Here is a 51,057-nt window from a genome sequence, read left to right as displayed (position 1 = left end):
GCCCCCTGCCCCTCTCCCCTTCCAAGATAGGGCAACTTCACAAGCGGCGTAGCCAATGTTACCGCAGGCGGGCGCGTCTAATTCTGCTGCTTGAAAAATGGCAGAAATTAAAGCTGTGGTAGTAGTTTTACCGTTAGTACCTGTAATTCCTACCCAAGGTAGAGATTGCAAATTTCGCCAAGCGAGTTCCATTTCCCCAATGGTTTCAATACCTAATTGGCGTGCCTTGATTAATACGGGAATATCCCAAGGCACGCCAGGACTAACGACTATTAATTGGGGTAAATTAGCACCATTCAATTCTAGGGATTGGCCTAGTTTCACGGTTATTTGATCGGCAGCGAGTTCTTGTTGTTGTTGTAGGAGGGTTTCGGAGGTGTTGCTATCACTTAGCTCCACCTCCCAACCTTCCCGTTTCAACAATCTCGCCGCAGCAACACCGGACTTTCCCAATCCAATTACAGTAGCTCTGGACATAGATTGCAGCAGAGTGTCCCTGGTTAAGCACTCCCTATAGTAGCGTTTATTGGCAAAAATTACACAACTTTTTGTTGACCTACGCTACAGATTTTTGACGATCACACCAAAGTCAGCTAAAACACGGGCATGATTGCGAACTAATCCAAGTAAGTGTAATCGATTACGTTTGATTTCTGGATCGGAGTCCATAACTAAAACGCTATCTGGGCCATCAAAGAAGTTACTAACTGTAGGGGCAATTTTGGCTAGTGCTGCTACTAACAGTTGATAATTCCGTGTCTGCTGTGCTGCTTGAGTTTGCGGCACTGATTCGATTAAGGCATTATACAAAGCTTCTTCAGAGGGCTTTTGGAATAATTCTTGACGGACGACAGTTGTCGGTTCTAGCTGTTTTGTATCCAAATCACCTTGGGCGGCTAATCGTGTGGAACGGTTAACGGTTTCGTAGATGTTATCTAAGGTACTGTCGTTGCGGATTTGTTGTAAGTATAAGGCGCGATCGCGGACATCTAACAAATCCTTTAACGTCCGTTCTGTGTATTCTGGGTCATTTTCTCCCAAAACTGCATTTACCAAGTCGTAATCAATCTGTTTTTCTTCTTGTAGTAAAGTGCGGATGCGTTGTAAGAAAAACTCTTGTAACGCTGCGGTTAATGATGCCTGGTCTTTGTGGTACTTTGCTGCAAAATCTGTGGCTATTTGTGCCAATAAATCATTTAAATTTATCGGCAAATTATAAAACCAAGTAATTTTGACTACAGCATTAGCCGCCCGACGCAAGGCGAAAGGATCAGAGGAACCAGAGGGAATTAAACCTAAACCAAAGATACTCACCAAGGTATCTAATCTATCTGCTAAACCGACAATTTGACCTGTAAGGGTTTCTGGGAAATTATCACTGGCTCCTGTAGGCAAATAATGTTGGTAAATTGCCTTTGCTACTTCGGCATCTTCACCACTAGCTAAGGCGTATTTTTCTCCCATAATGCCTTGCAATTCGGGGAATTCATACACCATTTGGCTGACCAAATCTGCTTTACATAATAAAGCGGCACGTTGGATTTTTTGGCTTTGATTTTCCGCTAATTCCAATTGGGTGCTTATTAGCTCGGCAATCTTAACTACTCTATCTACCTTGGTACGCACCGAACCCAATTCTTCTTGGAAAGTGACTTTTTCTAATTGTGGTAAAAAGCTATCTATTGGTTTAGTTAAATCAGCTTCGTAGAAAAATCTGCCATCAGCTAATCTGGCACGAATTACCCTTTCATTACCGACGGCAACAATATCTGATTTTTTGGGATCAGCGTTAGAAATAGTGATGAAATTAGGTAATAATTCTTGCTCCGAACTATCTGGTTTAAAGATAGGGAAATAACGCTGATGAGTAACCATGACTTCAGTAATTACCTCAGTTGGTAATTCTAAAAATTCTGGTTCAAATTTACCAACAACTGTAGAAGGATATTCTACAAGATTGGTTACTTCCTCTAACAAATCAGGGTAAATTACTGTATACCCGCCTAAATTTTCTGCTACTGCCTTTACTCGCTCTTTGATAATATTTGCCCGTTCTTCTGGGTCAACGGTGACAGAGGCATCCTTGAGAGCGGTAACATAATCAGTAGCTTGAGCAATTGTCACAGGTTCAAGATGCAAGACCCGATGACCTTGAGAAATGCGATCGCTCTGAATCGTTTTAGAACCATTCACTAATTCCAGAGGTAGCACTGTTGCATCTAACAAAGCTACCAGCCAGCGAATTGGTCGGGAAAACCTTGCATCCCCATCACCCCAACGCATCAACCGCTTACCTTCTAAACCCCAAATCCACTGGGGAACAAGTTCTGTCAAAATTTCCGCTATAGGACGGCCGGGAATTCTTTTTTGCACAAAGACAAATTCCCCTTTGTCAGTGGGGCGAAGGAACAGCGCATCCAATTCCACACCTTGCTTTTTGGCAAAGCCGATAGCAGCAGCAGTCGGCTGACCATCTTTAAAGGCAGCTTGGGCAGGGGGCCCTTTAATTTCTTCTTCTCGGTCTGCTTGCTGGGATGGTAGACCTTTAATCACTACCGCCAAACGCCGAGGAGTACCATACACCTGAACACTTTCGCCATTGATGCTGTTTGCTTCCAAACTTTGAGGAATGCGCTCTCGCCACTGTATTAAAGCATCACTGAGAAAGCTTGCAGGTAATTCTTCTGTACCAACTTCTAATAGAAACGCAGGCATAGGTCACTGTTTTCAACTTTGCGTAGCTCAACTTTATCAGTTATTATCAGGCGATCGCTCGTGATTTTTAGCTAATAAACCTTGCTACATACATCAAAATGGATAAAGTTGAGCTTAGATTTGTTAGATAGACTTGGCATTTTCTCTAAAAATGTAAAAAACAAGTTTTTCTCTTAATTGATTTATTACATTTGCCACTATACTTTTATGCAGTATCTACTTATACAGATTGATATCGTAAGCTTCCTACTGTCTGATGTATTTATATTTGCATCATGGCAATAAATTTTGGAGTTATGACAATGAAAAATATTTTCGCCAAAATCGCTGCTACCACAGCAACCAGTCTTGCGTAGGCGTAGCCTTTGCTACGTTGGGTGTAGGTTCAACTTTGAAGACAAAGCAAGCCGATTGCTATAAATTAGGGCTTTCTAGTCAGAGCTTGCCAAATTTACTAAATGTCTATTCTAGCCCTACTAGTTCAGTTAACTGGTGGGGCTACCATTCAACCTCATTGGTTCGCCATCAACACTATACTATGTGCCAGTTTAAAGGGCGGAATGCGGGTTATATGCACGAGCTTAAATATAATGCTACAATCCCCCAAGTGTAAATTTAGGCATTTGTTCAGAAACAACCAGGGCAAATATTGTCATGATTGCCAGAAACTAAAACCTATGTCTATAAGAGGATGTTTTAAAAGGGTCTTTTACTCTCATGGTGAGCACAGCAAAACATTTTAGTACATAACTGAAACCTTATGTTTTCGTTGTAGTTAATCCAAGTCAGAACCAGAAAATTATGTCTTCTGAAACTTTTAAAACAACCACTAGAAACCCAAGCTATTTACACAATGTGATATTTTGATTGTTAGGTGATTTAATATAATAGAAAAACTCTCTTTTAAAAATCACTCAAATATTCATAAACAATGTTTAACGCAATGTTAATGAAACAAATTTACAAATTAAAACAAGTAATAAAAGTAGCAGCCCCTACTGACTATTAAGGAATAAATCCGATTATCTCAGGCTGTCTTCAAAAAATTCACAAATAGCTCATGCACATTCTGATTTATTCCTACAACTATCATCCAGAGCCGATTGGAATTGCTCCGTTAATGACTGAATTGGCAGAAGGACTAGTAAAGCGAGGTCATGAAGTGCGGGTGATTACGGGAATGCCCAACTATCCTCAGCGCGAAATTTATGATGAGTATCGGGGTAAGTGGTACCTTACTGAACAAAGAAATGGTGTAACTATTCAACGGAGTTACCTCCGAATTAAGTCTAAACCTAACCTCCTAGATCGGCTGTTACTGGAGTTGAGCTTTGTTTTCACGAGCTTACCCCAAGCCTTTAAAGGTGGACGACCCGATGTGATTATCTTAACAGTCCCGCCTCTTTTAGGTATATTACCAGCAACAATATTTGGTTGGTTATACAACTGCCCAATAGTTCTGAATGTGCAAGATATTTTACCAGAAGCTGCCGTGCGTATCGGGCTTTTGAAGAACAAATGGATGATCCGAACTCTTGCAGCCCTAGAGAAATTTGCATATCGGACTGCACATACTATTAGTGTAATCGCCGATGGGTTTCGTGAGAATTTAGTGAATAAGGGAGTACCTGTTAATAAAATCGTTTGTATTCCCAATTGGGTGAATGTAAATTTCATCCGCCCTTTACCGAAACAGAACAACTCCTGGATATCTAGCCATCAACTGGATGGGAAATTTGTAGTACTTTATTCGGGCAATATTGCTCTAACGCAAGGTTTAGAAACAGTAATAGAAGCAGCAGTTTACTTGCGCCATATTAGGGAGATTGTCTTTGTTATCGTTGGCGAATCAATAGCATTGCAAAGGTTGCAAGAATATTGTCTTTTAAATGGAGCAGATAATGTTTTGCTGCTACCGTTGCAGCCACGAGAAAAACTACCCGAAATGCTAGCAGCATCTGATGTAGGGTTGATTGTGCAAAAGCGCAATGTGATTTCGTTCAATATGCCTTCAAAAATACCACTGCTGTTGGCGAGTGGTCGCCCGATTGTGGGTTCAGTTCCCGCCACTGGTACTGCTGCTAAAGCAATCAAACTCAGTGGTGGTGGGATAATTGTTGAGCCAGAATCACCCTCAGCAATGGCTACTGCGGTGCATGATTTATATGCTAATCCTACTCTAGGGGCGAGGTTAGGTAACGCAGGAAGACAGTTTGCCGAAGAAAACTATTCCTTAGAGCAAGCACTTAATCGCTATGAAGGGCTGCTTTCTCATATTGTTGCTAACCGAAAATCAACTGTAGGTACTTTGTCGAAATTAAATTCCAAAAAATCAGTTGTGGATGGTTGAAAAGGGCTGGAGACTGGGGATTTTTTGATAATTAGCGAACATTAAGCGACTAGGAAGACAAAGCCATAATTAGGAAAAATTAAATCACCCAAATGGGTGAGTTACAAATCAACCGATCGGGTGACCTAAGTGTAGGAAGTTGAGACTGCTCAAAAATAGGATTCTAGAGAACACTGATTGATTGCACATCGTTCTTAGTGAGGATAACTCTATGAAACTTGCAACCTTGCTTAATAAAGCTGAATTAACAGCGTAGGTAGCCCGCCATTGGCATCGCTCCATAACCTTCTCTTCCCTAAGATCAGTATTCACTACGATTTAAGAGCGATAAACTCATCTGTAACTTGTACTTATCTCGTCTTTTATGTGGTTATAATGCAAGCAAGCGCTTGCAAACGCTTATAGAAAACTTAGCATCAAGGACGGCACAAACTCGTGCACGCTTGATAAAGGCAGTAACTGAGGTGTTTGCGACAGCAAGATAAACCGTGTTTTCTCTCTGAGCTAAAGTCATGGGTTTCTACTGACTAAAAAAGTTTTATAAATTACACTTTAAAAAACCGATAACAGTTAAATAATTTACAAAACAACCATAATGTGCTGAAGACTATTTGTTTGTTTTAGGTGCTAGACAACGTGAGCGATCGCCCAAATACCCAAATACATATTTGTCACCAACATCAAGAAAAAAGGGCTAAAAAATGATCCAAACAATGCTTTTTTAGCGAAGAGTAGATTGCCCAAGTCTAAATCCACAAGACAAGAAACCGAAGATGTCTCATTCTGAGTTCCCTGATTCTCATCTGCCCGTTGAAATAGAACAGCCTACTGTTAATGATTCTAGTCAAGAGTCGCAACCATTGTTAGAGCGATCGCCTAAGCCACCTCAAAAGCGGCGTTGGCCTCTGCTGTTGGGAATCGTCCTATTAATTACAGGTGTTGGTTTTGGTTGGCGCTGGTGGCAAACTAGTAGCGCTAGCGATGCACCTGCTGGGGCCGCAGCTGGTCAACCGATGGCAATTCCCGTCAAGCTAGCAACTGTGGAAACTGAAACTGTGCAGGAAAGTTCGGAGTTTATTGGCTCCTTAGAGGCTCCACGTTCGGTAATCATTAGACCACAGGTTGAAGGACGAGTAACGCAGATTTTCATCCAAGAGGGCAACCGTGTTCAACAAGGGCAAGTTATCCTTAGCCTGGAAAGTGATAGTGTCCAAGCTCAATTATCACAAGCAAAAGCTGGACTAGAACAAGCTCAAGCAAGGCTTGCTGAACTCAAAGCGGGCACGCGACAAGAAGAAATTGCCCAAGCTAGAGCGCAGTTAACCCAAGCCCAAGCTCGTTATAGAGATGCCCAATCGGGATCGCAACCAGAAGAAATTGCTCAGGCTGAGGCTCAAATTCAGTCAGCTAAATCTGATGTGGAACTAGCACAGTCACGAGCCAAGCGATACGCACAATTGAGAAAAGAGGGTGCAGTTTCCCAAGATACTTTAGAAGGATATGTCAAAGAACAGGAAAGTGCTGAAGCTGCCCTTGTCGTAGCCCAGAAACGCCTAGACCAAGTTCGCAAAAGCAGAAATTCTAGTATCAATGAGCTAGCTGGTGCTCTGGAACAACAGAAACAAAACTTAAGGCAACTAGAAAATGGTTCCCGCCCAGAAGAAATTGCCCAGGCGCGATCGCAAGTAAGTCAAGCAGCTGCCCAAGTCCAAGCTGCTCAAGTCCAACTGCAATACACAAAAGTCCTAGCTCCTTTCACTGGCATTGTTGGTGATATTCCAACAAAGGTGGGAGATTATGTAGAAAAAGCAGACCAGCTCACTACATTAACTAGAAACGACTCTTTAGAACTGAATATTTCCGTTCCCCTAGAAGAAGCCAAAAATCTGCGCTTGGGATTACCAGTGCAAATGCTGAACGCCCAAGGCCAACCCACAGCAAGGGGTAAGCTGAGTTTCATCTCTCCAAATGCCAGTTCCGATTCGCAGACAGTTTTAGTTAAAGCCAACTTTGGTAATTCTAGAAGTCAACTGATCAATCGCCAGACAGTGCAAACCAAAGTGATCTGGAACGAACGTCCAGGAATCTTAATTCCAGTTACAGCAATATCTCGTTTGGGTGGGGAAACTTTTGTGTTTGTGGCTCAAGCGCCAGCAGAAAAGCCTAAACCTGGAGCGCCATCTTTAGTGGCTCAACAAAAACCTGTGAAATTGGGAGTTATTGAGGGGAATAATTATCAAGTTATCGACGGACTAAAGGCTGGAGACAAAATAGTTGTTTCCGGTATTCTCAACCTAACTAATGGCGCTCCTATCTCTCCTGCACCACAAGAAGTGGGTAGTCTAAAGCCTTAGTTGAAGACGGGAGCAGAGGAGACAAGGGGACAAGGGGACTTGAGTGAGAACTTGCAACAAGTCTTTCCCATTGTCCCCAAGTCCTCTTTCCAATGCCAAATACCCAATCCCCAATTTTTTAAACTATGTTTGTTGACTTCTTTATTAAGCGGCCAATCTTTGCGTCGGTCTGTGCGATCGTCATTCTTTTAATAGGATTAATCAGTATTCCCTCACTACCGATCGCAAGATTCCCAGAAATTAGTCCCACCCAAATCAGTGTGACTTCCAACTACAGCGGAGCTAGTGCAGAAGTCGTAGAAAGCGGAGTGACAAATATCTTAGAAAGGCAAATCAACGGGATTGAAGGACTAAGATATCTTACTTCCAGTAGCAGTAACGATGGTACTAGTACCATTACAGCCACCTTTGATTCATCACGGGATAAAGATATTGCGGCTGTGGATGTGCAAAACCGTGTTTCTGTTGCCCAACCACAACTACCAGACTCTGTGCAGCGCACAGGAGTGCGGGTATCAAAAGAGTCTAACAACATTCTCTTAGCAATTGGTTTATTTGCCGAGAATAAAGAGTACGACAATATATTCTTAAGCAACTATGCCGACCTTTACCTAGCAGATGCTTTAAAAAGAGTCAAAGGGGTGAGCAACGCTCAAATTTTTGGTGAACGCCGCTACGCAATGCGCCTGTGGTTAGATCCAAGTCGCCTTGCCAGTCGAGGACTAACGACTCAGGATGTAGCAAATGCTTTATCTGCACAAAACTTGCAAGTTGGTGCAGGGAGAATTGGACAAGAACCGGCTCCTGAAGGACAAAGATACCAACTTGATGTGCGTGCTGATAGCCGATTAGAAGAACCATCAGAGTTTGAAGAAATTGTCTTGAAAACTGAAGATGATGGTACTTTAGTCAAGCTTAAAGATGTAGGTAAAGCAGAACTGGGTGCAGAAAATTACAACACATTTCTGCGGTTCCGGGGCAACGATGCTGTAGGTTTAGGGATTTATCAGGTTCCTGGCAGTAATGCCTTGGATGTAGCGAAAGGAGTCAAAGCTGAAATGGAGCGATTGGCTCCGAGTTTTCCCCCAGGAATGAAATATCAGGTAGCTTTTGACACAACATCGTTTGTAGAAGAGTCGATGGCAGAAGTCATCAAGACTCTGATTGAAGCGGTGGTGCTGGTTGTAATTGTAATTTTTGTGTTCTTGCAGGATTGGCGAACCACTTTAATTCCAGCACTGACTATTCCTCTAGCACTAATTGGGACATTTGCCTTCATCAAAATTTTTAACTTTTCCATTAATAGTTTGACTTTGTTTGGTCTGACCTTAGCATCGGGGATGGTAGTAGACGATGCGATCGTTGTGGTGGAGCAAATTAGCCGTTTTATTCAGGATAAAGGAATTAATCCTCGCCGAGCCGCTAGTGAATCAATGGCGGAACTATTTGGCGCGGTTATTGCCACTTCACTAGTATTGATGGCGGTGTTTGTGCCAGTGGCGTTTTTTCCGGGAACCACGGGCGCACTTTATCGACAATTTGCGCTGACGATCGCTTTTTCCATTGCGATTTCGACTTTTTTGGCTTTGACCCTAACACCTTCTTTATGTGGCGTGCTGTTACGTCAAGAACAAAGACCTCCCAGGTGGATTGGCTGGCTGTTTGACCTAATTAATCGATTCCTAGAATGGGTAAGGTCAAGTTATGAGCGATCGCTTACCTGGATGGTACGATTCAAAAGCATCGTCATTGGACTGTTTATCGTTTCTTTGGGTATGACTGCTTGGCTGTACACCACAGTACCGACAGCCTTTCTACCCGATGAAGACGAAGGCTACTTCATCACCATCATCCAAGGGCCCCAAGGCGTATCGCTGCAATATACCAGCGATGTTATGGCACAAGTAGAAAAAGAAATCTTGCCACTTCCAGAAGTGCTAGGGACTTTTGCGATCGGTGGATTTGGTTTTAGTGGTAGCACCGCCAATAGCGGCATTATATTTACAACTTTAAAACCTTGGGCAGAACGCTCAAGACCCGATCAATCAGTACAGGCGATTATTGGCAAATTGCAAGGGAAGTTGTTGGCAATCCCAGAAGCCAGGGTCTTTCCTGTGAATCCACCACCAATTCAGGGTTTAGGCAACTTTGGCGGCTTCGTCTTTCAAATGCAAGACCGCAGAGGTAACAGTGGTTTAGCAAATTTAGTAGAGTCGATGGGTAAGTTGCTAGGTCGCGCTAATCAAACACCAGGATTACAAGCTGTATTTAGCACCTTTGCCGCAGATACACCACAATTGCTTGTGGAAGTAAACCGTAATAAAGCCAACGCGTTGCAAGTTTCTATAGATGATATCTTCAGTACTTTACAAACTGCTTTGGGATCACAATATGTGAATGATTTCAATCTCCAGCAGCGCAATTACCGGGTGTATATCCAGGCAGATCAACAGTTTCGTTCCAATCCAAAAGATATTGGCAAACTATACGTTCGTTCTCAAAAGAATCAAATGATTCCTTTGAGTAACTTAGTCACAGTTACTCCAACTGTGGGAGCGCAAACGATAAATCACTACAATTTGTTCCGTTCAATTGAAATTAATGGTGCCGCCGCTCCTGGCTCCAGTTCTGGAGACGCAATTAAAGCAATGGAACAAGTTGCTAAAGAAGTTTTACCAGCAGGTTATGGTTATGAATGGTCAGGAACTGCATTAGAAGAAATAGACTCTGGTGGTTTAGCACCCCTGATCTTTGGATTAGGAATAATCTTTGTGTTTTTGGTACTAGCTGCTCAATACGAGAACTACGTTGATCCCTTTATCATTCTGTTATCAGTTCCCTTAGCTATCTTTGGAGCGCTGATAGCTCAATCAATGCGAGGTTTTGCTAATGATGTTTACTGTCAAATTGGGCTGGTAATGTTGATTGGTTTAGCTAGTAAGAACGCTATTTTGATTGTGGAATTTGCTAACCAATTGCGAGATCAAGGACTTTCGATTACCAAAGCAGTAATTGAGGCTTCACAAGAGCGTCTACGTCCAATTTTGATGACTGCCTTTTCTACACTATTGGGGATTTTCCCGTTAGCTATTGCTACAGGTGCTGGCGCGGGAAGTCGGCAATCTTTGGGAACAACAGTATTTGGGGGAATGTTAATTGCGACTTTCTTGAGTTTGTTTGTAGTACCGATTTTGTATATCGTGATTAAGACGACAACAGAGCGCTTGATCAAACCAAATCGGCATCAAGAATTGCAAACAGATACAGTTTCATTGGATGGTAAAACTGCTGCATATTCAACAAAAGCTGAGGATTAATTCGTAATTCGTAATTAATTGTCCCCTATCTTTTATGCCCCTCTTCCCTGTCCCCTATAAACATCGTAGTATGAGGAGATGGGGAAAACTAATTTCAAATTTTAATAAACCGCAGAGGCGCAGAGAAGCCAGTGCGCCCTTGCGGTTCCCCGACTTGTAGCAACTGGCGCGACACAGAGATAAAGAGAGAAAAGTGGTTTATTTCAGTAATCTTAGACCACTAAGGGTAACTAATACTGTAGAACCTTCATGCCCAATCACGCCGATAGGTAGGTTAATATTTCCTAGAAAGTTGCCCACCAAAAGCAACATAATGAAACCCAACGCTACGAATATATTCTGTTTGACTATGGATTGCGATCGCCTACCCAAATGTATCGCCACGGCAATTTTCTCTAACTTGTCTGCCATCAGTACTATATCTGCGGTTTCTAATGCCACATCACTACCAGATACTCCCATCGCTATACCTACAGATGCTTGGGCTAGGGCTGGTGCATCATTAATTCCATCGCCCACCATTGCCACAGTTTGATATTGTTGCTGTAGACTGCGGATAACATCAAGCTTATCTTCTGGTAGAAGTTGAGCATATACTCGATCAATTCCTACTGCTTTAGCAACACTGTGAGCAGTTTCCTCATTATCCCCGGTTAACATGACAATTTGTTCAACTCCCAGTTTCTTTAACCGGGTAATGGTTGCGGCTGCTTGCAATCTTACTTCATCTGCGATCGCAATTACACCCATCACCTCTGCTATATCTCCCTGTGCTACCCAAACTACAGTTTTACCTTCTTGCTCTAAAGATTGAGCCATTTTTCGTAATTCTTCAGGTAAATTTGTCACATACTGTTGCACAAAAACGGCATTCCCCACAATTACCTGTTGTTCTTGAGCGATTCCTACAATTCCCTGTCCAGGTATGGCTTGTACTTCAACTGCGCCAACCCAATCCAAATCACCAGCCGCCTGCACAATTGCCTTACCGATGGGATGTTCTGAAGAGGATTCCACACTAGCGGCGGCTTTTAATACATCTGCATGGGTGTATTCACTAACTGAGATTACCTTGTATACCTGCACCTGTCCTGTTGTTAGAGTACCAGTTTTATCAAATGCGATCGCTCGGACTTTGCCAATCTTCTCCAACTGCGCCCCATTCTTAAATAAAATTCCCTGTCTTGCACCATTGGCGATTCCCGAAAGCAGGGTGGGCATAATTGCAGCCATCAGCGCACAAGGAGAAGCAACCACCAGGAAGGTAAGCGCTCGATAAATCGTTGTTTCCCAATCCCAACCCCAAAGAAATGGCGGTAAAGTTGCCAGCAATACTCCGGCTACTACAATGACTTTGGCATATCCCTTCTCAAAGCGATCGATAAACTCTTGCGAAGGTGGTGCTTCTGTCTGCGCTTGTTCTACCAAGCGAATCACCCGCTGAATCAAGCTGCTTTGGGCTGGTTTGTGTACCTTAATCTGCAATGCACCATAGCCGTTGAGTGTGCCGGCAAATACTTCTGCGCCCACTGTTTTCTCTACAGGTAGAGACTCGCCTGTGATTGCAGCTTGATTGAGGGTGCTGTAACCAGATGAAATTATCCCATCAGTAGGAATTAGTTCTCCGGGTTTGACGACAATTTCATCACCCACTTTTAGCTGAGTGATAGGAATTTCCTCTTCCCTTCCCTGAAGTAAAACCCTTGCTGTATCTGGTGTCAGACTCATCAAACTCCTGATACTCCGCTCAGTTCGCGCCATTGCATAGCCTTCTAGTGCGCCACTGATAGCAAAGATCAGAATCAAAATTGCCCCATCAATAATTAGATGATATTCTCTTCGCCATAAGCCGAGACTAGCAGCACCAATCGCCGCCACGATCATCAGCAAATCTACATCAAGTTCTTTTTCTTTGAAGAGAGTTGTCAATCCCTCTCGCGCACTTTCGTAACCACCAATTACATAAGCAGCAGGTAGCAGTAGCAACGCCAATCCCAACCAACCGAGATGCAAGGCGAACCATCCGAGAAATAGCAGTAAGCCACACAAAAGGGCTGCTAATGTATCTGTGTGTTCTCTGGTGAATTGGCTGAAACGTTGGGGGTAGAGCATGAGAGGCGAATTAATAAGGACTATCTCACGCTAAACCTTGACATTGATGTTAATGTCAAGCTTAATGAATTTGAAACGTAGAGTGGGTAGGTTTGCAGAGTATATAGGCGATAATATGATACACGAGAACAAAGGTACTAATTTGCGATCGGTCATCTCTTGAAAGATATTCCAGCAGATAACCTGAATCAACTGGTTGAGTTCACCGCTATAAGTTCTGAGGGGTGGAATGTTCTTGAGCGTGTGATTGCCAATGCAAAGCATTACTATTCCGATGAGCAATTTCGTAATGCGGTTGATGCAGCGATCGCAGAGCAGGCTGCAACTTTTTAAAGCATGGTGGTCAACCTTAGCATTCAAGCTGATATCATCGACATCAAAACTGATAATCCCCAGCAGGGTGATATTTTCCTTGTAGATACCAACGTCTGGTTTTGGCAAACTTATACAAATGCTGGGGCGTTGCTGAATCACAATATGAATTATGCGATCGCCTTTTCTAAACGCCCCCTCGACAATAATTAACCTTTATTTAAGACGTAATTCGTGGAAATCAAAAGTAGCGAACTGACAATTAAGCAGTTAACGCACTTGGTAGGCGGCGGTTTAACTCCGCGGATGGTGCGCCATTATCATCAATTAGGACTGTTACCGCAACCAGTGCGATCGCGCAGCAATTACCGTCTCTACACCCAAAAAGATGTTCTCAGGTTGCAACGGATTGTAGCACTCAAGCAGCAAGGGTTTCAGCTAAACCACATCCGCAATATTTTGGAAGTGGAACCAGAAGCTGACACAACTGTTAACCTCATGGGACAACTTCAGCAGCAATATCGGGCGGTGATGCAACAAATTTCTCAACTGCGACAAACTGCATCAGCATTAGAAGGATTATTGGGGCGCGATCGCCATTGTCAAATTATGCAGGCGGAAGTTTTGGCACAACTCAAGTTACTTGATGTTGAAACTCAAGCCGGATTGGGGGGATTGGAAAATCTGTGGAGTGGTTTGGATGCCGAAATTCATACGCACTCGGAAGCTTTTTCAGAATCGCTACAACGCTTACTACCTGATTTATCTCACCGTTCGGAAATTGAACAACACTTAATTTCTCAGTTGGTTTTGGCTTGTGGCGATGTGAGTTTGGTGTCCTTTATCAAGTTGAGTCGAGGTGCGATCGCAGCTAGTCGAGTAGCTCTATCTTCAAGCTGTCAAATTGTTGTCGATACCCAAACGGTTGCTGCTGCTTTGGATCAAACTCGATTACTTCACTTGGGATGTCGGATTGAAACCTTGATTGATAATCCCCATATTACCACTGCCACGGAGGCAGAAGTTGCCTTTTGGCAACATCAAGAATGGCGAGAAAAATTGCAGCAAGTAAGTAAGGGTTGTGTGCTGGTAGTTGGTTATGCTCCCTCAGTGCTTGTAGAAGTTTGTGAGGCAATCGCTAACCAAAAAATTCAGCCTGCACTAGTAATTGGAATGCCCATTGGCTTTAGCCATGCTCCCGCAGCCAAACGACAACTGATGCAGCAAGAGATACCTTTTATTACAGTTGCAGGGACTTTGGGAGGTGGCGCTTTAGCTGCAACTGCCCTAAATGCTTTAGTAGAGTCACTGATTGATAAGCCAGATTGTCATTGTTATCTCAAAAATGTAGTAGATTCTGATGAGTGTTGAATAATAAGTACTCAGTACTCAGTACTACTGAAAATAATATTGTTAAATAATATTGAATTTGCTACACTTTACCAGTTTTAGTAATTCAATAATTCATAATTGTGGCCATAAGCTACCAACTTGGTATAAGTTGCAATCTAAATTAGAACATTTTATAGTAAACAGACTCTGGCAATTAGAGTATAAATTATCATGCTATCCAATCTACATCGAAGTATAAATCAATATAAGTGCGCTGAAGGAACTTAGAAGTAAAGATAACTCAGATGTATAATTAGCGCGTCTCCTCCATAATCCCTAACAAGATTGTGATTTAGGACTGGTAGGCTTTCTATTTTTTACTTTAATAAAGGGCATATGTGGCAACAAGAAAAAAAAGATACTTCAATAATCAGGCTGGTATTATGGGTTGCCTTAGCTACAACTCCTATGGCAGCAAGTTTGGTGGTATCAGCACCGATGCTGGCACAATCTAAACCTGATTCTCCCTCTTTTACACTGCCGCAAACAGTGCAAAATGGGACGATAGTGCGGATTGATGGTTCAAGTAGCTTGGGTGCAATCAACCAAAGCCTGAAAGAAAATTTTGAAAAACAGTTTTCCGGCACAAAGGTTGAAGTTGCTGCTAACGGCACAGATACGGCACTGAAAGATTTGCTAGATGGCAAAATCGACATAGTAGCGATGGGGCGTGGATTGACGCCAGCAGAAAAAGCCCAAGGACTGGAGCAAGTTCGCTTGCGCCGTGAGAAGATTGCGATCATTGTTAGTGCAGATAATCCATTCAAGCAAAGCTTAACCAGTAGGCAATTCGCCCGCATTTTCCGGGGACAAATTACCAATTGGTCACAACTGGGAGGGCCTTCAGAGAAGATTCGGGTAATCGATCGCCCTAACACGAGTGAAACTCGTGATACTTTTCGTACTTATCCAGCCTTCAAAACTGCTGAATTTACTACAGGGCCCAATGCTACCCAAGTAACTGAGGATAATACCGCAGAAATCATCAAACAACTGGGCAAAGACGGCATCAGCTATGTGTTAGCTAATCAGGTGTCGAAATTGAAAGATGTACGAGTTCTGCAATTACATCAAGCTTTGCCAGATGATGATAAATATCCCTTCTCGCAACCTTTAGTTTACGTTTACAAAAAAAATCCGAGTTTAAGCACAGTAGATTTTCTCGGCTTTACCCTTGCAGCCCCAGGACAGCAGGCTATAGAACAAGCTAGAACTGCTGAAGCAGAGGCGATCGCAGCTAGCTTATTACAACCTGCACTCACCCCTTCCCCTGATGCCCAGACAACACCTGCTGCTACAACTTCCCCTAGTGCAACTACTTCTGCATTTGGCGAACAGCCTTTTGTAGCTCCTGCTACTGCACAAACCAGTCCAATTGTAAATAGGGAAACACCATTTTGGTTGCTCCTACCTTTGTTTTTTACTACTGTAGGTGGAGCGTTTTTATGGTGGATTTTGGGAAAACGTCCATTACCCACTGAGAAAACAGACAACTTACCAGAATCAAATCCTCATCCACCCAACACAGATGATGGAGAAACGGCGGTGCTCAATGCCAGCACAGATGCCTCTCTTAACGGAGCGATGCTTGAAGAGCAACCAGTGCCGCACTTTCAAGAGCAAGAAACCCCTGATCGCATTCCTTTCAACATTTATACTCAAACACAATCTGATCTGACGGAGAATGCTACTCAGGAGACATCAAATTTAGTTCAAGAGGCAACTAATGGCACCTCTAGCTACTATGAAGGTACAACATCCGGCGTAGCTAATGGTTCAGAAAATAATAACTTGGGAGCCGCAGCTTTAACCAATGGTGCGGCTCTAGCAACAGGCATTGGGGCGGCCACCTGGTCTGCCTTTACCAATAAAGAAACAGAAACAAACACCATTGATGAGACAGTTCAGCTAAATAACTATACGGAGACAAGCACTCCTGAGTCTGATTCTGATGAAATTGCATGGGACATAGAAGCCCCAGCCGCTGTAGTAAATACTCCATATCCTCACCTGGCTAATATTCCAGAAGAGGCATCTAATGTGGAACTACCTTCATCTGAGGTGACAGCCCCACTCCCAGAATTAGCGGATGTGCCAGAAGTAACATCTGATTTTGGATATTGGGACACAGAAGTTGATGAAGATCAGATAGATGAGGAACTTCAGGCAGAATTGAACTGGCTAGAGAGTATTACCTCAACTGAAGATATAGCCTCAGTAGATGAATTACCCTTATTAGAGGATGACGAAGTGGCAGCCGACGTTGAACTGTCAGCGTTACAAACATCCTCACTGCTCGATTTGCCAGAATTGCCAGAAGATGTATTTAATGTGGTAGCGGATGCAGCTGAACCCACTGCCGATTTGCCAGAGGAAGAATCTCAAGCAGAGCCTACTGTTGAGGAAGATATTGCTGAAGCTGACTCCACAGATTTTGCTGCCGCTGCGGCTCTAGCAGCAGGCGTAGGGATTGCAGGCTGGACTACCATTTCTGGGTCAGATGCCGAAAGCCAAATTGATATTGCGGTTACCAATGTACCGATTGTGACCGAAACACCTATTGATTTGGTAGATGCAGAAGAAGAGAGCAGTATTTTGCTCACACCGCATACTTCTACATTGGCTCATGTCTCTTGGGAGATATCCGAACTCAAAAAGGCAGCGCTGCGCCAAGAAGGCGGCTCTCAATTGGTAGTGCGGCTCTACGATGTGACTGGAATAGACTTGAGTTATCAAAGTCCGCAGTTTGTACAGCAGTATGAATCTGAAGAAACAGCACACGAGCGCTTTGTGGAGATTCCCATCAGCGATCGCGATTACATAGCTGAAATTGGCTATGTCGCTGATGGCGATGCCTACGGCGGTAAACTACGCTGGTTATTCATTGCCCGTTCAGCAATTGTTCGTGTCTTTAGTCCTGTTAATCCAGATCCCATAGTTGATGATGTGGCGATTGCTGATGAAACAGATATTAACTTGGTAGATGCCCAAGAAGAGATCAGTGAAGAAGAGAGCAGTATCGTCCTCACACCCCGCACTCCTCAATGGGCTGATGTCTCTTGGGAGATTTCCGAAACCAAGAAAGCCGCGCTGCGCCAACAGGGCGGCTCTCAATTGGTAGTCCGGCTCTATGATGTAACTGGGATAGACCTTAGTTATCAAAGTCCCCAGCTTGTACAGCAGTATGAATGTGACGAGACAGCACACGATCGCTTTGTGGAAATTCCCATCAGCAATCGCGATTACATAGCTGAAATTGGCTATCTCGCTGATGGCGAACGCTGGTTGTCCATCGCCCATTCAGCGATCGTTCGTGTCTTCAGTCCTGTTCATTCAGATCCCATAGTTGATGATGTGGCGTTAACAAGCGAAACAGCTATTGTCCCTACAGATTTCACCGTTGAAGATGTAACTTTAACAAGCGAAACAGCTATTGACTTGGTAGATGTAGAAGAAGAGATCAGTGAAGAAGAGAGCAGTATTTTGCTCACACCTCGCACTCCCAAGTGGGCTTATGTCTCTTGGTACATTTCCAAGGCTCAGAACGCACTGCAACAACAAGGCGGCTCTCAACTGGTAGTGCGGCTCTATGATGTAACTGGGATTGATTTGAGTTATCAAAGTCCCCAACTTGTACAGCAGTATGAATGTGAAGAGGTAGCACGCGATCGCTTTGTGGCTATTCCCGTCAGCGATCGCGACTACATGGTTGAAATTGGCTATCTCGCTGATGGCGATCATTGGTTACTCATAGCCCGTTCACCTAATGTTCGGGTTTTCAATCGTTCCCACGAAGATTTTTGGTTTGTGGCAGATGCTGAGTTGATTATTCACGGAGCAACCCAACCAAATACAAGTGTAAACATTGGTGGCCATTCCATCAAAATAAAACCGGATGGTACTTTCCACCTCCGTCTTCCCTTTTCAGATGGTTTAATGGACTATCTCATAACGGTGGCTGCTGATGGGGAATCCACTAGAACTATCCATAAGAAGTTCTCCCAGGAAACTTCAGAAAGCTAGCAATTACTCTGACTTATTCCCTCTAACCCTATTCTCCCCTAAAAGGGGGAAATGGGGAGAGGGTTAATTTGCTGCTGTATGTAAATCAATACGCTTGAGTTAAGGATAATTCTAGGTTGGGTTGAACTTTATAAAGCATCATATTGAAGTTGAAGAACAATTTAGAAGTCAGAAATAAATATCAGATTTTTATAGTTGATGATACGTTTGAGCAAATTCTAGATTTATTTGGGCGGTATTCTTGGAAGCTCACGTCAAGTTAAATGCGGAACAGCTTATAGCGGTTTTCGTTTACGTGAGGTACACCCGTAGGGGCACGGCATGCCCATTGGTGTCAACTTAACGTAAAAACCAGTCTATAACCAGCTTTTAGATATTGTCTCGTTCCCAGTCTCCGACTGGGAATGCCGTCCTAGAGGCTCCGCCTCCCTTGCTGGCGGCAGAGCCGCCAGTACCAGCATTTCCAGCCCAGAGGCTGGAAACGAGATTTGAAAAGGCTTTTAGCTTAAGTTGACACGTATGGGCATGCCGTGCCCCTACTTGCGATATAATGTTGTATCGCATCTAAATGGGAATCGCTATAATGCAACCATTAAAGATGTAGCATTGTGAGCTTACCGTACCTTCGCCCCAATGTTTGGAAACTCAGAAAAGTTAATTGAGTTAAGGCTTTGCTGTATTAAAACATTAATTGCCCCTACAGCGTGTGTTTTGCGTAAGTCTTATATATATTAAGTGGGCGATACTGGATTTGAACCAGTGACCCCATCCGTGTGAAGGATGTGCGCTACCCCTGTGCTAATCGCCCAAGACTTCTTATATTATCATGACTTATTTAGATTTCCGGTTGCAAAAATACATTTAAACAAGGTGTAAGCTCGATGCTACCTATTACTGACTTAATCTTGGTGATGTCTAAGACGACTTACTACGTATCTAGGCTCTGAGTGCAGGGGCCAATGAAGATTCATTTCTTTAGTTTATCTAAAGTCACATCTAAGTTATCAAATTACCTTTCTAAGATAGAAGCAGCAACCATAAGTTGCCATACACGACTAAAACCCAATTAACAGCTAGTGGCTGCGGAGAATATAAAAATGGCTAAAGCGCCAGATTCTTTAGATTCGTCTATCAATGAAGTTACAGACAGAGCTTTAGATCGTGATTGTACAACCTTATCCCGTCACGTCCTCCAGCAACTTCAGAGTTTTTCGCCAGATGCACAGGATTTAAGTGCGCTGATGAATCGCATCGCCCTGGCCGGCAAACTGGTTGCTCGCCGCATGAGTCGCGCTGGTTTAATGGAAGGCGTTCTCGGATTTACTGGGGAAGTTAATGTGCAAGGAGAATCCGTCAAAAAGATGGATGTCTATGCCAATGATGTGTTTATCTCAGTGTTTAAGCAAAGCGGCTTAGTCTGTCGCCTAGCTTCTGAGGAAATGGAAAAACCCTACTATATCCCGGAAAATTGCCCCATTGGTCGCTATACCCTGCTGTATGACCCAATTGATGGCTCATCTAACACTGATAATAATCTCAGCTTGGGTTCTATTTTCGCCATTCGCCAACAAGAAGGAACTGATAGCGATGGTAAGGCAACTGACCTTCTCACCAACGGCCGTAAGCAACTCGCTGCCGGATACATCCTGTATGGGCCCTGCACGATGCTGGTTTATACTATAGGTAAGGGCGTTCATTCGTTTGTCCTTGATCCCAGCTTAGGAGAATTTATTCTCACAGAAGAAAATATTCGGATTCCTAACCACGGCTCTGTTTACAGCGTGAATGAAGGGAACTTCTGGCAGTGGGAAGAATCAATTCGAGAATACATCCGCTACGTTCATCGCACAGAAGGCTACAGCGCTCGTTATAGCGGCGCAATGGTGAGCGACATTCATAGAATTTTGGTTCAAGGCGGCGTGTTTCTCTACCCAGGCACAATTCAAAACCCAGATGGTAAATTGCGCTTGCTTTATGAAACCGCTCCTCTAGCCTTTTTGATTGAGCAAGCAGGCGGTCGTGCTACTACAGGACTGATGGACATCTTAGATGTGGTGCCAAAAAAACTGCATCAACGCACGCCTTTAATTATTGGTAGCAAAGAGGATGTAGCAAAGGTAGAGTCTTTTATTCAAAACGGACACTAGTGTAGAAAAGCACGATTCAGGAGAAAATAAAGTTTCTAAATAAAGCCTTTTAACTTTTTTCAACTGGATAGTTATTTTTGCCATGCTGCATTAGAAGACGGTGACAAAAGCATCAAGGATGCGTCTAGCCTATGGCATTAATTAAAAGTTAATCATGGTGATTTACGATTGGGAATGCAGAATAGCACTTCTTAAAGATGTATTAAAGATTATCTCAGCTGGCCGATGCGATAAGTGATTGGCAACGCCACAATTCAAAAGTAACCATCAGCATTTGATGGGTTTTGCCAACTTTACTTAGAAACATCACTATACAGGAGTGAAACAAATTAGAGCTATGTCTACCAATCATCTACTAGAAATTAACCAATACGGTCAAAGTATCTGGATGGATAATTTGAGCCGTGACATTATTCAATCAGGCGAACTTAAAGACTTGGTTGAAAATCAAGGTATCTCTGGGATTACCTCTAACCCAGCTATCTTTGAGAAAGCGATCGCAGGTAATGTCATTTATGATGCCGATATAGAAGCCGGAGTTCGCGCTAACTTACCGACATACAAAATTTACGAATCGCTAGTTTTTGCAGATATCCGTAATGCTTGTGATATTTTACGCCCTGTTTATGAAGCCTCGAATAGACTAGATGGTTATGTGAGTATCGAAGTCCCACCAACTATCGCCCATGATACTGAAGCAACAATAACCGAAGCCCGGCGATATTTCCAAGAGATTGGTCGGGAAAATCTGATGATTAAAATTCCCGGCACAGAACCTGGTTTGCCAGCAGTGGAGCAGGTAATAGCCGAAGGGATGAATGTTAATATCACGTTGCTGTTTTCTGTAGAAAGCTACGTAAACACAGCTTGGGCTTATATTCGTGGCTTAGAAAAACGGCTGGCTGAGGGCAAGGACATTAGTAGAATTGCTTCAGTCGCTAGCTTCTTCCTCAGCCGGATCGATAGCAACATTGATGCCAAAATTGATGCTAAGTTGAAAAAAGGCGTTGATGATATTTCTGTGGAAGCAAAGCTAAGAGCTGTTAAAGGAAAAGTAGCGATCGCTAACGCTAAGATTGCGTACCAGGAATACAAGAAAATTATCGAGAGCGATCGTTGGCAAGCCTTGGCAGCAAAAGGAGCCACAGTACAGCGGTTACTTTGGGCTAGTACCAGCACCAAAGACCCCAACTACAACGACGTGATGTATATCGAAGAGTTGGTTGGCCGAGATACCGTTAACACCGTACCACCAGCGACGATTAAAGCTTGTGCCGATCATTGTAACGTGAGCGATCGCTTAGAAACAGATGTAGATAAAGCTTACACGCTGATCGAAAACCTCAAAGATCCCGACATCAACATCGATCTTGATGCCGTTATGGATGAACTGTTAGTTGACGGTATTGACAAGTTCATTCAGCCCTTCCAGTCCTTGATGAACTCTTTAGAAGACAAGATCAAGGTATTGTCGCCAGTGTAGGGGCTGGGTATTGGGGACAAGGGGGACAAGGGGACAAGGAGAATAACCCATGCCCAATGCCCCATGCCCCATGCCCAATCCCTAATCCAAAATCCCTAATCCAAAATCCAAAATTCCTATGGTCAGTCTGCTAGAAAATCCCTTGCGCGTTGGTCTGCAACAACAAGGGATGCCCGAACCCCAGATTATAGTTATCTTTGGCGCTTCTGGTGATCTCACCTGGCGCAAACTAGTGCCAGCACTTTACAAATTGCGGCGAGAACGGCGCATTCCGCCAGAAACTACCATTGTCGGTGTGGCACGACGAGAATGGAGCCATGAATACTTCCGTGAACAAATGCAAAAAGGCATGGAAGAGGCACATCCTGATGTCGATTTAGGGGAACTTTGGCAAGACTTCTCTCAAGGTCTGTTCTACAGTCCTGGGGATATAGACAACCCCGAAAGCTACCAGAAACTAAAAACCTTATTGAGTGAATTAGACGAAAAACGGGGCACGCGAGGTAATCGTATGTTCTACCTCTCCGTTGCCCCTTCATTCTTTCCCGAAGCTATTAAGCAGCTAGGAAGCGGCGGGATGCTAGAAGATCCCTACAAACATCGTCTAGTAATTGAGAAACCCTTTGGTCGGGACTTGGCCTCTGCCCAAAGTCTGAACCAAGTGGTACAGAAATATTGCAAAGAACATCAAGTATACCGTATTGACCACTACTTAGGTAAAGAAACAGTCCAGAATTTGCTGGTGTTTCGCTTTGCCAATGCGATTTTTGAACCCTTGTGGAATCGTCAATTTGTTGACCACGTGCAAATTACCGTGGCAGAAACCGTGGGCGTGGAAGACCGGGCTGGTTACTATGAAAGCGCCGGCGCACTACGGGATATGTTGCAAAATCACCTCATGCAACTTTACTGCCTAACGGCGATGGAAGCACCCAACGCAATGGATGCCGATAGTATCCGCACAGAAAAAGTGAAGGTACTCCAAGCTACTCGTTTAGCTGATGTTCACAATCTGTCGCGGTCAGCAGTCCGCGGTCAATACAGTGCTGGCTGGATGAAGGGTCAAGCAGTGCCAGGGTATCGGACAGAACCCGGCGTTGACCCCAACTCCACCACACCAACCTATGTAGCGATGAAGTTTTTGGTGGATAACTGGCGCTGGAAAGGTGTTCCTTTCTACTTGCGTACCGGAAAGCGGATGCCGAAAAAAGTGAGTGAGATTTCGATTCACTTCCGCGAAGTTCCGTCTCGGATGTTCCAATCTGCCGCCCAACAGACAAACGCCAATATTTTGACGATGCGAATTCAGCCCAATGAAGGTATTTCCTTGCGTTTTGATGTCAAAATGCCTGGGGCAGAATTCCGCACTCGTTCCGTTGACATGGACTTTAGTTATGGTTCCTTTGGCATCCAAGCAACATCCGATGCCTACGATCGCTTATTCCTTGATTGTATGATGGGCGATCAAACATTGTTCACACGGGCGGATGAAGTAGAAGCAGCTTGGCAGGTAGTAACACCAGCTCTTTCCGTTTGGGATGCACCCGCCGATCCTACTACTATTCCTCAGTATGAAGCCGGTACTTGGGAACCAGCAGAAGCAGAATTCTTAATTAACCAGGATGGTCGTCGCTGGCGCAGACTCTAGAAAGTTAGGAGTGATGAGTTAGGAGTGATGAGTTATCGGTGATAAATTATGAGTAATAAGTTATAAATTATGAGTTTTTGAGTTAAGAATTTCAGTTCTTTTAACTCCAAACTCTTAACTTTCACTCCTAACTTTTAACTCTTGTACAGACGCGATGAATCGCGTCTCTCCTAACTCCTAATTTCTAATTTCTAAATTATTCAACAAACAAAGCTGACAACTCAAAACTACTATGGCTCTCCAAGCTTCTACAATTTTTTCGCTCCAGGCACCGAAAGATATTTCGCTGAACGAAATAGATGCGGAACTGAATCAAATTTGGCAAAGTTACGGTATTACTGGCGATGACGGTGGACTTCCCAGTGCTACTAGGGCAACAACATTTACTTTAGTGGTCTACGAACCAGAAGAAACTCAGTATTTGTTGGCTGCTTTGGGATTTTACAACGGCCCAATTGATGGGATTTTAGGGCCACAAATGGCAGCAGCATTGCGAGAAGTGCAAAAGAAACATAGTCTGCCAGAAACAGGAACAGCAACACTAGAAACTCTCACCATATTACGAGAAGAATTCGCTAAAGGTCAGCGAAGTGGTTCTGTAGGAGAACATCCTGCTGGTGGGTTAAATAGTGGTAGCCCCAGAATTGCCGATGAAATAGCTCTCCGCAACCCCTGCCGCATCATTGCGTTATTTCCTATTGCTGGCGAAGATGAAGGGGTTAAAGCTCAAGTTTCTGCCTATTGCCCCATCCAAAAGCAATCGTCAAGCACACTTATCTGCTGCGAATACATCACTCTCAGTGGAACTGCTGCTGCCTTAGAACGCATCGGTGGCATGATTCCAGCATTGTTGATTGGCGGCTTGCCGAAGTTTCTCTGGTGGAAGGCAACACCAGACCCTAACAACAGTTTATTCAAGCGTCTAGCAGCAGTCTGCAATAATGTCATTGTAGATTCTTGCAACTTTAACGAGCCAGAAAGTGATTTACTCCGCCTACAAGAGTTGGTAGAAACGGGTGTACCTTTAGCTGACTTGAACTGGCGTCGCCTCGCATCATGGCAGGAATTGACAGCTGAAGCTTACGACTCTCCTAAGCGTCGTGCTGCCCTCAAAGAGATTGACCGGGTTACGATTGATTACGAAAAAGGCAACCCTGCCCAAGCTTTGCTGTTTTTAGGTTGGCTGGCAAGTCGGTTGGAATGGCAGCCAGTCTCTTATCAAAAGGAAAGCGGTGATTATGACATTACTCGCATCCGTTTTATAGCTCAAGACCAGCGACAAGTAGAAGCGGAGTTAGCAGGAGTTCCGGTTGCTGATGTAGGCGATATTGTTGGTGACTTGATTGCCTTACGCCTCAGTTCAACAAATCCGAAGGCAGACTGTGGTACAGTTATTTGCTCGGAAACTGGTGGTTGTATGCGGATGGAAACCCACGGTGGTGCCCAATCTGCCGGTCTGTTTCAACAGGTGACTTCACTTTCGGAACAAAAGGCGGAAGCATTGCTGAGTCAGCAGGTGCAACGCTGGGGCCGCGAGTCACTTTTTGAAGAAAGCCTGGGAGTGACAGCAAATATTTTCAAATTGGCAACTAATAGTTAGCTTCGCCTACAAAGAATAAAAGTTACCAAAATCAAATATAACCCCTCAAAATTTTTGGAATATCCAGAAACTTTGAGGGGTTTTGTATACAGAATTTTTTCAAAAATCAAATTGAATTCCTATATTAAGGTGGTCGAACTCACGTTTGCTCAACAAACTAGTTAATATCATGTTCAGATGATATTAATCTGGCAATTTGGGATTTTAGATTTTAGATTTCTCCTTTAATCCAAAATTCAAAATCTACAATTGCATAGCTTCTGACTAATAAATCACTATCTGAGGTTGCTCAATTGTGCCATCAGGCATGATAGTATCCCGAAACTTGGCATAAATCAGCTTTGTCTCCCAAAGGTTTGCTTTACTCAAGTTTGCCTTGGTTAAATTTGCCCATGTCAAATCTGCACCAGTTAAGTTGGCCTCAGTCAAATTAGCTTCTAGTAATTTTGCTCCACATAACTTTGCTCCTGTGAGATTTGCAAAACTTAAGTTAGCTTCAATCAGCGATGCTTCAATTAAATTGGCTTTACTTAGGTCTGCTTCTCTCAAATCCACATCACACAAAGAAGCACCCCAAAGATTACTACCTATGAATTTCACCCGCCATAAAAAAGTTCCGCACAAATTTGCTCTTTTTAAATCAGCATTAATCAAATTAGCTTCACACAAAGATGCTTCATACAAATTAGCATCACGTAAGCTAGCTTGCATCAAATTTGCGCCACTTAAATTAGCACGAGTGAGGACACAGCCACACAGATTTGCATCACGCAAATCCGCGCCTATGAAGTTAACACCACTTAAATCAATTCCTTTTAAGTCGATTCCACTCAAGTCACATCCACTGAAATCTCGGCGCTGAAAATATTTATTTGTGATTTGACTTAATACAAATTCTTGTTTATCAGCATAATTTTTCATGGTATTCACCTCTGGGTTTAATGTATCTCAAAGGTCGAGTGTGCTAGTTACCGTATATTGAGAGTACACCCCAAATGGAGATCAGCTGAGTAAATAATCAACAATAAATTCCCAAAAAAACGCCAATCACTTGAAAATAGGCTTTTTAAGTGGTTTTTAAAACAAAAAATGCTGACATAAGTCAGGAAATATTCATACAACAGGAGTCATTCAATTTTAGATTTTGAATTTTGATGAAGCAGCGTGGTGGCTTCCCCATGTCTAATTACTAAAATTCGCGTTGTGAGAAGATAAAAATAGCGATCGCTAACAACATGGCACTATAAACTAAGCCATAGCCAGCATTTGTAATCAGTGCAGTTATGTCAGGTAGTGCTTGCAGACCATAAACGGCATCATTTTTAAAATCTAATCGAGATAAATCTGGCAAGATGAGAAACAAACCTTGGGTTAAACGTTCCATACCAGGGTTACGGCTAAGACGACCAAGTTGTACTAAATCTTGAGTAATATTTCCGATTAGATATACCGCAAAGGTTAAAACAGTCGCTAGCAGTGAACCAGTAAAAACACCGAAGGTAATAGCCATAGCGGTGATTAATGACAACTGTAATAATAAGAAAATTGCCGCAATTAAAATGCTCGCCGTTGGATGAGGGATATTACCAAATTGCAGAAAGACTAGATAAATTGCTGTCATCGTGGCGATAAGTACAGCTATTACTGCGGATAAACCCAAGTATTTGCCGATAATAATTTCGCTGCGGCTGACAGGTTTAGCAATTAACACCAAAATAGTGCGTTTTTCAATTTCTTTATTAACTAGTCCCGTACCAATAAATATTGCCACAATTAACCCGATGGCATTCATTGCCGCCATCCCAAAGTCTAAAAACATTTTGTCTTCAGCCGTTGCTGCAAATTCAGGAAGGACGCGGAAGGCAGTGGCGAGTATTAGCGCATAAAAACCAATAATATATAGGATGCGATCGCGTACCACTTCCTGAAACACATTCTTTGCCAATACAAAAATTCTGTTATTAGTCATTTGTCATTAGTCACTTGTACTGAGCGTAGTCGAAGTATTGGTAATTAGTTTTTTTACCCTGCTCCCTTACTGCTGCGGAGGCGGTGATCCTGCAATAAGTTTACTGGCGCGATCGCATTCTATTTCTGCAACTGTAATCTTATTGTCTGAATTGCTAGTTGCTGCAACTGGTTCAATCCGACAAGATTTTTTCAAGTAATAGCCCCGTGGATTAGAACTTGGCCCTATCCAAATGCTTAATAAATCTAATATATATCCAGATTTAGTATTAGCTACACGCGGTTCAACGCGCCATAGTTCCTTCTCTTCATATTTCCCCAGGTTCTTTTGAATTACTTCTCTACCCAGAGTTCCTACCCGCTGTCTTGCATCTAGTAACCATTTCTCTACTTCTGACCAAGGTGTTGCGGCTATTTGTTCTACTACTATTGGTTGAAGTCTTTCTAGAATTACAACACCGTTTCGGGGAATTTTTACTCGTTCTTCTGTTCTGACAACAATGGTACTATTTTTAAAAGTATCTGCCTGCAAACTGGGATATTGTAGTAACCAATTATCCATCACAAAGTAAAACTGAATCCAGCAACTTAGCAGCATACTACTAGCAACTAAAACTATGATTCTTTGGCGATCTTGTGGTTTAGGGATTCGAGCCTTAGCGTCAGTATCACTTCCTTCAATAAATTCGGGTATTGCCGTAATTAGCGCTGAAATTGTCGGCCAAAAAATGATTGTTCTTGGTGTAATTACATCCTCTTGACTTCCAAATGCAAAAACACTCACTAAGAATCCAGTGATCACTGCCCCGACTGGCATAAAAGTACCAGGAACTCTCAGAGGATCTTCAGTTGTATACCAAGCTGTGCCGGCAATTAAAAATAACCAACCAAAAAAAGCGATTATATCTTTGATATAACCTGTAGCAAAATATGAAGTTACCCAAGAAAAAACACTCAGATAAATAAATGTTTGCCAAGAATAAGCTTTGGGTGGAACTAATACCTTTCTAATTCCCGCGTAAAGCCCTTCCGCAAATTTAAAAACTCCAAATACATCTTTCAGTAGCGTATTCATTTTATTCCCTCCAGATGATTAATTAATCACTAGTCTTCCTTTTAATTAAGTAACTTTTTGCTACTTGGAACGAAACAATAAAATAATTGTTATAGCACTATAACTCAGAGAATTCGCTATTAATGTAGTAATTACTAAATTACTACTTTGTAATTTAGCACTGCTAAAAGTACGCCATCGCCGCCGTTGAGATGTTTGAGGCTCCTCTTCTTTTTTAGCAACTGGTTCACTCAATGATATTAGTAACACCCTTAAAATGAAAAATTTCATTATAAAAGTAGCAAAAAAAATTATAGAAGCGATTAAAATGATTAAAGTTTGTGTATTTGCTGATTTAAAATTATTAAAAAGCATATAGTTAATCAATTCTGATTTCACCTGTATCGGCAACATTGGTTCTGTTACAAAAAATATGATCCAACCAATTACACTAGAAAATAGATTGATAGAAATTGCATAAAAAGTGCTAGTTTTTTTGTCAAATTTTAGTCGTTTGTGCAAAACATATGCTTCGATGGGGATGGCAATCAGTACAAATAAAAAGTCAAACAGAATTCCACCAATAGGAAAAATCCTGGGAAGCATCCAATTTTCAGGCATAAATGGTCAAGAGTAAGGATTAACTGTAGAGAGTATAACTGGGATAGTGAGGGTGATGGGGGAAATTATAAAAAGGCGGCGGGAAAAGCCAATATTCTAAAGATGGGATGATAGACACCCCGATGCCATTGACAGTTAACAGTTAACAGTCAACAGTCAACGTGAAATCCCCTTTTAGGCGTGGGAGTAGCTTAACTGATTGTTTTTGTCCTTTACTATGCTAGTGTGCCAGTATTCCCTTATTGATATTATTAATACATCATACGGACGCACTAGTGGGGCAGTTTCTCTACCTAAGAGTACAAGACGTTAGGTAAGATTAAAGACTGCCATAGTTATAGCTTTTTGAAAAATGACAAGGAACGGTATTGGTATTCGCACGGCGCAAGTGCGTCAGGAACGGCTCATTGGTCAAATTCACGTCTATGATGGTCTGGGTAAAGGTAAATCTCAAGCGGCTTTGGGAGTGGTTTTGCGCTCTATTGGCTTGGGGATAAATACGCCTAGCAATTCTAACCGGGTTTTACTGCTGCGGTTTTTAAAAGGGCCGGAACGTGATTATGACGAAGATGGCGCGATCGCAGCTTTACAGCGCGGGTTTCCCCATTTAATTGACCAAGTTCGCACCGGGAGAGCCGAATTTTTTGGGCCAGAGGAAATTACCACTTTTGACCGAGATGAAGCGATGCGGGGTTGGGATGTAGCCAAAGGTGCGATCGCTAGTGGTTTATATTCAGTTGTCGTTTTGGATGAAATTAACCCCGTTCTGGATTTAGGTTTGCTACCAGTGGATGAAGTGGTAAAAACATTAAAATCCAAACCCCAAGAGTTGGAAATCATCGCCACCGGACGCGCTGCGCCGCAAAAGTTGCTTGATATTGCAGATTTGCACTCAGAAATGAAACCTCATCACCACCCAACAGCCAAAGCCCTCTTCCTTGAAGGGATTGAAATTTATACTGGTGCTGGTAAAGGTAAGTCTACTAGTGCTTTGGGCAAAGCCTTACAGGCAATTGGTAGGGGAATCAATCATCCAGGGTCTACCCGTGTGTTGATTATGCAGTGGCTTAAAGGTGGTAGTGGCTACACAGAAGATGCTGCGATCGCTGCCTTGCAGCAGTCATATCCAGAAGTGGTGGATCATCAGCGCTGCGGTGGAGATGCGATCGTCTGGCGAAATTCTCGGCAAGAATTAGATTATGTAGAAGCCGAACGGGGTTGGGAAATTGCGAAAGTTGCGATCGCCTCTGGTCTGTATAAAACCATTATTCTCGATGAACTAAATCCCACTGTTGACTTAGAATTACTCCCCGTTGAACCCATTGTTCAAGCTTTACTCCGCAAACCCCGCGACACCGAAATTATTATTACTGGTCGCTGTCAAAATCCACCCGCGTACTTTGACTTGGCTAGCGTCCATTCAGAGGTTTATTGCCACAAACACTATGCTAATCAAGGCGTAGAACTTAAACGAGGGGTAGATTTTTAAAAGAGTCATTGGTCATTAGTCATTAGTAATTAGCTATGGACTTTTGATACTAATGATTGTGACAGATGAAGCACTAGCGGGAATTTTTACTTTTGGGTAGTAGAATATTTTGCACAAAGCGATCGCGTCCTGCTGCCTTTGCTTGATACAACGCCCGATCTGCGGCGGCAATCATTTCTTCTATGTCAGAATCTGGCTGAGGAATTTCTGTCGTAAAGCCGGCACTCAGGGTTACATAAGGACTAACTTGGGAATTTTTATGAGGAATTGCTAATGTGCGGACAGCATGGCAAATTTTATCGGCAACATGAGTTGCGCCTTCGGTGTCTGTGTTAGGTAAAATCACAGCAAATTCTTCCCCACCATAACGGGCAACTAAGTCTCCGGGACGTTTAATAATATCTTTGATGGCTTTAGCAATTTCTTGCAGACAGCGATCGCCTACCCGATGACCATAGGTATCGTTATATAATTTGAAGAAATCAACATCGCAAAGAAGCAGGGAAAGAGACTGTTGATCCCGTTTCATCCGCTGCCATTCTTGGTGAAAATACTCTTCAAACCGTCGGCGGTTAGCTACTTGAGTTAATCCATCGATAGTAACTAATCGCTGCAATTCCAGATTAACGGCTTCCAGTTTTTGCTGTAACTGAGATTGCTCAATCAAGCGTTTTACCCGTTGTCGCAAAACTGCCCAGTGGATCGGTTTGGTAACATAATCCATTGCCCCCACTTCAAATGCACGGTCAACTGATTCTTGATCTTCAAGTCCTGTAACCATTAAAACTGGAGTGTACTTGCTACAATCAAGACGTTGTAACTGAGTGCAACACTCAAACCCATCCATATCTGGCATTAAGGCATCAAGAAGTACTATATCAGGGTGTAGTTTGTTAAAAGCAGTTACAGCCTCTATGCCATTTTGAGCTTCCGCTATTTGATAGCCTTCCCGCTCCAAGAAATGCCGCAGTATCATGCGGATAAAGGGTTCATCATCAACAATTAGAACTAAAGATTGACTTCCTTGAGCAGTGGCATTCATGTTGCTTCCTTCGCAAGTTCTGTTTCTAAAACAGTTTTAACTTGTTCATATTCTTGATATAGTTTTGACAGTAATTCTACGCTGTTTTCTAATTTACTGCTGCGTCCTTGTGCTTCTAACACCTTGCCAAGCTGCGCCAAGGCGATCGCTCCAACAGAAGCACTGCTGGACTTGAGTCGGTGGGCTGTGTTCCATACAGTCTTGGTATCCTGAGTTGCGATCGCTGTGCTGATATCTTCCATCAATCTCAGTGTCTCTGTAAGATAACACTCAATCAGTTCAGCAAATGCCACATGATCGTCTCTGACCATATCCCGCAAAGATTGGAGAATTTTGGGATCAATATTGGCGCTTTTTAATGTCTGGTTTTGCCCTAACTGGAGGATATTTGCCGAAGGTTGCAATTCTAAGCACATCACTCTACCTTGTTTCCCTATAGAAGTGAATTTAGAACTTCTTTGGGGTGGACATTTGCTGAGGGCTTGAGCTAACTCATGAAGATGAATCGGTTTACTAATGTAGTCATCCATACCAGCAGCAAGACAGACTTCGCGATCGCCTTGCATTGCATTGGCAGTTATCGCAATGATATGGGGACGGAAACCCACTTCCCATTCTTGACAGATTCTCCGAGTTGCTTCTAACCCATCCATTTCGGGCATATGGATATCCATCAACACTAGGTCATAGGGCTGTTTTTGCAAAGCCTTGAGCACTTCTACCCCATTAGTTACGACATCCGCCCCATAACCCATTTTCTGTAGCATGAGTAGGGCAACTTTCTGATTTACAACCGTGTCTTCTGCCAGGAGAATTCGCAGTGGTAGTCGATGGGCCAAATGCCGATCAACCAAGGAAAAATGAGAAATATTGGCTTGGGTTGGCTGATTTCCCAAAACACGGGTAATAACATCGTAGAGTTGAGACTGTTTAATGGGTTTACTCAAAGAGGCAGCAAACTGGACATCATTAAAGTCAGAGGAAGTTTCTAGTCTACCCAAAGGGGTCAGAATCACCAAAGGTAGATTTTGACAACCAGATTGCTTGCGGATTTGACGAGCTAGTGTTATGCCATCCATTTCTGGCATCTGCATATCTAAAATGGCAATATCAAACTGCATTCCATTAGCAAGTTGAGCTAAAGCTTCTTTACCAGATTTGGCAGCATAAGTTTGCATTTTCCAAGATTCTGCTTGCAAGCGGATAATTTTGCGGTTGATTAGATGATCATCCACAATCAACAGGCGTTTTTTGGCAAGCTGCACTGGCGAATTACTAAATTCAGCTTGTTCTGACTGAGCAGCCACTTTGGTAGTAATCGTGAAATAGAATGTCGAACCTTGGGAAAATTTTCCACTTTTCCATCTAGGGCTAGGATTGCCACCGACAAACCCTTGGCTTTCCACCCAAAGAGTGCCGCCCATCAACTTACTGAGTCGCTTGCTGATGGCCAGCCCCAATCCTGTGCCGCCATATCGCCGAGTCATGGAGACATCAGCCTGAGTGAAGGGTTGAAATAACCGCTCTATTTTCTCTGGTTCGATGCCAATACCTGTATCTTTGATGGCAAATTGAATTTCGTAGAGAAATTGTGGCTCTCCAACAGGTATCGAGGACTGGGAAGAATTTTCTTTATCCAAATCAACAGAACAGGCATATGCTGCGCGATCTGGCTCCTGCTGCAACCAGAGTGAGTTGAGGTTTGAATCCCCCACTTCTTCATTCTCCCAATGCAAAGGAGCTTCTCCAAGAGTTGGAGAGACTTCCGCCGTCAGATGCCCGAAGGGCTGTAGGACGATGGCATCTTCCCAAGTAGAGTAACTCGCTGGTAAGGTTGAATCCCCATCTGAGTGGAACCTCATGCCTCCTGCCGACGCTCCAGGATGAGCTACTGCTGCGCTATCTATCCTGCCTTTTTCAAGAGTCCCTAGTTCAACAGAAAGTACCACTTCTCCATTTTCAGTAAACTTAATCGCATTGTTGAGGAGATTCATCAAAACTTGGCGTAGACGAGTCATATCGCCGATGATCTGAGTGGGAACTTGCGGCTGGATCAGGTAAGCTAATTCGATATCCTTTTGAGCAGCTTTAGGGGCTAATAGAGAAATAGCCTGTTCCACACAAGCCCTCAAATCAAAAGGCTGTTCTTCTAATTCCAGTTTGCCCGACTCAATTTTGGAGAAATCTAGAATGTCGTTGATGATGGTGAGCAAAGCATCTCCGCTACTGCGAACTGTTTCCACAAAGTCTTGCTGTTGAGGGGTAAGGTCAGTATCCAGCAGGAGATCAGTCATGCCAATAACAGCATTCATTGGGGTACGGATTTCGTGACTCATCATCGCCAAAAACTCACTTTTTGCCCGATTTGCAGCTTCTGCCTGACGTTTTGCCCGTTCCAGGGCAAAGTTTTTCAAGGTAAGTTCTTCTCGTTGGCGGGTTTCTTGTTCCAGTAAGTGAGCCTGCGCTAGAGCAATACCCAGTTGAGCCGCCACTGCTTCTAGTAATTCGATTTCGTCTTGTGTCCACTGGCGAAAATAGCTGCACTGATGTAAGCCGATCGCACCATTGGGTTCTCCTTGATAGGAGGTGCGGATTGACAGCATAGATTTCAGCCCAATTTGTCGGCAGATAGGTTCAGCCGCCTGGAGTAAAGGATCAACGTACACATCTGGAGAAGCGATCGCTATTTCTTGCGCCATCATCTGCTCGGCATGGGGATTGTTGGTCATGGGAACTTCCAATTTCAACATGGAGCAGTAACCAGGGAGTGTATTATACTCAGCTACTAGGGGGATTCGGGGTGTGGGGTCGCTAATGTAAGAATGAATCAGACAGCGTTCCGCTCCAAATGCTTTTCCAATTTGGGTAGCAGCCGTCTCAAATATTTTTCTGCTATCAAGACTTTGACGAATTTCCTGAGTAATTTGTTCAAGTAGTAGGGTTCGATGCAATTGCCGTTGCAGCGCTTCTTTGGCTCGTTTATTTTCGGTAATGTCGTGATTGATGCCAACAATGGCAACAGTTTTCCCCTGTTCATCCTGTAAACAGACGACAGTTGTTTCGCAAATTCCCTCACTGCCGTCTTTACGAATAAAGTTTATTTCCCCTGACCAGCGTCCTTCCTGGTTGATTATTTCAAAAATTTTGGCGCTTAATGTGGCGGCTGCTTCCGGTTTATACAAAATAGTGGGAGTCTTAGCTAAAATCTCTGCTTTGCTATAGCCAAACATGTTTTCGGCAGCAGGATTCCAGTCAATAATATTTTCGTTTAAATCTGTGATAATTACGCCATCATGCATGTTTTCAAAGGTGAGGGCTTGACGACGCAGACTAGCTTCGGCAAGTTTGCGTAAGCAAAGCTCGTTGTAGACATCGCTAATATCTGTCTGAATTCCAATAAAGTGGCTTAACTTGCCATTTTCGTCATGGATAGGAGAAATACTCAATTCATTCCAGAACAAGGTACCATCTTTGCGATAGTTGCGGAGAACAACTTTGCAACTTGTTCCAGCTTGAATAGATGAACGCAGGTCATTGAGCGCTGGTTGCTGGGTATCTGTGCGTTGCAAAAATCGACAGTTTTGCCCAATCACATCAGTAGCACTGTAGCCTGTTATTTGCTCAAAGGCGCGGTTGACGTATATAACCGGATTGTAAGCGAGTCTAGCATCGGCAATAATAACTCCATTACTGCTAGCAGCCAGTGCCCTCTCCCTCAGTCTCAAGGTTTCTTCAACCAGCTTCAAATCAGTAATGTCAAACATAAACCCTCTCAGCATAGTAGGGGTTCCTGCTTGCTTAACTACGCTAATAACGTCTCGCAGCCAAACAACCCGCCCATCGGCTGCTAACATCCGGTATTCCAATTCGTGATCCTCGCACCTAGCAGTTGCTTCTTGGCAAAAACGAACAGACTTTTCCAAGTCATGTGGATGTACATGATTGATCCAAAAGTTTTCTTCGTACCACTCTGCGATCGGATAATTTAGCAAGTCTACCGCTTGTGGCCCAACGTAAATAAATTGCCAAGTCTTCAAATCTAATTCCCAAGGAATGACTTTGACAGTTTCCAGCAACTGTCGCCAACGATTTTCGCTAGTGCGGAGGGCAATTTCTACCTGCTTCTGTTCAAAAATCCTGTGAGTTAACTCCTGATTTCTTGCTGTTATCTCTTGGTTACTTGCTTTGATCTCCAAGACAAAATAGTTTGATAATGTCAGCGTGACAATAACCAATGACCCTGCAATCAATACTACTTGTGTTAATAACCCCGGAGTTTGAATTAAAAGTCTCTGCCAGAGTAGGACTACAGAGATTGTGAAGAAAATCCCCAGCAACAGCGCTAGTAATTTTCGTTTGCGGAAAAATGTCACAGCGTTGAACCAGTCATATCGGTGCTGTTTGATCACTGATTAACCCTCTAGCACTTTCAGGGCTTATTGCACTAACTTTTACTTTTAAGTAATCTAAAATATCAATAGCAATAGCAAGGGGGCAATTACGGAATTTATTTATAAGTAAAATATATGCATATATAGTGGTTCCTGCATAAGTACTGTGGCCGGAGTTTGCCTACCTTTAACAAGAAGCAAAATCCCCTTGTTAAGCCCCAAGTCTTGTTAATTGAGATTGGTAGATGGATTTCTGCCATGCTGTACTAGGCTTTTCTACGAGACGCGATCGCGATCGCTAATGTGTCGCTGACGCAAACAAACTTAAAGTTACTGGCTCACCAACATAGACGCGCAAAGGCTTACTGTTTAGTCAATTGGCAAGTGTGGCTCGGAAACTCAGATTTTAAAAGGTACAATACAAAGGTCAATATGCTCGTTGGCAACATCCAGAATTTTTAAGTGAAGAGTGAATTGCAATCTGGAGTGTAAGCGATGTCTAAGGGCGGGCTATCTGGTGTCGGATTTTTAATTCTTTAATCACAAGTGCATAGATACCTAGAGGCGAGCTTCCTGTACCCCTACTTTTAAGAAAGCTACGCCCATGATCAAAAGAAAAGGGATTAAGAGCAAGGGTTAAAGGAATTGAATTTTCCTTTTTCCCTTAACCCTTCCCTTTTGACATCAAGAGTGCAAAACGTCATGAACAGAGTGAGCATAAAGCGCCCGCCATGCAAGCACAATTCCAAACGAAAATCTCTTTCCCTGTTCCCTATCACTGTAAGCTGTTCCCTATTTTCAAGATAGGTCTATTGCCTATACTTATACTTTAAATCACAGCTTCTTCTTGGCGTTGACAATCAAAAACAACCATGTAGGAAGCATTTGGTATTTCCTGGGGGAGGTGCCGCATATAGCCATCGGCATCAGAACGGCTGCGGAAGCGAGCAACAATCTCCCGTTGCGTATTAGGAAGTAGACGAGCGATCGCCCAAGAATTGAGGCGTTCTTTATAGGCAATAGCTTGATTGTCTGATTTGGAAGCTTTGTAATCCGTATTATCTGGCATAATTATGTTATCCGTATGAAGTTTAATGAAAGGCGTTAATTAGTTTCTAAGTAGGAATGCACCAACACTTTTTTTAATGCTGCTGCCACCTTGTTATTCGATTATTTAAAAATTGTCAACACTTAGCGCTCTATTTTAGACCCCCTAAGTTGTAATTTTCAGGTGCCTATGAATCTCAAAGCCTTAATTTGCAATTGTTTCCAGGACACAATAATACTCAAGCAGAAAGTTTGGCAAATATTGGGTTTGCATGATTTGTATGCATACACATAAGTAAAATCTGTATCAGTGCTAAAAGAAATGCCAATGTATTAAAATCTCAGTTGAGAATGAATAATAACCTGCGTAGAATTAATGGGCGCAGACACACTCTTAATTTTTCTATAGTGCAAGCAGTAAAGATATATTGCGGGCATTGCGGAGCAACTCGTGCTCCGCTCCTGAATTCTTTTTCAATTCTACCTATCTCTTCACCACTCTTTATCTAGTAGGGATTCAAATTCAGCTTGTAAGGCGCTTATATCAGCCAATCTTGCGACTAGTAAATTATCCTTACCAGCATCACTTAAACGGACTTTCCAATAACGAATACTGTCTGAGTTGTTCAACCAAAACTGAATCACGGTATCTACCACTTGATCTAGATTCCAACCCCACTTTGCTGGAACTGATTCCACCGATTCTAGAAACGTATCTAGTCTACATGTATGCATTCCCAGGTATTCCACGCCTTGGTGGGGTGGTTTTTGCCCATTTTGCTGTTGGTGATTAAAAAACTGCAAAAGTGGAGATACTCCTACAATATCAAAAGTGTATTTCATGCTAGTACTCCCAATTTTAAATTCCTTGCAGGAAAGCTTTATTTTTGTTCTAACATAATGCCTAAAAACTAGCTAAAGCATCTAGAAAAAGTCTAGTTTTTGTCTATATCATAGGCATTAATTTTCAGCCATGAATTAGCACTAACAAGCCTTGAGTGCTAATATTTTTTAATTGTTTAATTTCTTATTAAAGTTAATTATGTCAACTTCTACGCTCGGAAGATAACTTGCTAATTTGAGGTCATCAGTTAGTACAAGATACTTCCCTTTAGATAAAGTCACGACTCCACTGTCAGTCTGAATTTGACACTCAACCCAGCTAGGATTCCAATACCAAGCATCCAAGTGAATCACTTCTAAGCCTAAGATGGTTCCCAGTTCGCGGGCTAGGGTAGATTTACCAGCACCCCAGAACCAATAATCTAGATTTTCTTCACCTTAGGTTTGCATCTCCCTTTTCAAGCTCATGAAGGTAAGCATTACTCACCCAAATAACCGTCTTCAGGGCAACTCAATACACCGCTACAATAGTACCCTAAGAAGGATTATGCCCAAATATTGATATTATGACCACTGCTACAACCGTAAAAACTGAGTATGAAGCGATTATTGGTCTAGAAACCCATTGTCAGCTGAGTACCAATACCAAGATTTTCTCTAATAGCTCTACGGCATTTGGTGCTGACCCCAATACTAACATTGACCCAGTTTGTATGGGTTTACCTGGGGTCTTACCTGTACTCAATCAAAAAGTATTAGAATACGCCGTCAAGGCTGGTTTGGCACTAAATTGTCAAATCGCTAGGTATAGCAAATTTGACCGTAAACAGTATTTTTATCCAGATTTACCCAAAAATTACCAAATTTCTCAATACGATCTACCGATCGCAGAACATGGTTGGTTAGAAATTGAGTTGGTAGATGCTGAAGGTAATCCCACTCGCAAACGCATTGGTATTACGCGTCTGCACATGGAGGAAGATGCTGGAAAATTGGTACACGCAGGTAGCGATCGCCTTTCTGGTTCTTCCTATTCTTTGGTAGATTATAATCGCGCAGGTATACCGTTAGTAGAAATTGTCTCAGAACCTGATTTGCGTTCTGGATTAGAAGCTGCTGAATATGCTGAAGAATTACGCCGAATTGTCCGGTATCTCGGCGTGAGTGATGGCAATATGCAAGAAGGATCTCTGCGCTGCGATGTCAACATTTCCGTGCGTCCTGTGGGACGAGAGGAATTTGGCACCAAGGTAGAAATTAAAAACATGAACTCCTTCAGCGCCATCCAACGGGCGATTGACTACGAAATTGAGCGCCAAATTGCCGCCATCGAAGCAGGCGATCGTATTATCCAAGAAACTCGTCTATGGGAAGAAGGTGCTCAACGTACAAGTAGTATGCGAGTGAAAGAAGGTTCTAGCGATTACCGCTACTTCCCCGAACCAGATTTAGCACCAATTGAGGTAACAGATGCCGAATTAGAGCAATGGCGCAGCGAACTACCAGAATTACCAGCCCAAAAACGCCATCATTATGAAAGTGAGTTGGGGCTTTCGGCTTACGATGCGCGAGTGTTGACAGAAGATCGTCCAGTAGCGGAATATTTTGAAACTGCGATCGCAGCTGGAGCAAATCCGAAAGCTGCTGCAAACTGGATTACTCAAGATATTGCAGCCCATCTCAATAAGCAAAAACTCACTATTAGTGAAATCGGCTTGACTCCCACCAATTTAGCTGAGATCATCACTCGGATTGAAACGGGCAAAATTAGCAATGCTCAAGCTAAAGAAAAGTTACCAGATTTGCTCAGTGGTATTTCTCCTGAAAAAGCCTTTGCCGGTCAAGAGTTAATCACCGATCCTAGTGTACTGGAACCCATAGTTGATGAAGTCATAGCCGCCAATCCCAAAGAACTAGAAAAGTATCGCAACGGTAACACCAACCTCAAAGGCTTCTTTGTCGGACAAGTTCTGAAAAAGACAGGTAAACGTGCTGATCCTAAGCTGACTAACGAATTGGTGGAGAAAAAACTGAACGCCTAGTACAGCTTTGCGTAATTCGTAATTACTGTACGGTAAGGGTTTTAGACATTTCAAATGGGTGGCTTATTTACACAACGTTGTACTAGTAGGCTGTGAAGTCAACTTTGTTAGGTGAGGGGCAGAGGGGCATCTTCTCCCCTGCCCAATTCCCAACTAAGTATTTTCCCGGTTATTCTTCACAAAATCTTCATATAAAAACTGGTGACAACCCGCATACCTAAAATGCTATGCTGTGCTAAGTAGATGCACCCTGATGATCTGGAGAGCTGCCTAAGTGGCTCTCTTTTTTATTTGATTTCTGTGGTATTTACGAGGAAGCTTCATCAGATTTTTAGAAATAATCTTAATCAATAAGTATTAACCCTTACATCATAAATGATATGGTGTGAGAAAAAGATGCACCGTAATGATGTGGAGAGCGACCCAAGTGGCTTTCCTTTTTCGCTTTTATGTTTCTTCATAAGAAAGGTAAAAACAATTATGCTAATCGCCAACTGGTGCATTATTATTGCCATCAGCAAATAAACTCACAATAAAAGGAACTAGGGACTGGGCACTGGGATCAGAGAATAATAACTCCTAACTCAACACGGGCTAAACACCCTACTAGCGCTAACAGAACTTTTCCAAAGCACAAATTGACCTATCCAACCTGATAGTTGTAAGGAAGAATAATGGCAGATTGGCAAAAAATCACAGGTGGCATCACAGCACCAAGGGGGTATCAGGCGGCGGGAATTACCGCAGGTTTGAAACCTTCAGGGTTGCCAGATTTAGCTTTGATATTCTCAGAGGTGGAAGCGATCGCAGCAGGTGTATTTACCACCAGTCAAGTAAAAGCTGCCTGCGTAGAATATTGTCGCCAACGCTTGCAAGCTAAACAAAGCGCTCGTGCCATCCTCTGTAACGCTGGACAAGCAAATGCTGCTACAGGGACTCAAGGCTATCTTGATACTTTAGAATCTGCTATGGCAATAGGCCAGGCGCTAAACATCCCATCTGAATCTGTATTACTGGCTTCCACTGGTGTGATTGGCCAAAGAATTAAGATGGATGCTTTGCGAAGTGGAATTCCCAAAGTAGTAGCAGCACTATCAGAAACAGGCTCAGATGCAGCCGCTGGGGCAATTATCACTACAGACTTGGTAACAAAATCCATTGCCTTAGAGACAACTATAAGCGAACGCCCGGTACGAATTGGCGGCATTGCCAAAGGTTCCGGCATGATTCACCCCAACATGGCAACCATGCTGGCATTTGTTACTTGTGATGCCGTGGTTTCGCCTCACCTTTGGCAGCAGATGTTAGCAAGGGCAGCAGATAGAAGCTTCAATTCCATTACCGTGGATGGTGATACTAGCACCAACGACAGCTTAATCGCCTTGGCAAACGGTCAATCTCGTACCCCAGCAATTACAGGATGGGGTGCAGAAGCAGAGAAATTAGAGGCCATGTTAACAGCAGTTTGTCAGCATTTAGCCAAAGCGATCGCTCGTGATGGTGAAGGCGCAACCTGTCTAATTGAAGTGGAAGTAACAGGGGCCCATGATGAAATCTCTGCCCGACAAATAGCCAAAACCATCGCTGGTTCATCCTTAGTTAAATCTGCAATCTTTGGGCGAGATCCAAATTGGGGACGCATCGCCGCCGCCGCCGGACGTGCAGGTGTGCCTTTTGAGCAAGAAAACCTGCAAATTAAGCTAGGGAATTTCTTAATGTTGGAAAACGGGCAACCTCTGCAATTTGACCGTGCAGCAGCGAGTGCTTATTTGAAAAAAGCAGCGACGGGTGCTTATCTCCAAGAAGATACAGTATTAATCTCTGTTAACGTTGGCAATGGTCATGGTTCAGGTAAAGCTTGGGGTTGTGATTTGAGTTATGACTACGTGAGGATTAACGCTGAATACACTACGTAAACTAATCACAACTGTTTGCTAGGTTGAGCATTAAAATCTCGTTTACAGATATAATACCGTTTCTACTTTCAAGTTGATACAAATAGCTTGCTAAGGGTGCACAGTTACAGTTAGCTGTGCACCCCTAAATCATAAAGCCTCGTAGGAAAGGGTTAGGGAGAGGTAGGAAAGGGGCTGTTCTTGTTAGGTCTGTATTGGACTCCACTGAGAAGCTCTATATGTATTTTTACGTTAGGCTTAGTGTGGTTTTTGACGAAGAAGCTGCAAGAGCGATCGCTAGTGGCAGAATTCGATGTTCCTGAATTTGAATCCGGGCGTGGAGTGTTTCTGCTGTATCATCTGGTAATACTGGTACTGCGGCTTGCATTAAGATTGGGCCACTGTCCATTTCTAAACAAGCTATATGCGCTGTACAACCAGTTATTTTTACCCCAGATGCTAAAGCTTGTTCTACCGCATGGATTCCCTTGAAACTAGGTAACAAACTAGGATGGATATTGATAATTTTATCAGGAAAGGCATCCATGAAAACTGATGTTAACAATCGCATCCAACCTGCCAAAATCACCCATTCTACATCGTAGTGTCGCAATGTCTGCACAATTTTCTCATCAAACTCTTCTCGACTTTGATAGTTGCGGTGATTTAATAAAACAGCTTCTACACTTCTATTAGCTGCTCTGACGGCTGCTTTAGCCGAGGGGTTATTGTAAATTAAAACTTGAATTTGGGCATTGAGCTGCCCATCTTGGATAGCTTGAGCAACTACATCAAAATTGCTGCCATTCCCAGAAGCCATAATTCCCAGTTTTAAAGGGGCGACTTGTTGGCAAATATCGCTAATGCTGGGAGAAACTAAGCTAAGGGTAGAATCAGGGCGGAAGGTCATAACAGCTAAGAGGGAAAATTATAGATGCAAAAAAAATATACTAAGTCGTGGTTGGATAATGATACATTAGCTGCCTGGATTTTTCTCACACCAGCACTAATTTTACTAGGCGTTTTTATCATTTGGCCGATCGCCTATTTGTTTTACCTCAGTTTCACTGCTGGTAGTTTCACTTTAAAAGGCACTTATTGGATAGGCTTAAAAAACTATTGGCGCTTGCTACTCGATCCCGACTTCTGGCAAGTTCTGGGCAACACCTTTTATTTTACTGTTGCCACCATCATTCCCAGTTTAGTTATCTCCTTGGGATTAGCAGTGCTATTAAACCGCTCCATTCCTTTACGGGGCATCTTGCGGAGTGCCTATTTTTTGCCTTCAATTATCTCACTTGTGGCAGCCGGTTTGGGATTTCGCTGGCTGTTTCAAACATCAGGGCCAGTTAACAGATTGTTAGATTTTTTTGGCATTCCAACTATACCTTGGCTAGGAGATACATTTTGGGCAATGCCAGTAATTATTTTAATGAGTATTTGGAAACAACTCGGTTTCAATATGGTGGTTTTTTTAGCAGGGTTGCAAGCAATTCCTCCCAGTCGTTATGAAGCAGCAGATTTAGACGGAGCAAATGCTTGGCAACAATTTTGGTATATTACTCTGCCTGGATTGCGCCCTACTGTCATATTTGCAATCATCACTACCGCGATTTTTACATTGCGGAGTTTTGAACAAGTTTATGTGATGACTGGCGGTGGCCCGCTGAATTCGACTAATTTGCTGGTTTACTACATTTACCAAGAGGCTTTTGCTCAATTTGATTTTGGTTATGCAGCAGCAGCAGCGACGGTGTTACTAGCAGTGACGCTGGTACTAGTTTATTTGCAACTGCAAACTTGGGGAGAGGAGTAGGGGAGGCAGGGGGGAATTTTGGAAGTTGCTAAATCCTGCAAATATGTAATGGCAAGAAATGTAGTGCATTTAATTAGAAGAGTTTTTACTTTTTATATAAGCTGCGATATTCCCAAGGATTAACAAATTTAGTATCACTCCAAACACCAAGCCGTTGTTCCTTCGCTTTAGCTTCGGCTTGTTGAACTAAGTCTTTGCTAGGACACTTGTTTAAATAGGGACGATACACTTTTGCCAATCCTTCTTGCAACAACACCTGTTGTACAAAAGTGCCATTTTTTAAACGGACTTCGGCGACTTTGCGTCCATAGCGATCGCTATCTGTGATATTCAAAGTCACGCGATCGCCTCCTTGTTGCACCAGTTCTTGCACCCGTTCTTGGGCTTTCACACCCCAACTAAATTGATTGCGATCGCTAGTCCGTTTACTCTGCTTTTCTTTGTTAGTATGGGCTATCTCTGGCGCATCCACACAAGCAAAGCGCACTGTCAAATTTTTGCCATTGGTATCTTTCACTACTAACGTATCACCATCACTCACTCGCTCAACTGGTTCTCCAGAATTACCGATAAAGCGATCGCAGCCGAATAAACCCAAAATTATGATAGTTGCACAAAGCCAAAATCGCACTGGTTTAATTAATTTCTCCATCCAAAACTTACCAAATTATCTCTGTGGAATCGGACACTATAGCGGTTCTCGTTTACGTTAAAGATATAGAGAATACCTTACACTAACTTAATTACTCAAAATTCCTATGGTGCTAAATACAGAAAATTCTAATAATCAAGAGTTCGTTGGTTTTATTTGGAGCATTGCCGACAAACTCCGAGGCCCTTACCGTCCACCCCAGTACCGCCGGGTAATGAATGTTGCCTCTGATTGTGTTACATCGTACTGAAATGGAAAAACTAATATAGATAAGTGTAAAAAACAGCGCCGCAGTACCAACTAAACTATGCTACCGTTCAAAACTGTGCTACGCGTCCGACACTATGAGATGGACGCCCTTGGGCATGTAAATAACGCCGTCTACCAAAATTATCTAGAACAAGCAGCTATTGAGCACTCAGAATACCTGGGCTTAACCTTGGATGTATATCGGCAAGTAGGTGGTGTATTTGTGATGCGGCGGGTAGAAATTGACTATTTACGCCCAGCAGTGGCAGGCGATACCCTAGAAGTCACTACCTGGTTGAAGGAAATGCGCGGGACTCGTGCTTTGCGATGCTACGAAATTCGTAAACAAAACCAAGATAATTTGTTAGTAACGGCAGAGGCGCTATGGGTTTGGGTAGATGCACAGACAATGCGCCCACGACCAATTCCCAGTGTCATGTTAGACAAATTTTTGCAAATCCAAAACCCAGGTGTCACAAGCTAAAAATGGTTTGTTATTCGCCATTTAATGAATCTTAATTCTTCTAATGAAAAACAAATGATTGATTTTTGACCCCGGTAATGCTGACGATCAAGAATACACAACTATGATGTTATAAGTGCAAAATTTAAATTTGTAGGAACTGGAATCAAAATTAGCTTAGTAAATCAGGATTTTTAAGTCAATATTATGGAGCAAAGTCAACCACAACAGCGCCGCGTCGCGGATCAAGTGTTTCAAGAATCCCTCGATCAGTTGGAAGATATCTTACAAGAAAGTTCAACTGAGGATGAAGAAATCCCCCAACTAGCACAACTGCATACTAGTAGTCTCAGTGAAGTTGAACTCGATCAAGACTTGACAGATATTGATTTAGCGGCTCTTGAGGACGCAGTTGCTGATATTGAACAATATCTCGAAGAAATAACAAAAAGTCATGAGTAATAAGTTTTAACTCCTAAATCCTAACTCTTGACTTATTTGCCGCCGAGCTTCGTACAACATTAAAGCAGCTGCGATCGCCACATTCAAAGATTCCACCCCAGGACTCAAAGGAATTCTTACTTGCTTGTCTGCGATCGCTGCTAAATCTGCCGACAATCCAGCACCCTCATTTCCCAGTAAAATCAGACTAGGTTTGCGCCAGTCCACTTCCCAATAAGTTAAAGTCGCACTGGGTAAGGTTGCCACTACCTGCATTCCTGCCTGCTGACTTTGTTGAACTGTAGCTTTTAAATCTTCGGTTACGGCTGTTGGTAGGCGAAACCATTGCCCTGCTGAAGCCCGGAGAACTTTGGGACTGTCTAAATCTACACTATCTCCACTTACCCACAATCCTGATGCTCCAGCAGCAGCAGCAGCGCGGATCATCGTACCCAGGTTGCCGGGATCTTGTACCGTTTCTAAAGCTACCACTAAACCAGTAAATGGTAGTTGAGTTTGGCCTACACCTCCGGTGTACGAAGCGCCAACGCTTCGTTTTGCCGTTGCAACCACACCATCCGGTTGGACTGTAGTAGCGATCGCATCCAAGATTTCTTTACTGACAATTTCAACGCGATCGCTTTTACTACAAGCTTCTTGCCAGAGTGAGGAGTGGGCTGCTTGCCATTCTGGGGTACAACACACTGTTTCTAGTGGGTAATTCACCGCACAAGCTTCCTCTAACAGGTGTGTTCCTTCCAGTAAAAATAACTGCTGCTTGTGCCGCTCCTTGGTGGAGTGGAGTTTGCGGATTTGCTTGACTAGGGAATTTTGTAAACTGGTCAACATCAAAAAGTTAGGAGTTGGGAGTTAGGAGTTAGGAGTTAATTTAGTTTTCTTTCAACTCATAACTCTTCACTTTTAACTCCTAACTTAAATAATATGCGGAACCCGGGACTTGAACCCGGAAGCCTTGCGGCACTAGAACCTGAATCTAGCGCGTCTGCCAATTCCGCCAGTTCCGCTGGCACTTGTCTTTATCGACAATTTCTTATTATTGCGTTATGTTTTACCTTTGTCAAGTGTAAACATAATGCCTCGTTTAAGAGGCTCAGAGTGGAAACAAGTTTTTCAGGGGATTAGGTCGAATCAAAATATTAACTGAACGGTACAGCATTGATTTTTAGAGAACACTTAAGTTATTTTACTGAGTATTTAATTTTGCTTAAAACTACTACTTCTTCCTTCGTTTTTATTAAATTTTTCAAAAGCTCAAAACACTTGCTATTACGTCTTTTCAGCCCGCATTTTTCACCAAAAAACAATTTTTTTATGCAAGATGTTGCCCTAAAACGTGGACAATTTGAATCTTTACTGTAGAATCAAAACCAACTTCAAACATATAAAATACGTATTACTTTTGGAGGTAGGCTTATCAATCCTTCTACCAGCTTACCAGATGCTAAAATTGCTCCAGAAGCAGACTCCTCAGTCTTGCAAATTTGGGGTGGGCATCCTTTGCGAGGTCATGTGAAAATTAGCGGGGCAAAAAATTCAGCACTGGTAATCATGGCTGGAGCCTTGCTGTGTCCGGGCGATTGTCGTATCCGTAATGTCCCCTTATTAGCGGACGTAGAGCGGATGGGTCAGGTGTTATCGGCTTTGGGTGTAAGCTTAACGCGGCAAGGTGATATTTTAGACATCAACGCCAGCGAAATTAAAACATCAAAAGCTCCCTACGAACTAGTTACCCAACTGAGGGCGAGTTTCTTCGCCATTGGTGCCATTCTGGCAAGATTAGGAGTAGCGCAGATGCCCTTACCAGGTGGTTGTGCTATTGGGGCAAGACCAGTTGACTTGCATGTTCGGGGACTGCAAGCAATGGGGGCTGAGGTACAGATTGAGCATGGCATTTGTAATGCCTATGTTCCTGGCAGCAGCAAAAGATTAAAAGGTGCGAAGATTTACTTAGACATCGCCAGTGTTGGAGCAACAGAAAACTTGATGATGGCGGCTACCCTGGCTGAGGGTGAAACGATCATCGAAAATGCTGCCAGAGAACCGGAAGTAGTTGATTTAGCTAACTTCTGTAACGCGATGGGAGCGAAGATTAAGGGGGCGGGGACTAGCAGGATTATTGTCGAAGGAGTGCCCAAGTTGCATTCTGTTGACTACAGTATAATTCCCGATCGCATTGAGGCCGGGACGTTTTTGCTGGCAGCAGCAATTACCCGTTCCGAACTTCTTCTCTCGCCAGTGGCTCCAGAACATCTTATACCAGTGATTGCCAAACTGCGGGATATTGGGGTGACAATAATTGAGGAAAAGCCTGAACACTTACGCATTCTGCCAGCGGAAACCCTCAAAGCAACGGATATTGAAACTCAATACCATCCAGGTTTTCCCACAGATATGCAAGCGCCGTTCATGGCTTTGCTGACATTGGCCGAAGGCGACAGCGTGATTAACGAATCCGTCTTTGAAAATCGCTTGCGTCATGCCTCAGAGTTGAATCGCTTGGGAGCAGACATTCGTGTCAAAGGCAACGCTGCTTTTGTTCGGGGAGTACCGAAATTGTCTGGCGCACCAGTATTAGGCACAGACTTGCGAGCATCGGCAGCGCTAGTTATAGCAGGACTGGCGGCAGAAGGAAAAACCACAATTCAAGGATTACAGCACCTCGATCGCGGCTATGATCGACTCGATATGAAGTTGCAACAATTGGGAGCTAAAATCCTCCGTGTGGGCGAAGCATCAGCAGATGCAGAAATCGCTCCTAGCATTAGTAGCCTTTCAAGTTGAAATTGATAGGTTTAGACTGACGCGAGAGCAAAGGGAATGAGGGAAACAAGGGAGAAAATTTTCTCCCTTGTTTCCCTGCTTCCCCTGCCCACCCTAGTTAAATCGTTATACTAACTGTGGGTGGCTGTTTTTTTAATCAGCCAGATTCCATAGTTGTGTTTTTTTATAGCTGGCTGCACTATGTCCTTCTTCAAAACCCCGCTGATTGGTTTAAAAGCTGACTCCTTTCGTCATCCATTAGACCTGGAAGCTACCAAGACGCTCAAGCAAATACCAGGCATAGATATGTTAGTGCGAAATTGGCTTGGGCCAATGGCAGAGCAGGTTTTCTATGTAGAAAATATTGCCTCTAGCGTTCTGGTGGGTGAAAAGCAACTGCCTGATTTATACAAGCTGTTGTTAGATGCCTGTAAAATCCTGGATATAGAGCCTCCCCAGTTGTACGTCCGGCAACATCCGGCTCCCAACGCCTATACTTTTGCTGTGCGGGGTAAGCAGCCGTTTGTTGTGCTACACACATCCCTAATTGATATCCTCACACCTGAGGAAATACAGGCAGTAATTGCCCACGAGCTGGGGCATCTCAAGTGTGACCATAGCGTTTATTTGACTCCTGTAAATTTATTAATATTAGCTGCGGCGATTGTGCCCAATGTCGGAACCTTCGTTGCTCAAGCGATACAGGCACAACTTTTAGAATGGGTACGCTGTGCTGAGTTTACCTGCGATCGCGCTGCATTACTAGCAACCCAAGACCCCAAAGTTGTCATGTCAGTATTGATGAAGTTGGCGGGTGGTTCCCCCACTTTAGCGCCACAACTGAATCTTGATGCCTTTGTTGCCCAAGCCCGCGCTTACGATGATATTAGCAAGACTGAACTAGGTGAAATGGTTAAAGCTGCCCGCACAGCCCAATTAACCCATCCAGTGCCAGTACTACGGGCGCGAGAAATTGACCGTTGGGCAAGCAGTACAGAATATCAATCTTTAATCCAAAGTCATGGACTTAAGTATACTAATGAAGTTACACCTCAGGGCGGGTGGCGCAACTGGTAGATTCACTAGATCACAACTGGTAATCAGCAGCGCTAAAAAAAGCTTGGCGTGAGATGTTCAAAATGTGCTTAACCCACAGCCGCTACCATGACAGTTGTAATCAAAGACGATCGCTTTCAACCTATAAATCTTTTTGAGTATGAAAAGCTAGCAAAAGAGCATCTGTCTCAAATGGCGCTTGATTACTATAGCAGTGGTGCTTGGGACGAAATCACATTGCGAGATAATCGTGCTGCCTTTGAGAGAATCAAGTTGCGACCTCGTGTATTAGTCGATGTTAGCGATCGCAATCTCACTACCTCTATTTTAGGGCAACCCCTGCAACTACCTTTGTTAATTGCGCCGATGGCTTTTCAATGTCTAGCCCATCCAGACGGAGAAGTTGCTACCGCTCTAGCTGCGGCATCAGCTGGTGTGGGCATGGTGTTAAGTACAATGGCCACAAAGAGTATTGAAGAAGTGGCGACTGCATGTGATAAATTTCCTGATTCTCTGCAATGGTTCCAGCTTTACATCCATAAAGATCGGGGATTAACTCGTGCTTTAGTAGAAAAAGCCTATAAAGCAGGCTACAAAGCACTTTGTCTGACTGTAGATGCACCTGTTCTCGGACAGCGAGAGAGAGATAGACGTAACGAGTTTGCCTTACCCCTAGATTTACATCTGGCTAATCTCGCTACTATCTCAGGGCTAGATATTTCCCATGAAAAAGGCGAATCTGGTTTATTTACTTATTTTGCCCAACAGCTAAACCCAGCAGTAACTTGGGACGATTTGGAATGGCTGCAATCTTTATCTCCATTGCCTTTAGTCGTCAAAGGAATTTTACGGGGAGATGACGCTGTGCGATCTGTAGAATATGGAGCCAAAGCAATTATTGTTTCCAATCATGGTGGGAGACAACTCGATGGTGCGATCGCTTCTTTAGATGCCCTAGCTGAAATAGTAGCAGCAGTGGATGGTAAAGTAGAAGTACTATTGGATGGAGGCATTCGTAGGGGTACAGACATTCTCAAAGCTCTGGCATTAGGAGCAAAAGCAGTACTGATCGGACGACCCATTTTGTGGGGACTAGCAGTAGCAGGACAAGTGGGTGTATCTCATGTAATCTCACTGCTACAAGATGAGTTAAATCTGGGAATGGCACTTAGCGGCTGTGCAAAACTACCGGATATTGACTCTAGTTTATTGACCCTGCCACGCCTGTAAGCCAGAAAATTCTTAGACCTACATTATTCCTACAAAACTTTGAAAATTAATTTTCAGACTTGTTACAAAATCACTTAATTAGAGTATAATAGTTAAGGTTGGACATATGGGCGGGTGGCGAAATTGGTAGACGCACCACACTCAAAATGTGGCGGCCTTGCGGTCATAGGAGTTCGATTCTCCTCCTGCCCACTACCAAGCAAATAGTAAAGAGGTTAGAAATTATGCGCCTGAAAAGATGGGAATCTCCCCGTAAAGAAGGCAGGAATGACAAGGGTAGAGGTGGTTCTGCGAGGAAGCGGCAACTCAAAAAACAAAGGCAAATGTTACGACAAAGACTCAAAGAAGCTAACAAGCCAGACAATAACAAAAACAATAGAGCAGGGGAAGATAAGTTCATCTTCCCCTTATTTTTTGGGCTTTTATTTCAGAAAAAATCAAATTCAGGGATTTTTTAATTAATAATTAGACTAAATTAAATTTATCATAAATTTGACAAATAATAAGATAAGAAAATATTATTA

Annotated in this window: 38 protein-coding genes and 3 tRNA genes; 25 read left to right on the top strand and 16 right to left on the bottom strand. The window is 43.2% G+C overall.

All coding sequences use genetic code 11. The annotated features are described in order from the left end of the window. Positions 1-477, bottom strand: a 477-nt coding sequence (locus F8R90_RS02685) for a Mur ligase family protein (RefSeq protein WP_269141721.1), incomplete at its 3' end; no start/stop codon positions are given. An 84-nt stretch (positions 478-561) separates the two neighbouring features. Further along, positions 562-2,715 (bottom strand): glycine--tRNA ligase subunit beta, encoded by a 2,154-nt coding sequence (glyS, locus tag F8R90_RS02680; RefSeq protein WP_196509392.1) that lies wholly within the window; start codon positions 2,713-2,715, stop codon positions 562-564. A 256-nt stretch (positions 2,716-2,971) separates the two neighbouring features. Between glyS and F8R90_RS02675 the strand changes: the two genes are divergently transcribed. The 4 genes from F8R90_RS02675 to F8R90_RS02660 all read left to right on the top strand — a co-directional run bounded on the left by F8R90_RS02675 (position 2,972) and on the right by F8R90_RS02660 (position 10,736). Then, a complete protein-coding gene (locus F8R90_RS02675; protein ID WP_190899213.1) occupies positions 2,972-3,328 on the top strand; it encodes a hypothetical protein in 357 nt (118 codons plus the stop codon). A gap of 447 nt (positions 3,329-3,775) precedes the next feature. Continuing rightward, complete coding sequence (locus tag F8R90_RS02670; RefSeq protein WP_196509390.1) at positions 3,776-5,065, top strand: glycosyltransferase family 4 protein; 1,290 nt, start codon at positions 3,776-3,778, stop codon at positions 5,063-5,065. A 773-nt stretch (positions 5,066-5,838) separates the two neighbouring features. Continuing rightward, entirely contained in the window at positions 5,839-7,419 is a 1,581-nt protein-coding gene (locus F8R90_RS02665) for an efflux RND transporter periplasmic adaptor subunit (protein WP_196509387.1), read from the top strand. A gap of 125 nt (positions 7,420-7,544) precedes the next feature. Next, positions 7,545-10,736, top strand: coding sequence for an efflux RND transporter permease subunit (locus tag F8R90_RS02660; RefSeq protein ID WP_196509384.1), 3,192 nt, complete (start codon positions 7,545-7,547; stop codon positions 10,734-10,736). Positions 10,737-10,934: 198 nt separating this feature from the next. On the opposite strand, the gene F8R90_RS02655 is transcribed toward F8R90_RS02660, so the two are convergent. Next, a complete protein-coding gene (locus tag F8R90_RS02655; protein ID WP_196509381.1) occupies positions 10,935-12,848 on the bottom strand; it encodes a heavy metal translocating P-type ATPase in 1,914 nt (637 codons plus the stop codon). Positions 12,849-13,007: 159 nt separating this feature from the next. Here F8R90_RS02655 and F8R90_RS02650 point away from each other — a divergent pair, with 159 nt between their 5' ends. The 5 genes from F8R90_RS02650 (at position 13,008) to F8R90_RS32620 (ending at position 19,089) form a co-directional block, all read left to right on the top strand. Beyond that, complete coding sequence (locus F8R90_RS02650) at positions 13,008-13,181, top strand: hypothetical protein (RefSeq protein WP_196509379.1); 174 nt, start codon at positions 13,008-13,010, stop codon at positions 13,179-13,181. A gap of 3 nt (positions 13,182-13,184) precedes the next feature. Beyond that, the gene (locus F8R90_RS02645) at positions 13,185-13,373 is read left to right on the top strand and encodes a hypothetical protein (RefSeq protein WP_196509376.1); all 189 of its coding nucleotides are present in this window, start codon (positions 13,185-13,187) and stop codon (positions 13,371-13,373) included. A 27-nt stretch (positions 13,374-13,400) separates the two neighbouring features. After that, positions 13,401-14,531 (top strand): precorrin-8X methylmutase, encoded by a 1,131-nt coding sequence (locus F8R90_RS02640; RefSeq protein WP_196509397.1) that lies wholly within the window; start codon positions 13,401-13,403, stop codon positions 14,529-14,531. A gap of 357 nt (positions 14,532-14,888) precedes the next feature. Further along, positions 14,889-18,575 carry a DUF4912 domain-containing protein gene (locus F8R90_RS02635; protein ID WP_196509374.1) on the top strand — a complete coding sequence of 1,229 codons (3,687 nt, stop codon included), beginning with the start codon at positions 14,889-14,891 and terminating at the stop codon, positions 18,573-18,575. 376 nt (positions 18,576-18,951) lie between these two features. After that, positions 18,952-19,089, top strand: a complete 138-nt coding sequence (locus F8R90_RS32620) for a hypothetical protein (protein ID WP_230966058.1) — start codon at positions 18,952-18,954, stop codon at positions 19,087-19,089. Between the two features lie 222 nt (positions 19,090-19,311). Here the strand turns inward: F8R90_RS32620 and F8R90_RS02625 are convergent. After that, positions 19,312-19,383: transfer RNA gene (locus F8R90_RS02625), tRNA-Val, on the bottom strand. Positions 19,384-19,672: 289 nt separating this feature from the next. Between F8R90_RS02625 and fbp the strand changes: the two genes are divergently transcribed. The 4 genes from fbp (at position 19,673) to opcA (ending at position 25,453) form a co-directional block, all read left to right on the top strand. Continuing rightward, complete coding sequence (gene fbp, locus F8R90_RS02620) at positions 19,673-20,722, top strand: class 1 fructose-bisphosphatase (RefSeq protein WP_190899229.1); 1,050 nt, start codon at positions 19,673-19,675, stop codon at positions 20,720-20,722. Between the two features lie 337 nt (positions 20,723-21,059). Beyond that, positions 21,060-22,205: a transaldolase gene (gene tal / locus F8R90_RS02615; RefSeq protein WP_196509369.1), complete on the top strand. Its 1,146-nt coding sequence runs from the start codon at positions 21,060-21,062 to the stop codon at positions 22,203-22,205. Between the two features lie 118 nt (positions 22,206-22,323). Further along, entirely contained in the window at positions 22,324-23,853 is a 1,530-nt protein-coding gene (gene zwf / locus F8R90_RS02610) for a glucose-6-phosphate dehydrogenase (RefSeq protein ID WP_190899254.1), read from the top strand. A 232-nt stretch (positions 23,854-24,085) separates the two neighbouring features. Next, entirely contained in the window at positions 24,086-25,453 is a 1,368-nt protein-coding gene (gene opcA / locus F8R90_RS02605; protein ID WP_196509366.1) for a glucose-6-phosphate dehydrogenase assembly protein OpcA, read from the top strand. A 264-nt stretch (positions 25,454-25,717) separates the two neighbouring features. Here the strand turns inward: opcA and F8R90_RS02600 are convergent, their stop codons facing one another. The 4 genes from F8R90_RS02600 to fraC all read right to left on the bottom strand — a co-directional run bounded on the left by F8R90_RS02600 (position 25,718) and on the right by fraC (position 29,096). Then, entirely contained in the window at positions 25,718-26,374 is a 657-nt protein-coding gene (locus F8R90_RS02600; protein WP_196509363.1) for a pentapeptide repeat-containing protein, read from the bottom strand. Positions 26,375-26,642: 268 nt separating this feature from the next. Next, positions 26,643-27,422 carry an ABC transporter permease gene (locus F8R90_RS02595; RefSeq protein ID WP_196509360.1) on the bottom strand — a complete coding sequence of 260 codons (780 nt, stop codon included), beginning with the start codon at positions 27,420-27,422 and terminating at the stop codon, positions 26,643-26,645. A 66-nt stretch (positions 27,423-27,488) separates the two neighbouring features. Further along, complete coding sequence (gene fraD / locus F8R90_RS02590; RefSeq protein ID WP_196509357.1) at positions 27,489-28,496, bottom strand: septal junction protein FraD; 1,008 nt, start codon at positions 28,494-28,496, stop codon at positions 27,489-27,491. 60 nt (positions 28,497-28,556) lie between these two features. After that, the gene (fraC, locus tag F8R90_RS02585; RefSeq protein ID WP_196509355.1) at positions 28,557-29,096 is read right to left on the bottom strand and encodes a filament integrity protein FraC; all 540 of its coding nucleotides are present in this window, start codon (positions 29,094-29,096) and stop codon (positions 28,557-28,559) included. Between the two features lie 352 nt (positions 29,097-29,448). Between fraC and F8R90_RS02580 the strand changes: the two genes are divergently transcribed. Further along, the gene (locus F8R90_RS02580) at positions 29,449-30,585 is read left to right on the top strand and encodes a cob(I)yrinic acid a,c-diamide adenosyltransferase (protein ID WP_069068662.1); all 1,137 of its coding nucleotides are present in this window, start codon (positions 29,449-29,451) and stop codon (positions 30,583-30,585) included. Positions 30,586-30,658: 73 nt separating this feature from the next. Here F8R90_RS02580 and F8R90_RS02575 read toward each other — a convergent pair whose 3' ends face one another. The 4 genes from F8R90_RS02575 to F8R90_RS02555 form a co-directional block, all read right to left on the bottom strand. Next, positions 30,659-31,627 carry a response regulator gene (locus F8R90_RS02575; RefSeq protein ID WP_196509353.1) on the bottom strand — a complete coding sequence of 323 codons (969 nt, stop codon included), beginning with the start codon at positions 31,625-31,627 and terminating at the stop codon, positions 30,659-30,661. Next, positions 31,624-36,036, bottom strand: a complete 4,413-nt coding sequence (locus F8R90_RS32615; RefSeq protein ID WP_331000591.1) for a PAS domain S-box protein — start codon at positions 36,034-36,036, stop codon at positions 31,624-31,626. Before F8R90_RS32615 ends, F8R90_RS02575 begins: the two co-directional genes overlap by 4 nt. Positions 36,037-36,847: 811 nt before the next feature. Beyond that, complete coding sequence (locus tag F8R90_RS02560; RefSeq protein ID WP_190899245.1) at positions 36,848-37,087, bottom strand: hypothetical protein; 240 nt, start codon at positions 37,085-37,087, stop codon at positions 36,848-36,850. Between the two features lie 470 nt (positions 37,088-37,557). After that, on the bottom strand, positions 37,558-37,908 hold the full coding sequence (locus tag F8R90_RS02555; protein ID WP_196509350.1) for a hypothetical protein: 351 nt from the start codon (positions 37,906-37,908) through the stop codon (positions 37,558-37,560). A 566-nt stretch (positions 37,909-38,474) separates the two neighbouring features. Here F8R90_RS02555 and gatB point away from each other — a divergent pair. Together gatB and argJ are read left to right on the top strand one after the other, a co-directional pair. Beyond that, positions 38,475-39,950, top strand: a complete 1,476-nt coding sequence (gatB, locus tag F8R90_RS02550) for an Asp-tRNA(Asn)/Glu-tRNA(Gln) amidotransferase subunit GatB (protein ID WP_196509347.1) — start codon at positions 38,475-38,477, stop codon at positions 39,948-39,950. A gap of 674 nt (positions 39,951-40,624) precedes the next feature. Beyond that, positions 40,625-41,866: a bifunctional ornithine acetyltransferase/N-acetylglutamate synthase gene (gene argJ, locus F8R90_RS02545; RefSeq protein WP_196509344.1), complete on the top strand. Its 1,242-nt coding sequence runs from the start codon at positions 40,625-40,627 to the stop codon at positions 41,864-41,866. A gap of 226 nt (positions 41,867-42,092) precedes the next feature. On the opposite strand, the gene purN is transcribed toward argJ, so the two are convergent. Beyond that, positions 42,093-42,755, bottom strand: a complete 663-nt coding sequence (purN, locus tag F8R90_RS02540; RefSeq protein WP_196509340.1) for a phosphoribosylglycinamide formyltransferase — start codon at positions 42,753-42,755, stop codon at positions 42,093-42,095. Between the two features lie 24 nt (positions 42,756-42,779). Between purN and F8R90_RS02535 the strand changes: the two genes are divergently transcribed. Beyond that, the gene (locus F8R90_RS02535) at positions 42,780-43,661 is read left to right on the top strand and encodes a carbohydrate ABC transporter permease (protein WP_196509337.1); all 882 of its coding nucleotides are present in this window, start codon (positions 42,780-42,782) and stop codon (positions 43,659-43,661) included. A gap of 85 nt (positions 43,662-43,746) precedes the next feature. Here F8R90_RS02535 and F8R90_RS02530 read toward each other — a convergent pair whose 3' ends face one another. Beyond that, complete coding sequence (locus tag F8R90_RS02530) at positions 43,747-44,313, bottom strand: thermonuclease family protein (protein ID WP_196509335.1); 567 nt, start codon at positions 44,311-44,313, stop codon at positions 43,747-43,749. Positions 44,314-44,419: 106 nt separating this feature from the next. Between F8R90_RS02530 and F8R90_RS02525 the strand changes: the two genes are divergently transcribed. The 3 genes from F8R90_RS02525 (at position 44,420) to F8R90_RS02515 (ending at position 45,487) form a co-directional block, all read left to right on the top strand. Then, on the top strand, positions 44,420-44,563 hold the full coding sequence (locus F8R90_RS02525) for a hypothetical protein (protein ID WP_196509400.1): 144 nt from the start codon (positions 44,420-44,422) through the stop codon (positions 44,561-44,563). A 57-nt stretch (positions 44,564-44,620) separates the two neighbouring features. Continuing rightward, the gene (locus tag F8R90_RS02520; RefSeq protein ID WP_196509333.1) at positions 44,621-45,046 is read left to right on the top strand and encodes an acyl-CoA thioesterase; all 426 of its coding nucleotides are present in this window, start codon (positions 44,621-44,623) and stop codon (positions 45,044-45,046) included. 186 nt (positions 45,047-45,232) lie between these two features. Continuing rightward, a complete protein-coding gene (locus tag F8R90_RS02515; RefSeq protein ID WP_190900644.1) occupies positions 45,233-45,487 on the top strand; it encodes a hypothetical protein in 255 nt (84 codons plus the stop codon). 6 nt (positions 45,488-45,493) lie between these two features. On the opposite strand, the gene F8R90_RS02510 is transcribed toward F8R90_RS02515, so the two are convergent. Continuing rightward, positions 45,494-46,315 (bottom strand): TrmH family RNA methyltransferase, encoded by an 822-nt coding sequence (locus tag F8R90_RS02510; RefSeq protein ID WP_196509331.1) that lies wholly within the window; start codon positions 46,313-46,315, stop codon positions 45,494-45,496. Positions 46,316-46,409: 94 nt separating this feature from the next. Then, a tRNA-Leu gene (locus tag F8R90_RS02505) sits at positions 46,410-46,491 on the bottom strand. A gap of 409 nt (positions 46,492-46,900) precedes the next feature. On the opposite strand from F8R90_RS02505, the gene murA reads away from it, so the two are divergent. From murA to F8R90_RS02480, 5 genes are all read left to right on the top strand, one after another. Next, on the top strand, positions 46,901-48,268 hold the full coding sequence (murA, locus tag F8R90_RS02500) for a UDP-N-acetylglucosamine 1-carboxyvinyltransferase (RefSeq protein WP_196509395.1): 1,368 nt from the start codon (positions 46,901-46,903) through the stop codon (positions 48,266-48,268). Positions 48,269-48,448: 180 nt separating this feature from the next. Continuing rightward, on the top strand, positions 48,449-49,324 hold the full coding sequence (locus F8R90_RS02495; RefSeq protein WP_196509329.1) for a M48 family metallopeptidase: 876 nt from the start codon (positions 48,449-48,451) through the stop codon (positions 49,322-49,324). Between the two features lie 87 nt (positions 49,325-49,411). Next, entirely contained in the window at positions 49,412-50,533 is a 1,122-nt protein-coding gene (locus tag F8R90_RS02490) for an alpha-hydroxy acid oxidase (protein ID WP_196509327.1), read from the top strand. A gap of 108 nt (positions 50,534-50,641) precedes the next feature. Beyond that, positions 50,642-50,725 (top strand) — tRNA-Leu (locus F8R90_RS02485). Positions 50,726-50,757: 32 nt separating this feature from the next. Further along, positions 50,758-50,991 (top strand): hypothetical protein, encoded by a 234-nt coding sequence (locus F8R90_RS02480; RefSeq protein WP_196509324.1) that lies wholly within the window; start codon positions 50,758-50,760, stop codon positions 50,989-50,991. Positions 50,992-51,057: the final 66 nt, after the last annotated feature.

Source organism: Nostoc sp. NZL, assembly GCF_015714705.1.
GTDB lineage: Bacteria > Cyanobacteriota > Cyanobacteriia > Cyanobacteriales > Nostocaceae > Nostoc > Nostoc foliaceum_A.
Note: the sequence above shows the minus strand (reverse complement) of the source record. Positions and strands in the feature narration are given on the sequence as shown.

Bases quoted from the DNA above. Each gene is read 5' to 3' on its own strand.
- F8R90_RS02660 (WP_196509384.1), top strand. From the start codon at position 7,545: ATGTTTGTTGACTTCTTTATTAAGCGGCCAATCTTTGCGTCGGTCTGT.
- gatB (WP_196509347.1), top strand. From the start codon at position 38,475: ATGACCACTGCTACAACCGTAAAAACTGAGTATGAAGCGATTATTGGT.
- F8R90_RS02555 (WP_196509350.1), bottom strand. From the start codon at position 37,908: ATGAAATACACTTTTGATATTGTAGGAGTATCTCCACTTTTGCAGTTT.
- F8R90_RS02560 (WP_190899245.1), bottom strand. From the start codon at position 37,087: ATGCCAGATAATACGGATTACAAAGCTTCCAAATCAGACAATCAAGCT.
- F8R90_RS02575 (WP_196509353.1), bottom strand. From the start codon at position 31,627: ATGAATGCCACTGCTCAAGGAAGTCAATCTTTAGTTCTAATTGTTGAT.
- opcA (WP_196509366.1), top strand. From the start codon at position 24,086: ATGGCTCTCCAAGCTTCTACAATTTTTTCGCTCCAGGCACCGAAAGAT.
- F8R90_RS02665 (WP_196509387.1), top strand. From the start codon at position 5,839: ATGTCTCATTCTGAGTTCCCTGATTCTCATCTGCCCGTTGAAATAGAA.
- F8R90_RS02525 (WP_196509400.1), top strand. From the start codon at position 44,420: ATGGTGCTAAATACAGAAAATTCTAATAATCAAGAGTTCGTTGGTTTT.
- F8R90_RS02600 (WP_196509363.1), bottom strand. From the start codon at position 26,374: ATGAAAAATTATGCTGATAAACAAGAATTTGTATTAAGTCAAATCACA.
- F8R90_RS02510 (WP_196509331.1), bottom strand. From the start codon at position 46,315: ATGTTGACCAGTTTACAAAATTCCCTAGTCAAGCAAATCCGCAAACTC.
- F8R90_RS02655 (WP_196509381.1), bottom strand. From the start codon at position 12,848: ATGCTCTACCCCCAACGTTTCAGCCAATTCACCAGAGAACACACAGAT.
- F8R90_RS02515 (WP_190900644.1), top strand. From the start codon at position 45,233: ATGGAGCAAAGTCAACCACAACAGCGCCGCGTCGCGGATCAAGTGTTT.
- F8R90_RS02670 (WP_196509390.1), top strand. From the start codon at position 3,776: ATGCACATTCTGATTTATTCCTACAACTATCATCCAGAGCCGATTGGA.
- fraC (WP_196509355.1), bottom strand. From the start codon at position 29,096: ATGCCTGAAAATTGGATGCTTCCCAGGATTTTTCCTATTGGTGGAATT.
- F8R90_RS02520 (WP_196509333.1), top strand. From the start codon at position 44,621: ATGCTACCGTTCAAAACTGTGCTACGCGTCCGACACTATGAGATGGAC.
- F8R90_RS02480 (WP_196509324.1), top strand. From the start codon at position 50,758: ATGCGCCTGAAAAGATGGGAATCTCCCCGTAAAGAAGGCAGGAATGAC.
- zwf (WP_190899254.1), top strand. From the start codon at position 22,324: ATGGTCAGTCTGCTAGAAAATCCCTTGCGCGTTGGTCTGCAACAACAA.
- F8R90_RS02580 (WP_069068662.1), top strand. From the start codon at position 29,449: ATGACAAGGAACGGTATTGGTATTCGCACGGCGCAAGTGCGTCAGGAA.
- F8R90_RS02595 (WP_196509360.1), bottom strand. From the start codon at position 27,422: ATGACTAATAACAGAATTTTTGTATTGGCAAAGAATGTGTTTCAGGAA.
- purN (WP_196509340.1), bottom strand. From the start codon at position 42,755: ATGACCTTCCGCCCTGATTCTACCCTTAGCTTAGTTTCTCCCAGCATT.
- tal (WP_196509369.1), top strand. From the start codon at position 21,060: ATGTCTACCAATCATCTACTAGAAATTAACCAATACGGTCAAAGTATC.
- glyS (WP_196509392.1), bottom strand. From the start codon at position 2,715: ATGCCTGCGTTTCTATTAGAAGTTGGTACAGAAGAATTACCTGCAAGC.
- F8R90_RS02635 (WP_196509374.1), top strand. From the start codon at position 14,889: ATGTGGCAACAAGAAAAAAAAGATACTTCAATAATCAGGCTGGTATTA.
- argJ (WP_196509344.1), top strand. From the start codon at position 40,625: ATGGCAGATTGGCAAAAAATCACAGGTGGCATCACAGCACCAAGGGGG.
- F8R90_RS02645 (WP_196509376.1), top strand. From the start codon at position 13,185: ATGGTGGTCAACCTTAGCATTCAAGCTGATATCATCGACATCAAAACT.
- F8R90_RS02675 (WP_190899213.1), top strand. From the start codon at position 2,972: ATGTATTTATATTTGCATCATGGCAATAAATTTTGGAGTTATGACAAT.
- fbp (WP_190899229.1), top strand. From the start codon at position 19,673: ATGGCTAAAGCGCCAGATTCTTTAGATTCGTCTATCAATGAAGTTACA.
- F8R90_RS02490 (WP_196509327.1), top strand. From the start codon at position 49,412: ATGACAGTTGTAATCAAAGACGATCGCTTTCAACCTATAAATCTTTTT.
- F8R90_RS02535 (WP_196509337.1), top strand. From the start codon at position 42,780: ATGCAAAAAAAATATACTAAGTCGTGGTTGGATAATGATACATTAGCT.
- fraD (WP_196509357.1), bottom strand. From the start codon at position 28,496: ATGAATACGCTACTGAAAGATGTATTTGGAGTTTTTAAATTTGCGGAA.
- F8R90_RS02530 (WP_196509335.1), bottom strand. From the start codon at position 44,313: ATGGAGAAATTAATTAAACCAGTGCGATTTTGGCTTTGTGCAACTATC.
- F8R90_RS02495 (WP_196509329.1), top strand. From the start codon at position 48,449: ATGTCCTTCTTCAAAACCCCGCTGATTGGTTTAAAAGCTGACTCCTTT.